The sequence below is a fragment of the Pseudonocardia cypriaca genome (assembly GCF_006717045.1).
Taxonomy (GTDB): domain Bacteria; phylum Actinomycetota; class Actinomycetes; order Mycobacteriales; family Pseudonocardiaceae; genus Pseudonocardia; species Pseudonocardia cypriaca.
This window is the reverse complement of sequence record NZ_VFPH01000001.1, coordinates 2,957,457-3,014,178: the sequence shown is the minus strand read 5'-3', so window position 1 is coordinate 3,014,178 and position 56,722 is coordinate 2,957,457. Positions and strand designations below refer to the sequence as shown.

Below are 56,722 nucleotides of genomic sequence, written 5' to 3'. Positions count from 1 at the left end.
TCCACGAGGGTGAGCGTGAGGTCGGGGGCCTCCGCCCGCAGCTTCGCGGCGGCCCGGGACAGGCGCGGCCCGACGCCGGGGGTGGTGCCGACCCGCAGCACCGCCGCGCGGCCGGCGACGAGGTCGGCCGCCACCGCTCGTACCCGGTCGACCGCCGACAAGGCGGCGCGGGCCTCGTCGAGCAGCCGCCTGCCGTCGCCGGTGAGCGCGACGCGGCGGGACGTGCGCGCCAGCAGCCGCACGCCCAGCTCCCGTTCCAGCCGGCCGACCTGCTGGCTCACCGCGGGCTGCGCGACGTGCAGCCGCTCGGCGGCCCGCCCGAAGTGCAGCTCCTCGGCGACGGCCACGAAGTAGCGCAGCTGGCGAACCTCCACCCCCTCTCTCTACCACTCGATCCATCACCCGTCCTTATCGCTGCGCGGGGCGATTGCTCGTTGATCGGCGAGCGGGCCATGGCTGGACTGGTGGCATGCAGATCGGGATGTGGATCGACGAAGAGAGGCCGCTGCCGGCCGTGGTCGAGGCGGTGGTGGACGCGGAACGCAGGGGCTTCGCCCGCGCGTGGTTCGGGCAGCGGGTCGGCTGGGACCCGATGACGGCGATCGCCGCCATCGGCGACCGCGCGGCGCGGATCGGGCTGGGGACGGCGATCGTCGTGACCTGGTCGCGCCACCCGCTCACGCTCGCCGCAGAGGCGCTCACCGTCCAAGCCGCGGTGCAGGGCCGGTTCACGCTCGGGATCGGGCCGAGCCACCAGCCCATCGTCGAGGGCCGGTTCGGTCACCGCTGGCACCGGCCCGGCCTGCACGTCGAGGAGCAGTTGGACGTCCTGCTCCCGGCGCTGCGGGGCGAGGCCGTCGAGGTGCACGGTGAGACGGTCACGGCGGCCGGCACGCTGACCGCGCCCGGTGCGTCCGCCCCGCCGCTGCTGATCTCCGCCCACGGACCGCGGTTGCTGCGGCTGGCCGGGGAGCGGGCCGACGGGGTGATCACCACCTGGACCGATCCGCGCAGCGTCGCCGAGAACGTGGTGCCTGCGGTGCGGGCGGCTGCGGCGGGGCGGCCGGACCCGCAGGTCGTCGTCGGCGTGATCGCGACCCTCACCGACGACCCGGACGCGGCGCGCACACACGTCGCGCAGAACTTCGGCATGGCGGGCGATCTGCCGAGCTACCGCCGCACCCTCGACCAGGCGGGCATGGCCGGCCCGGAGGACACCGTCCTGGCCGGGAACGAGGCGGAGCTGGAGAAGGCGGTGCGGCGCTTCGCGGACGCCGGCGTGACGGAGCTTCAGCTCTGCCCGGTCGGTCCGCCCGCGGAGCAGGAACGCACGATCGCGTTCTTCGGTGAGCTGGCCCGGCAGTCCGCCTTCAGGGCGTGATCGTCTGGACGGACAGCTGGTTCCCCGGCGGGGTGGCGCTGCAGCCGGTGCCCTCCGTGGGGACGAACAGGGCCGCGGTGTCCCCGGGCGGGTAGACGCGCAGGCCGCGAACGGGCACGGGGTGGCAGGCGGCGGGGTCGTAGTTCTGAACGTTGACGAGCTGCAGCTGGGCGCGCGCCGTGGCGCCCGGCGCGATCGGCACCTGGGCGCCCCGCTCCCCCGACATCGCAGCGGCCGGGCCGACCTGGTGGCCGTCGTCGCCCGCGACGTAGGAGACGCCGGGGAAGCCGCGCAGCTCGCAGGTGCGCGACCCGGTGTTGCTGAAGATCAGCGGGCGGTACACCGAGCCGGCCGCGGCATCGCCCTCTCCGAGCGCCACGGACAGCTCGCGGGTGGTGCAGCGGGACAGCCCGCCCCCGTCCGCCTCCTCGGTCGGCGTGATGGCGCGGGTTCCGGCGGTCGGCGCCGTCGCCGTGGTTGCGGCACTGCCCGATGCGGGCGGCGAGACAGGTGCCTGCGGTGTCGCCGGTGGGAGGCCTGCGCAGGCCGTCACGCCCATCAGCACTCCCGCGACGACCCCCGCCGCCGCCGTCCTGGTCCAGCTCATGTGACTTCCCCGATCTTCCGCGACGCTCCCCTGGCCGGCGCAGCAGTACGCAGCCGACTGCGCCGCTCCACCTGGTCAGACGCGCAGTCGGGGGCCGAGTTCCGCGGTACAACCGATCGGGTGGCCTAGTCTCTGCACCGATGTCGGCGACGCGCTTGCTCGTACTGGGGATCGTCCGCGGGTACGGGCGCGCCCACGGCTACCGGATCGGCAACGACCTGCTGTCGTGGGGCGCCGACGAGTGGGCGAACGTGAAGTGGGGCTCGATCTACCACGCCTTGCGCTCGCTCACCGAGGGCGGCTTCCTCCTCGATCACAACGACATCCCCGGGCGCACCGAGTACGAGCTCACCGAGCGCGGTGAGACCGAGTTCATGAAGCTGCTGCGCGACGCGCTGCGCCGCCCGCAGCCACGTCCCGACGCGTTGGGCGCGGCGCTCGCGATGTTGCCCTCGCTGCCCCGCGAGGAGGCGATCGCCCTGCTACGGGAGCGTCTCGGGGCGTTGGAAGCCGCACGTGACAAGGCGCGCGCACAGGTCGACGCGCTGGTCGACCCGCCGCACGTGCGGGAGCTGTTCGGCATGTGGGAGCACAGCGCGGCGACCAGCGCCGAATGGACGCGGGGCGTCATCGAGCGGCTCGAGGGCGGCGCGTACCCGATGGCCGGTGAGCCCCGCTCCCCGGGCAAGCCCGGCGGGTGGCACGCGCTGAAGTTCCCGCCGTATCCACCGCGGGACGAGTAACGCCCGCCCGGTTCCTGGCGATTCAAGTTTGCATACCCCCCTCCTCGTGCGGCATCCTGCACGGCCGAGGGTTCAAACTTGAGTAACGGGAGGAACATGGTTGCCGCGGTGAGCGCGGAGGCGCTCCGCAAGCGCTACCCGGGATCCGGCGAGCCCGCGCTCGACGGGTTCGACCTGTCCGTGCCACCGGGCACGGTGCACGGGCTGCTCGGCCCGAACGGGGCGGGCAAGACCACCGCCGTCCGGATCCTCACCACACTGCTGCGCGCCGACGGCGGGCATGCCGAGATCGACGGTTTCGACGTCGCGACGCGGGCCGCGGACGTCCGCAGGCGGATCGGGCTGGTCGGCCAGTACGCCGCTGTCGACGAGATCCTGGACGGCCGCCGCAACCTGGTGATGTTCGGCAGGCTCTTCCACCTGTCCCGCTCGGACGCGCAGCGGCGAGCCGACGAGCTGCTCACGCGGTTCGACCTCGCCGACACCGGTGCGCGGCCGGTCGGGAAGTACTCCGGCGGCATGCGGCGCCGGCTCGACCTGGCCGTGAGCATGATCCTCGCGCCCGCGGTGCTCTTCCTCGACGAGCCCACCACCGGGCTCGACCCGCGCGGTCGCGCCGAGGTGTGGGAGGCGGTGCGCGGGCTCGTCGCCGCGGGCACGACCGTCCTGCTCACCACGCAGTACCTGGACGAGGCCGATCAGCTCGCCGACCGGATCTCGGTCCTCGCCGCACCCAAGGGCGGCGGTGGCCGGGTGGTCGCCGAGGGCACACCGGACGAGCTGCGGTCGCGGATCGGCGGCGACCGGATCGACCTCGTGGTCCGGCACGCGGGCGACCTCGCGTGCGCCGCCGCGCTCCTGGAACGGGTCGCCGGGACCGCACCCGACGTCGAGCAGGCGACGCGCCGGGTGGCGGCTCCGGTGAGCGACCGCATGGAGGCGCTCACCGCGGTCGTGCAGGGGCTGCAGCGGGAAGGGATCGACGCGGAGGACCTCACCGTGCGCCGCCCCACCCTCGACGAGGTGTTCCTGCACCTGACGTCGGCGGGGGTGGCGGCGTGACCGTTCTCCCCGCGCCCGGGTCGCGGCTGCGCTGGGCGCTCACCGACGCCGGCACGCTGACCCGTCGCTACCTGGCCCACCTGCGCCGCCAGCCCGAGCAGTTCGTGATGACGATCGGGTTCCCGATCCTCATCCTGCTGATCTTCGTCTACCTGATGGGCGGCATGCTGGTCGTACCGGGCGACGACTACCGGCAGCTGCTGCTCCCCGGCATGTTGACGATGACGATGTTGTCCGGGATCGGCAGCACGATGATCGCGGTCGTCACCGACGCGCAGCGGGGCATCACCGACCGGTTCCGGTCCATGCCGATGTCGCACTCGGCGGTGCTCGTCGGGAGGGCCGCCGCCGATCTCGCGATCTCGGCGATCGGGCTGGCCGCGCTCGTGCTCGCCGGGCTGGCGATCGGCTGGCGGTGGAGCACCGGCCCGCTGTCCGTCGCCGCCGCGGTCGGGCTGCTCCTGCTGTTGCGCTTCGCGCTGCTCTGGGTGGGCGTCTACCTGGGACTGATCGCCCGCGGCACCGGGGCGGTCACGGCGGTCCAGGCGCTGGAGTTCCCGGTGGCGTTCCTGTCCGGGGTCTTCTTCGCACCGGCCGCCATGCCCGCCGTCGTCTCGACGATCGCCGAGTGGAACCCGCTGACCGCCACCGCGGCCGCCAGCCGGGAGCTGTTCGGCAACCCCGGCTGGAGCAGCGACACCTGGGCCGCCCAGCACCCCGTCCTCATGGCCCTCGCCTGGCCACTCGTGATCATCGCGGTCTTCGGGCCGCTCTCCGTCCACCGCTACCGGGAGATGAGCCGTTGACCACCCAGAACCCCACCCCGCCCCGCTGGCTGAAGCCGATGAACAAAGTCTTCCTCGCGCTGCAGCGCCTCGGCCTCGGCATGAGGGAGCTCCCGGTGCTCACCGTGCCCGGCCGAAAGAGCGGCAAGCCGCGCAGCACGCCGCTCTCGGTGCTGGAGCACGAGGGGCAGCGCTACCTCCTGGAAGGCTTCCCCGGCGCCGACTGGGCCCGCAACGTCCGGGCGGCCGGCGGTCGCGCCACGCTGAGCACCGGCAAGCGGCGCGAGGAGGTGCGGCTCGTCGAGCTGGACCGCCACGACGCGCTCCCGGTGCTGCGGCTCTGGCCGGTGCGCCTCGCCGACGGAGCGAAGATCATGGCGGACGCCGGTGTGGTGGAGGCTGTGACACCGGAGGCGTTCGAGAAGGTGGCCGGCCGGTGCGGGGTGTTCCGCGTCGAGACCGCGTGACCGAAACCGGTCAGGAACCGTCCGCTGCCCCGCGTAGGGAGGAATGCATGGAGTTCATACCCGAGTTCATCAGCGTCACCGGGGCCCGCGAGAACAACCTGCGCGACGTGTCGGTCCGGGTTCCGAAGCGCCGGATCACCGCATTCGTAGGGGTGTCCGGGTCCGGCAAGTCGTCGCTGGTGTTCGACACGATCGCGGCGGAGGCGCAGCGGCAGCTCAACGAGACGTTCTCGGCGTTCGTGCGCGGCTTCCTGCCGAAGCTCGGCCAACCCGACGCCGACCTGATCGAGGGCCTGTCGACCGCGATCGTCGTGGACCAGAAGCGCCTCGGCGGTGGCGCCCGCTCCACCCTGGGCACGGTCACCGACATCAACCCCCTGTTGCGGCTGCTGTGGTCGCGCTGCAGCAGCCCGCACGTTGGGTACGGCTACGCGTTCTCGTTCAACGAGCCGCAGGGCATGTGCCCGGGGTGCAGGGGCATCGGGCGCAAGGTGCAGCTCGACCACGCCTCGTTCTTCGACATAGACAAGTCGCTGAACGAGGGCGCGATCCGGCACCGCGACTTCGCCGTCGACTCCTGGTACTGGCACATCTACGCCCAGTCCGGGAAGTTCGACAACGACAAGCCGCTGCGCGAGTACGGCGACGCCGAGTGGCGGCTGTTGCTGTGGGGCTCCGACGAGAAGGTGGCGCTGAAGGGGCCCGGCCGCAAGGCCGTCAACATGGACCTCGAGGGTGTGGAGGCGAAGTTCAACCGGCTCTACATCCAGGCCGACGCCGACTCCGGCAGCTCGGAGCGCAAGCGGGAGACCGTCGCCCGGTTCACCACGTCGGTGCGCTGCCCCGACTGCGGCGGCGCCCGGCTCAACGAGGCGGCGCGCACGGCCACCGTCGGCGGGCGCACCTTGCCCGAGGTCACGGGGATGAACCTGCACGCGCTGCACGCGCTGCTGCCGACGCTCTCGGACCGGGACGTCGCGCCGATCGTCGACGAGGCCACCGAGCGGGTCGGCGCATTGATCGACATGGGGCTGGGCTACCTCACGCTCGACCGCGAGACCTCCACGCTGTCGGGCGGGGAGTCGCAGCGGATCAAGATGGTGCGCCATCTCGGGTCGTCGCTGGTGGACGTCATGTACGTGTTCGACGAGCCGACGATCGGGCTGCACCCGCGTGACGTGGGGCGGATGAACGCCCTGCTGCACCGGCTGCGCGACAAGGGCAACACGGTGCTGGTGGTCGAGCACGACACCGACGTGATCACCGCGGCCGACCACGTCGTGGAGCTCGGCCCGCGCGCGGGCAGCGACGGCGGGCGGATCGTGTACGAGGGCGACGTGGCCGGTCTCGCGAACTCGGGCACCCTCACCGGCGAGTTCCTGCACCGGCCGATCACGCTGCGGGAGCAGCCGCGCACCCCGACCGGGCACCTGCACCTGACGAACGCGAAGGCCAACAACCTGCGCGGCTTCGACCTCGACGTCCCGCTCGGCGTCCTCGTGGCGCTCACCGGCGTCGCGGGCTCCGGCAAGAGCACCCTGGTGCGGGAGGTGCTGGTGCCCCAGCACCCGGGCGCGATCGTCGTGGATCAGAGCGCGGTGGCCACCTCCATCCGTTCCACGCCCGCCACCTGGACCGGGGTGATGGACCAGATCCGCAAGCTGTACGCGAAGGCGACGGGGGTGAAGCCGGCGCTGTTCAGCTTCAACTCCGAAGGCGCCTGCCCCACGTGCAACGGTCTCGGCGTGGTCTACACCGACCTGGCCTTCCTCGACGGCGTGCGCTCCACCTGCACCGAGTGCCACGGCCGCCGCTACACGGAGGAGGTGCTCGCGCTCACCGTCGACGGGAGGTCGATCTCGGACGCGCTGGACATGACCGCGGCCGAGGCGTGCGAGTTCTTCAGCGCGCGGGACATCCGGCGCCGGCTGCAGGCCGTGGTCGACGTCGGGCTGGGCTACCTGACGCTCGGCCAGCCGTTGTCGACGCTCTCGGGCGGCGAGTGCCAGCGGCTCAAGCTGGCCGGGCGGCTGCACGAGGAGGGGAACGTCTACATCCTCGACGAGCCCACCACGGGTCTGCACATGTCCGACTGCGGGCACCTGCTCGCCCTGCTCGACCGGCTCGTCGACGGGGGCAGCTCGGTGATCGTCGTCGAGCACAACCTCGACGTGATCGCCCATGCCGACTGGGTGATCGACCTCGGCCCGGACGGCGGCGACGACGGTGGCACCGTGGTCTTCGAGGGCCCGCCGAGCGAGCTCGTCCGGGCCGGCGGCTCGTTCACCGGTGAGCACCTCGCCCGGCACGTCGCCCGCCACGCGTCACCCCCGGTGGCCGGGTGACGCGGCCTCGGGAACCCGCTCCCGGGTGCGTGGTGTTCGTGCCCGCCGACCCGCCGCGGGCCGGACGGCTGCTGCTCACCGGCGACGTCCTGTCCGGCCTCGGCACGCCCGGGACCGCCCGCCTCGTCCCACCACCCGGCGACGAGGTGCACGACGTGCCGGTGCGGCAGGTGCCGGTCGCCGACGCGCTGCCGGTGCTCCTCCGGGCCGGCGAAGGGGATCCCGCGCTGCTCTTCTGGGCGGCGGCGGCCCGGTTCGCGGTGCACCTGGTGGCGCGGGGCCGCCTGCTGCCCGGCGTCTCGCCTGCCGGGTTCGACGCCTGGCGGGTCGGCCCGCTCGACGCCGAGGACGCCGACCGGCTCCACGCCCTCGCCGCGGCCGTGCCACCCACCGCCCGGGCGGTCCCCGAGCCCGGGGTGGAACGGCCCGCCCTCCCGGCGGCCGCGCCGCTGCTCCGGGCGTTCCTCGACGCCGTGGCCGACGTGCTGCCGCGCTCGCCCGATGCGGTGGAGGCGGCGGGCACTCCGGTGTACGCCTCGCCGGAACCGCAGGCCGTCCCGTACCTGCGGGACTGGGCGGACGAGGTCGCCGCGGGGGTCGACGCGGGGGTGCGGCTGTCGCTGCGCGTGGAGGCGGAGCCGGACGCCACCCGGTTCCGCGCCGTCGTCCAGCTGCACGCACTCGACGACCCGACCCGCGTGGCCGATCTCGCGGCCGTGTGGAGCGGTGCGGCGGTCGGTTTCGGGCCCCGGGCGCGGCTCGACGCGTTGCTCGCCGTGCGGCGCGCTGCACGGTTCTGGGACCCGTTGCAGCAGCTGCTCGGCCAGGCGGTGCCCGACGTCCTCGACCTCGACGACGGGGACGTCTCCGACCTGCTCGGCGACGCCGCCGCCCGGCTGGCCGCCGCGGGGATCGCGGTCCACTGGCCACGGGACCTGCGGCCGGAGCTCTCCGCGCGCGCCGTCGCCGGGCGCGGGAGCGGCCCGACTCCGTTCACGGCGGGCGGCGACCCGCTGCACCTGGACTGGGAGCTCGCCCTGCGCGGCGAGCCGCTCACGGACCAGGAGATGGCCGAGCTGGCCGCGAGCCACCGGCCGGTGGTGCGGCTGCGCGACGAGTGGGTGCTCGTCGACCCGGCGACGCGGGCCCGGGCCACCCACCGCACGCTCGGCCCGGTCGGTCCCGTCACGGCGCTGGGGGCGGCCCTCACCGGCCAGGTGGAAGACCGCGGCACCCCGGTCCCCGTCGTCACGACGGGCTGGCTGCAGGAGCTGAAGGAGCGCATCAGCGCCGCGCCCGAGCCCGTCGACCCGCCGGACGGGCTCGCCGCCTCGCTGCGCGACTACCAGCTGCGCGGCCTCGGCTGGCTGGACCGGATGACCTCGCTCGGCCTCGGGGCCTGCCTCGCCGACGACATGGGCCTCGGCAAGACGATCACCGTGATCGCGCTGCACCTGCACCGCAACGCCCTGGGAGCAGGCCCCACGCTGGTGGTGTGCCCGGCGTCGCTGCTCGGCAACTGGGAACGGGAGATCACGCGGTTCGCGCCGAAGGTGGCGGTGGACCGCTACCACGGCAGCGGCCGCGAACTGCCCGAGCACGACGGGTTCGTCCTGACGACCTACGCCACCATGCGCCTGGACGTGGACACCCTCGCCACGCACCGGTGGGGCATGGTGGTCGCCGACGAGGCGCAGCACGTGAAGAACCCCGCGTCGAGCACGGCGCTCGCGCTGCGCCGCATCCCGTCCGCGGCGCGGGTGGCGCTCACCGGCACCCCGGTGGAGAACGACCTGGTGGAGCTGTGGTCGATCCTCGACTGGACCACACCGGGCCTGCTCGGCCCGCTCGCCGAGTTCCGGGCGCGTTGGGCCGACCCGATCGCCGAGAGGGCCGACCCGGCGCTCGCCGAGCGGTTCGCGCGGCTGATCGCCCCGTTCCTGCTGCGGCGGCGCAAGACGGATCCCGGCATCGCACCGGAGCTGCCGCGCAAGACCGAGACCGACCGCCCCGTCGGCCTCACCCGCGAGCAGGCCGGGCTGTACGAGGCGGTGGTGGCCGAGACGATGGATCGCATCGCCCGCGCCGACGGCATGGCGCGGCGCGGTCTCGTCCTCGCGCTCCTCACCGCGCTCAAGCAGATCTGCGACCACCCCGCGCTGTACGCGAAGGAGCCGGACCCGGTGCTCGTCGGCCGGTCCGGGAAGCTGGAGCTGCTCGACGAGCTCCTCGAGACGATCCTCGCCGAGGACGGCGCCGCGCTCGTGTTCACCCAGTACGTCGCCATGGGGCGGCTCCTGGAGTGGCACCTGCGGGCGCGCGGCACCCCCGTCCAGTTCCTGCACGGGGGCACCCCGGTGCCGGAGCGCGAGGCGATGGTCGAGCGGTTCCAGCGGGGCGAGGCAGCGGTGTTCCTGCTGTCGCTGCGCGCCGCTGGCACCGGGCTCAACCTCACCCGCGCCGACCACGTCGTGCACTTCGACCGCTGGTGGAACCCCGCGGTCGAGGAGCAGGCCACCGACCGGGCGTACCGGATCGGGCAGACCCGCCCGGTGCAGGTGCACCGGCTGATCAGCGAAGGCACCGTGGAGGACCGCATCGCCGCCCTGCTCGAGTCCAAACGCGCGCTCGCCGACTCCGTGCTCGCAGGCGGGGAGGCGGCGTTCACCGAGCTGACCGACGCCGAGCTGGCCGACCTCGTCGCGTTGCGAGGCGACGCATGACCCGGGCGCGGGGGTTCCCCGCGTTCCCACCGCGCCCCGGCAGGCGCGGCCGGTCCTGGTGGGCACGGGCGTTCGTCGCGGCGATGGAGGACGCCGCCCTCCACGCCACGCTCCTGCGGGCCGGGCGGCGGTTCGCCGGCAGCGGGCGGATCGGGCCGATCACGGTGTCGCCCGGCCGGATCGCCGCCACCGTGGAGGACCCGGACGGCAGCTACGACGTGGTCGTGCACCTCGCCGAGCTCACCGACGCGGAGTGGGACCGGTTCCTCGACCAGGTCCGAGCCGAGGCCGGCCACCTCGCGGCGCTGCTGGACCGCGAGGTGCCGCGGTCACTGGTGCGCTCCGCCGACGCCGCCGACGTCGCGCTGCTGCCGACGATCGGCGACCTCGAGTCCGAGTGCGACTGCCCCGACATCGGCGACCCGTGCCAGCACGCCGCGGGTCTCTGCTACCAGGTGGCGTGGCTGCTCGACGACGACCCGTTCGTGCTGCTCCTGTTGCGCGGACGCGGCGCTGACGAGCTGCTCGACGTCCTCGGTCGCGAACCCGTTGCGGCTCCCGGGCCTCCCGTCCCGGGGCGGGACGTCGACCGTCCGGTGCCGGCCACCGCGGCGTACGCGGCCGACCCGCCCGGGCTGCCCGCACCGCTCCCGGCGCCGGCTCGGGCCACCGATCAGGTGTTCCCGGCGCCGCCGGGCCTCCCGTCGGAGGCACTGGCACAGCTGGTGAACGGTGCCGTCGCGCGCGCCCGGGCACTCCTCGTCGAATGATCCCGACGTGGGGCGGCGATCAGCGCGGAGTCACGAGCCGGACCGGACGGTCCACGGGAACGGAGCGAGGTCGGGCTCGACCCAGCCGGTGCGGGCGCGGACGTCGGCCAGGGTCGTGGAGCGGTAGAAGCGGGTGAGCAGACACTTGTCGAGCAGCTCGGGGTTGCGGCCGGTGAACGCGGAGAAGTCCGGGGTCGGGTCCTCGGCCGTGTGGTGGGCCACCAGCTCGACCCACGCCCTGCTGACCGTGACGTGGTACTTCTGCGGCGCTCCGGCGTAGCGGGCGGTGCGCCGGATCCCGTCGCTGACCACGGTGACGGCCGCCGGCATCCCGCTGCGGCGCACGGCGAGCCAGGTCAGGTGCACGTGCTGGCGGTGCCCGAAGGCGTCGGCGGAGGCCATGACCTCGGCCATCAGCTCGTCGAACACACCGGCGGTCACGGCGACACCTCGGCGAGGGCCCGCAGGACGGTGCGGAAGCCGGCGATCGCTTCCGGGGGAAGGCCGTCGAGCGCGCGGGCCTCCACCGAGGCCAGCGTCCGGCGGATCGTGTCGGCGGCCTGCCGGCCCGACGAGGTCAGCTCGATGACCACGACCCGCCGGTCGGCCGGGCGCACGCCGCGGCTGATGTGGCCTCGGCGTTCGAGCCGGTCGAGCACGCTGGTGATCGTGCTCGGCCGGGAGCCGGCCGCGTCGCAGATCTCGGAGACGGTGAGGCCGGGGCCGTCGGCCAGGATCGCCAGCACGTTGATCTCGGAAGCCGTGAGGGCGAGGTCGGCCAGCTCGGCGGCCAGTACCTGCAAGGTGGCGTGGGTGGCGCGCTGCAGCGCCAGCAACGCCGAGTCAGAAGTCACGATTTCGGAATATACGAGCTCGTAATAGATTCGGCAAGCCGGCCGGCGAGGAAGTCGCGCTCGCTCTCGTTCGGGGTCAGCGCGAGCGCCCTCTCGTACGCCGCGGCCGCCTCGGCGTCCCGCCCCAGCCGGCGCAGCAGGTCCGCCTTCGCGGCCGGCAGGTAGCGGTAGCCGCTCAGCCGGGGATCGCCGTCGAGGGCCTCGAGCTCGGCCAGCCCGGCGGCAGGCCCGTGGACCATCGCCACCGCGACGGCCCGGTTCAGCGCCACCACCGGGGACGGCCAACGCCGCAGCAGCTCGTCGTAGAGCACGAGGATCTGCGGCCAGTCGGTCTCGTCGTAGGCCGGGGCGATGGCGTGCAGCGTCGCGATCGCGGCCTGCAGCGCGAACCGCCCGGGGTCGCCGCCGCGCAACGCGCGCACGACCAGCGCGTCCGCTTCCGCGATGGCGGCGGAGTCCCACGCGGTGCGGTCCTGCTCCTCCAGGCGCAGCAGCCGGCCGTCCGCGGCGGTGCGGGTCGTCCGGCGCGCGTGGTTGGCCAGCAGCAGCGCGAGCAGCCCGCTCACCTCCCGCTCCCGCGGCAGCAGGGCGCGCAGCATGCGGGCGAGGTCGAGGGCGCGTTCTGCGAGGTCGTCACGGGTGAGTGCGGGCCCGGCCGGCGCGGTGTGCCCGGTCGTGAAGAGCAGGTGGATGACGGTCAGGACGGCGTCGAGCCGCGCCGGCAGCGCGTTCGGCGCCGGCATGCGGAACGGGATGCGGCTCGTCGCGATCTTCTTCTTGGCCCGGGTGATCCGGGCCGCCATGGTCGGCTCCGGCACCAGGAAGGCCTGCGCGACATCGGGTGTCGCCACGCCGCAGACCAGCCGGAGCGTCAGCGCCACCTGCGCCTCGAGCGCCAGTGCCGGGTGGCAGCACAGGAACACCAGCCGCAACCGGTCGTCGGCCACGGCCGGGAGCGCGGGCGGTTCGACCAGCAGGTGCAGCTTCGCCTGCTGGGTCCGCGCCCGGCGGACGGCGTCCAGGGCGTTGTGCCGGGCGGCGGTGGTGAGCCACGCGCCGGGACGGGCCGGCACTTCGTCCACCCAGGCCTCGAGCGCGGCGGCATAGGCGTCCTGGACGCACTCCTCGGCCAGGTCCAGGTCGCGGGTGACGCGCACCGTCGCGGCGAGCACGGCGGCCCACTCGCGACGGTGCGCGTCGGCGACCGCGCGGCCGACGACCTCCGGGATCACAGGAGCGGCCGCACCTCGACCGCCCCGTCCATGATCGGGAGGAGCTTGCCGACCGCGAGCGCCGTGTCGAGGTCGGGGGCCTCCACCACGAAGAACCCGGCGAGCACCTCCTTGGTCTCCAGGAAAGGCCCGTCGGTGACGAGGCCGTCCTTGCGGATCGTCCGCGTGGCCGCGGCCGGCTGCAGAGCTAACTCGTGGACGATCCGCACGCCCAGCGCGGCGATCTTGTCGCCGGCCGCGATGTTCGCCTCCATCACCTCCGGCGGGATGTCGGCCACGCCGCCGGGCAGCTCCTTCTCGTAGATGAGCACCGCGTACTGGGGCATGCTCCTCACCAGTTCCCTGTCTCGGGGCCAAGCGCACCGTAGGTGATGGCGCCCGCTCGCGCGTACCGGCCGACGACGACCCCCGACCGGGTGGTCGCGGAGGCGACCAGGTCGAAGCGGGCCGGCACCGTCCCGCTCCCGAACAGCCGCTTGCCCGAGCCGATGAGCACCGGGATCACGACGAGGTGCAGCTCGTCGACGAGGTCGTGCGTGAGCAGCGTCTGCACGAGCTGCCCGCTGCCGTGCACCTGGATCTCACCGCCGTCGGACTTCTTGAGCTCGGCGACGGCGTCCGCCGCCTCACCGTCGAGGAGCGTGGAGTTCTGCCAGCTCACCGATGTGAGGGTCCGGGACGCGACGTACTTGGGCACGGCGTTCCACTTCGAGCCGATCGGGTCGTCGGCCGACGCGAGCGGCCAGGTGGCGGCGAACTCCTCGTAGGTCCGCCGACCGAGCAGTAGCGCGTCGGCCCGGGCGGTGGAACCGATCGCCCGCGCGAGGACCTCGTCGTCGATGTGCGGCACCGCCCAGCCGCCGTGTTCGAACCCGCCGTCGCGGTCCTCGTCGGGCCCGCCGGGTGCCTGCACTACGCCGTCCAACGAAATGAACGCCGCCACCATCAGAGTGCGCATGCCATCTCCTCCGCACATGTCCGGGGCGCCGCGTACCGGCGCCCGTCATGTGCCCGGCGGGCGAGGAGGATCCGAATCGACAGCCTTCGGTGTGATGCCGGTCACGAGACGGCGCACCGCTCGGCCTGCTGCTGACAGGACCGCCTCCAGCGGCCCGCGGACCCCGGCGAACCGCAGGGCCAGCCCGACCAGCGTGGCGGCCAGCACGTGGCCGAGCCAGAGAACGAGGTCGTCGGAACCCCTCCCGGCGTACCAGGCGAGGGCCACCACGTGGAGCGTGTAGAGGGTGAGCGGCGCCGAGCCGAGCGCGGCGGGCACCAGCACCACCCGGGGAGCCCATCGCGACAGGAGCAGCATCGTGCCGAGCACGGCCAGGGCCGAGCCGGTGGTGGCGGCCAGGTCGAGGGTGCTGCCGGAGTGCGGGGTGTCGACCGCGAGCCACCACCAGGTCCCGGTGGGCGTGGTGCCGTAACGCCGCTCCGACGCCGCGGCGCCGAGCACCCACACCCCGTTGCCCGGCCCCAGCAGCAGCGCCGACGCGGTGTGCGCGGCCACTGCCAGCGCGGCACCGCCGACGAGCAGGCCGGTCGCCACCTGGGGCCGGCGCAGGTCGAGCCGGCCCACCGCCATCCCGGCGAGCAGGTACGTCGTCCACGTCAGCACCGGGTAGTAGCCGGTGAGCACGAGCGTGACCACGGCGTTGCCGGGCGCCGCCAGCGCAGGCCACCCGACCTGCGCGCCCGGCCCCTCCGGCATCCCCTCCCGCAGCAGCTGGCTCGCCACCGGCGTGAGGACGCACGCGAGCACCGCGCCGGCCGCGAGCAGGCCGCGCGGGACCCGTACCAGGAATGCGGCCACCACGAACAGCACCCCGTAGTAGGCCAGGATGATCGCCACCGGGGCCCTCGTCGCCACGAGCGTGAGGCCCACCGCGGCGACCAGCGCCCCGCGCACGACGAGGGCGGCTCCGGCACCGAGGTGGGCCCGCGTGCCACGCGGCCGCTGCATACCCCCGGTGGCGAGCGCCACCCCGACCCCGGCCAGCACCGCGAACAGCGCCGACGCCCGCCCCGACGCGATCATGCCGGTGAGCGTCGGCTCGCGGCCCTCGCGGAGCGGGAAGATGTGCGTGGCGAACATCCCGACGAGCGCCACGGCCCGCGCCGCGTCGACACCGACGATGCGTTCCCGGCGGGACCTGGTCCGGTGCCGCCCGACCGCCGCCTCGAGGGCCCCCGTCACCGGGCCGGTGCGCTCGCGCCGACCGGCCCGCCCGGCCGCCCCCCGGTGCGGCGCAGCCACTCGTCGAGGGTGCTCTGCACCGCGCGCAGCGCCGGCCTGCGGCGCGGGTCGGTGTCCAGCGCGGCACGCAGCAGCGGCAGGTGCGCCGACCGGGGCGGGAGATGGCTGAGCGGGGCACCGGACGCCGCGGCGCGCAGCCCGGACACCGCGTCGGCGTGAACGCCGCGTGGCGGGTGCCCGGTGAGCGCGTAGGAGATCGTGGCGGCGAGCTGCCACGAGTCGGACGCCGGGGTGGCCCGCTCACCACACGCGACCTCGGGGGCGAGGTAGTCCGGGGTTCCGAGCACGAACCCCGCCATCGTGAGCGTGGAGTCGCCGGTCTTGCGCGCGATCCCGAAGTCGATGAGGTGCGCCAGCCCGGCCTGGTCGACGACGACGTTGGCCGGCTTGACGTCGCGGTGCAACACGCCGCGCCCGTGTGCGGCATCGAGCGCGCCCGCGAGCCCGATCCACACCCGCGCCGCGGTGACGTCGTCGAGCGGGCCGCGGCCGCGCACGAGGTCGCCGAGGGGCGAGCCCTCGACGTACTCCATCACGATCACGAGGCCCTCGAGGTCGCGGAGGCCGGGGTCGGCAGCGGCCGGCAGCAGGTCGTGGATGCGCACGCAGTGCGGGTGGCGAACGGCCACGAGGGCGCGCGCCTCCCGCCGGATCCGCTCCTCGGTCTCGGGGTCGGGTGCGTGAGCGGCCTTCAGCGCGACGGGGTGCCCGAGGCGGGAGTCGTGAGCGAGCCACACCCCGCCGAACCCGCCCGCGCCGAGCTTGCGGATCAGATGAAAGCGGCGCCCACCCGCCCCCGGCGATGGGGCGACGAGCGTGGGGCGCGGCGGACCCGACGGGCCGCGGGGCGGCAGCGGCACGTGCCCAGGGGCCTGGCTCAGGGCGCGGTTCGGGGCTTGCTGCTGAGCCGGCGGCCGGGACGTCGGCACGACCACCGGCGGCTCGGGCTGCCGCGCCGCGAACCGCCGCGCCAGCCGGTCGGCGAGAGACGCCTGCGGCAGACCGCCCGCGCCGGGCGGACGAGCGGCGGCCGCGACCGGCGGGCGCAGCGACTCCACCCGTGGTGGCTGCCGGGGAACCGGGGCGGGGGTGGCCAGCGAACGGCGCACCACCTCGCGCGGCGGCGCCCCGACCGTCAGCACGACGGCGATGCCCAGGAACGCGCCGACGGCGACCCCGATCCACAGGTGGCCCGTCGACCCGGCGGGCGTCCGCGCCGTCAGCACGGTGAGCGCCAGCAGCGGCACCCAGAAGAACTTGGCCGGCCAGCTGGGCCCGCGCCGCAGCGCCAGCCGCGCCTGCACCGCCACACAGACCGCAGCAACCAGCGGGAACCCGACGAGCAGGACGACCGCGAGGCCGAACCGCACCGGGTCGGCCGGGTTGAACGCGGCCGCCACGGTGTAGCCGCCCAGGTAGGCCGACTGCGGGGTGAAGCACACGGTGGTGCCGAGGTCGGCGAGCTGGGCCGAGGTGAACCCGTCGACCTCACGCCCCGCGGCCACGGCGCGGAAGACCCGCCCGGTGGCCGTGAACACGGCGAGCGGAAGCAGCCCGGCGCCGACCAGCCCGGCGAGGACGACGAGCACCGACTCGCCCGCCCCGTAGCGGGATCCGATCCGCTTGCGCAGCACCGCAACCAGCACCGCGCCGGCGGTGGGCAGCAGCCCGACGCCGATGCCCAGCACCGTGACCGCCCACGGCCATCCGCCGGGGCAGGACTCGGCGGCCAGCGCCGTGCGCAGGCTCGCCACCAGGCCGGCGACGAGCGCGGTGAGCGCGTCCACGCCGTGCTCCCCTTCCTTCGGCCCCACGGCGGGCCGCCGGGGGACTCCCGGCACCTACTATGGCATCACGAGGTCACGCGCCGATGTAGGCGACGTGCTTCGCCGCGTCCCGCACCGCGTCCTTCGCCCCGCGCAGCTGGGCGAGGTCGGCGAAACCGGAGAGCGCGAGGGTGAGGTCGAGCTCGGCGAGCACCGAGCGCAACACGTGCCGGACCCCGTCCTGGCCGCCCAGCGCGAGCCCGTAGACGTACGGACGGCCGAGCAGCACGGCGTCGGCGCCCAGCGCGAGCGCAACCGCGGCGTCGGCGCCGCTGCGGATCCCCGAGTCGAACAGCACTGCAGCGCGCCCGTCGACGGCTGCGACGATCCCCGGCAGCGCGTCGAGCGACCCGATCGCCCGGTCGACCTGGCGCCCGCCGTGGTTGGACACCACGATCCCGTCCATCCCGGCTTCGAGCGCGTGCAGGGCGTCGTCCACGTGCTGCACGCCCTTCAGCACGATGGGCCCGTCCCAGTGCTCGCGCAGCAGGTCGAGCCGGTCCCAGCGCACGGCGGCGCCCGTGAACATCGGTACCCAGCGCCCGACCGCGGCCATGAGGTCCTCCTCGGGCGGCGCGGCGAGGCCGGCCCGGAACGCCGGGTCGGAGAACGGGATCGCGGTGCCCACGCCCCGCAGGAACGGCAGGTAGGACAGATCCAGGTCGTGCGGGCGCCAGCCGAGCGTCCAGGTGTCGAGCGTGACCACCAGCACCTGGTGGCCCGCGGCCCTGGCCCGCTCGAGGATGCTCACGGTGACCGCGTCCTCGGTGGGCCAGTACAGCTGGTACCAGCGTGGAGCGTCGCCGGACGCGGCGGCGACCTCCTCGATCGTGTGCGACGACGCTGTCGACAGCACCATCGGCACGCCCAGCTCCGCCCCTGCCCGGGCCACCGCCAGCTCACCGTCCGGGTGCACGATCGACATCACCCCGATCGGGGCGAGCAGCAGCGGCGCCGGCATCGCCGTGCCGAGCAGGGTGGTGGACCAGTCCCGCTCGGTGGTGTCGCGCAGCATCCGCGGCACCATCCCGTACCGGTCGAACGCCGCCCGGTTTGCGCGCATGGTGGCGCCCCCGCCCGCACCGCCCGCGACGTAGCCGAACGGGCCGTCATCGAGCACCGACCGCGCGGCCGCTTCCAGCCGCGCCGGGTCGGTGGACAGAGCGGGCCGCTCGCCGGCGAGCCCGTTGAGGTAGATCTCGGCGCCGTAGGCGGCGAACGGAACGCCCATTCCTCGAAACCTAGCCGTTCATGCAACCGATCCCGCGGCCGTTCCGTCCTGGAGGCATGCACCGCGCCACGATCCCGCTGCTCGCCCTCGCCACGTTCGCCCTGTCCGGATGCGCACCGACGGCGCCCGCCCCGTCCGGACAGGCCGCGCCGCCCGCCATCACCGCCCGCGCCACCGGCACCGTCGTCGCCGCGCCGGACACGGCCAGCATCGTGCTCGGGGTGACGACGCGGGACCGCAGCGCGACCGCGGCGCTCACCGCCAACTCCGAGCGCGCCAACGCCGTGGTCGGGGTCCTGCAGGGCGCGGGGGTGGCGCCCGCCGACATCCGCACGAGCCAGCTCACCGTGTACCCGACGAGCGCGCCCGAGACCGGGCGGATCACCGGCTACGAGGTGAGCAACCAGGTCACGGCCACCCTGCACGACATCGCCGCGGCCGGGGCGCTGATCGACCAGGCGGCCGCCGCCGCCGGCGACGCGATCCGCGTGCAGACCATCCAGTTCTCCATCGCGGACGAGAGCGCGGCCCGTGCCGAGGCGCGGGCCGATGCGGTGCGCCGCGCGCTCGCCCAGGCGCGGCAGCTCGCCGACGCGGCGGGGGTCGGGCTGGGAGCGGTGCGCTCGATCGTCGAGCTGGCGGGCGAGCAGCCGCCGATCGCCTACAAGGCCGAGGCCGCCGACCGCGCCGTGCAGTCGGTTCCGATCCAACCGGGCACGCAGGAGCTGGCAGTCACGGTGGAGGTCGTGCACGACATCGCGTAGATCCGCCGGAATGCGCGGCCGCTCCCGGTGTTGCTGATGACATGGCTCTCACCCGTGCCGACGGTCCGCTGTCCGCGGCCGCGCCCGCCACCGTCAACTACCGGATCGACGGCCCCGCCCACAAGCTGCTCATGCACCCGTTCCCGCGCCGCGTACGCGCCGAGGTCGCCGGCCGCACCGTCCTCGACACCCGCGGCGGCGTGCTCGTCCACGAGACGAACCTGCTGCCGCGGCTGTACGTGCCCGAGGAGGACATCGACCAGACGCTGTTCGTGCCGAGCGACCACAGCACGCACTGCCCGTTCAAGGGCGACGCCGGCTACCGCACGCTGCGCGTCGGTGACCGGGTCTTCGAGAACGCGCTGTGGGCCTACCCCGACCCGCTGCCCGACGCCAAGTGGCTCGCCGGGTACGCGTCGCTGTACTGGGAGGCCGCCGACGCGTGGTTCGACGAGGACGAGCAGGTGTTCGCGCACCTCACCGACCCGTACACCCGCGTGGACGTGCGGCCCACCAGCCGGCACGTGCAGGTGCTCGCGGGTGACACGCTCGTCGCCGAGTCCCACCAGCCGCTCGTGCTGAACGAGACCGGCCTCCCGGCGCGCTGGTACCTCTCGCGGGAGGACGTGCGCGTGCCGCTGGAGCCCACGGCCACCCGCACCCGCTGCCCGTACAAGGGCGAGGCGAGCTACTGGTCCGTGCGGCTACCGGACGGCCGCGAGCTCACCGACGCGGCATGGGCCTACCCGAACCCGCTGCCCGAGTCGGCCCGGATCGCCGGGCGGCTGAGCTTCCTGCACGACGGGCTGACGGTGCTGGTCGACGGCGAGCCCGCCTAGTCGTCCTCCTAGACGAGTAAGTCCTAACGGCGGGCCGGCGGTGAACATCGCACTGATCGCCTACAACCACTGATCAGGTCGGACTTGCTCGTCCAGTACGGGTTTTGCGATCACGGGCGTTCGGTGCTCGTGCCAAGCCCGTCCGGTCGCGGGCATGATCCGGAGTATCGGTTCGCCATGGCTGTGCCGACAGCCATGGACAACCGCTACTCGCGATCTTGGCGCTCATGATCCGCTGTATCGGGCGTCCATGGTTGTGGCCGCAGCCATGGAAAACCGCCAGTTCGGATCATGGCCGTCCCGGCAGGGCGATCGCTGCCCTTCTGTCGATCAGTTCTCGTCGGGTCGATCTGGTCAACACGCCGCCGGAGGGCGCGCCGTCCCCGGCTCGAGCCTCCCGGCGCCCGCCCCCGATGCCGGCGGTCCGCCACCATGGGGCGGCGTTCACGGGCTGGCCCCGGTCTCTGCGCCATCGTGCACACCGTCCCGCCACCACACACACCGCCGACCATGTGCACCGACCCCACAGGATGTGCACGCCTACCCGGATCGCATTCCGCGACCACCGTCAGCACCCCTGCACGGGCGATCACCAGCGCTAGGCGTCGCCCGGGATCGACGCGATGTCGCCGCCCCGTGCCGCGCCGACCTGCGTTCCGCGGAACGTTCACTGTCGCTCCAGCGCCAGTCGGGGCCCCGGTGGAGTTCGGAATTACTCGGCTAGTCGTCGTCGACGAGCAGGGCTTCCAGGGCGGGCATGGCGGCGACGATCCGCTGCCGCTCCTCGCGGCCGAGTCGTTCGAGGCGGCGGGCCACCAACGCGGTGCGGTGGCTGCGCACCTCGGCGAGCCGCGCCGCGCCGTCGTCGGAGAGCACGATCTGCACGCCGCGCGCGTCGTGCGGGTCCGGGGTCCGGATCACGAGGCCCTGCTCGTCGAGCGCTGCCAGCACCCTGCTCATCGTCGGCGCCGTCACGGCTTCGCGGCGGGCCAGCTCGGACAGCCGGAGCGGGCCGTGCTGCTCCACCGTGACCAGTGCGGACAGCTGCAGCGGTGGAATCGACTCCCGCCCGTCGATGCGGATGCGCCGATGCAGCCGGCCGACGACGAGCCGCAACCGGGCGGCGAGCGCGGTCAGCTCCTCGGTCTCCACGGACCCGGTGGTCATCGGCACATGGTGCCAGGTGCGCCTGGAGCGCGTTCTCACACCTTGCGCAGCCTGATCCCGGTGACGTCGTGCTTGGGTCCCTTGCGCAGCACGAGGCTGGCGCGCCCCCTGGTCGGCAGGATGTTGCGCTCCAGGTTGGGGCCGTTGATCTCCGCCCAGATGCTCTCGGCCCGCGCGATCGCCCCGGCCTCGTCCAGCGCGGCGTACCGGCGGAAGTACGACTCCGGGTTGCGGAACGCCGTCTCACGCAGCCGCAGGAAGCGCTCGACGTACCAGCGGCGGATGTCGTCGGTGGCCGCGTCCACGAACACCGAGAAGTCGATGAAGTCGCTCACCGCGAGCGCAGGCCCACCCTCGCGCGACGGCTGGGCCGGCTGGAGGACGTTCAGCCCCTCGAGCAGGAGGATGTCCGGGCGGTGCACGGTGGAGCGCGCTCCGGGCACGATGTCGTAGGTGAGGTGCGAGTACACCGGGGCCGACACCTCGGCCCGCCCCGCCTTCACCTCGGTGACGAACTCCAGCAGCGCACGCCGGTCGTAGGACTCCGGGAAGCCCTTGCGCGTCATCAGCCCGCGCCGCTCCAGCTCCGCGTTCGGGTGCAGGAACCCGTCGGTGGTGACGAGCGCGACCCGGGGGTGCTGCGGCCAGCGCGCGAGCAGCAGCCGCATGAGCCGCGCGGTGGTGGACTTGCCCACCGACACCGACCCCGCGATCCCGATCACGAACGGGGTGCGCGCGGTGGTGGCGCCCAGGAACGTCCGGTAGGCGCGGTAGAGCCGGCCGCCCTCCTGCACGTGCAACGTCAGCAGCCGTGACAGCGGGAGGTAGACCTCCCGCACCTCGTCGAGGTCGACCTCGTCACCCAGGCTGCGGACCTGGTCGAGCTCCTCGGCGGTGAGCGGGAGCGGCGTGTTCGCGCCGAGTCGGGACCACGACTCCCGGTCGAAGTCGACGAACGGCGACGAGTTCTGGGACGTCTCCTCCCGCAGCTCTTTCGGCGGGGCCAACGTCCCAGGCAACGCACCGGTGCGAATGCCGCTCATGAGGGGTCAACCTAGATCCCGCGCGGCCGGATCGCCCCTCTTCGTGACGGGCGCGACTCCCGCAGGAACCCGTACGGGCACACACCTACACTGGGGCCTCCGCTCCAGGAGGAACACGCCGTGCCCACCGCAAGCCCCGCAGATCCGGGCTGCAGTAGCGGGCCGGGTCCGACCCGGCGCCCCCACACCTGCCCTGCCCCAGCTGCGGCCACTCGCCGGCGAGGCCGCGGATGACCGTCGTGCTCTCCGTCCTCGGCCTGGTCGCCGTCGCCGCCCTCACCCTCGGCACCGCGATCTCGGTGGCATCGGAGTTCGCGCTCACCGCACTGGAACGCAGCCAGGTCGACGCCCACGTCGCCGAGGTGGGCGACCGCCGCGCGCGGGCCGTGCAGCGGGCGCACCGCAGCCTGTCGTTCCAGCTGTCCGGCAGCCAGCTCGGGATCACGGTCACCACGCTGGTCACCGGTTACATCGCCGAACCGGCCATTGCGTCGCTGTTCCGGCCCGGGCTCGAGGCGATGGGGTTCTCCCCCGGCCTCGCCGCCGGTACCGCCACCGTGCTCTCCCTGCTGCTCGCCACGACGCTGTCGATGGTGTTCGGGGAGCTCGTGCCGAAGAACCTCGCCATCGCGGGCCCGCTGCGCACCGCCCGCGCCGTCGTCTGGCTGCAGAGCGGCTTCGCGCACGCGTTCCGATGGCTGATCAACGGCCTCAACAGTGCCGCCAACTCCGTGGTGCGCCGCCTCGGCGTGGAGCCGGCCGAGGAGCTGCGCTCGGCCCGCTCGGCCCGGGAGCTCAGCTCCTTGGTCCGATCGAGCGCGGAGCACGGCACGTTGGACGCCGGCACGGCCACGCTGCTCGACCGGTCCCTGCGGTTCACCGACCGCGTCGCGGAGGACCTCATGACGCCGCGGGTCCGAGTGGAGTCGCTCGACGCCGACGCCACGGTCGCGGACATGATCGCGCTCGCCCGGCGCAGCGGCTTCTCCCGCTTCCCGGTGCACAACAGCGACCCGGACGCCGTGCTCGGCGTCGTGCACGTCAAGCAGGCGTTCGGCATCGACCCCGCCGACCGGGGCAGCGCCAAGGTCGGCGAGCTCGTGCAGGAGGTGCCGACCGTGCCCGGATCCCTCGACGGTGACGAGCTCCTCACGCGGCTGCGCAGCTCCGGGCTCCAGCTCGCGGTCGTCGTCGACGAGTACGGCGGCACGGCGGGCATCGTCACCCTCGAGGACCTCGTCGAGGAGATCGTCGGCGACGTCCGCGACGAGCACGACCGCGCCGAGCAGTCCACGGTGCGACCGCTCGGCCGCGACAGCTGGGTCGTGTCCGGGCTGCTCCGCGGCGACGAGGTGGCCGATGCCATCGGCTTCCAGATGCCCCCCGGCGCGTACGAGACGCTCGCCGGCCTCGTCCTCACCCGGCTCGGACGCATCCCGGACGTGGGCGAGGAGGTCACCGTCGACGGGTGGCGCCTCACCGTCCTGCGCCGGGACCGCAACCGGGTCGCCGAGCTGCGCCTGGCCCGCCCGGTCGCCGAGGAGGGCACGTGACCTCGGACCTGCTGGCACTCCTCGCCGCCGTCGCGCTGCTCGGGGCCAACGCGTTCTTCGTCGGCGCCGAGTTCGCGCTGATCTCCGCGCGCCGCGACCGGCTCGAGGCGATGGCCGCAGGCGGCACCGCGGCGGCCGCCACCGTGCTGCGCGCCCACGCCGACCTGTCCCGCATGCTCGCGGCGTCGCAGCTCGGCATCACGATCAGCTCGCTCCTGCTCGGCCGGCTCGGCGAACCCGCCGTCGCCCACCTCATCGAACGGCCCGCGACCTGGCTCGGCATGCCCGAGGCCCTCGTCCACCCGGTCGCGTTCACGATCTCGCTCGCCATCGTCGTGGTCGCGCACATCCTGCTCGGCGAGATGGTGCCCAAGAACATCGCCATCGCCGGGCCGGAACGCACCGCGATCCTGCTGGTCCCGCCGTTCCTCGTGTTCACCACGGTGATGCGGCCGCTGATCGAGCTGTTCAACGTGATCGCCAACGCCGTGCTGCGGCTGCTGGGGGTGGAGCCGCGCGACGAGCTGGAGGCGTCGTTCACCTCCGGTGAGCTGGCCGACCTCATCGCCGAGTCCGGCCGGGAGGGCCTGCTCGCCGACGACGAATCCCGGCGCCTCACCCGCGCCCTCCGCTCCGCCGAGGCCACCGTGGCCGACGTGCTCGTACCGGTGTCCGAGCTGGTGTCGCTCCCGGCCGAACCCACCGTCGGCGACGTCGCCCACGCCGTCGCCGAGACCGGGTTCTCCCGCTTCCCGGTGCGCGCGAGCTCCGGCGACCTCGCGGGGTACCTGCACGTGAAGGACATCCTCGACCTCGTCGACGACCCGGCGGCAGCAGTGCCGGGCTCGCGCATACGCACGCTGCCGGAGCTTCCGGCGTCCGTGCGGCTCGACGAGGCGCTCGCCGTGCTCCGCCGCTCACGAGCCCACCTCGGCCGTGCCGTCGGTCCGCGCGGTGAGACCGCGGGCCTGGTGGCGATGGAGGACCTCGTCGAGCACTACGTGGGCGAGGTCCGCGACGCCACCCACGCCCGCGAGCGGCAGGCCTGAGCGACCACTCCCCCGGCTCTGTTGTCGTTGCTGTTCGTGATCGTCAATCTGTGATTGACGATCAGTTGGCGTCAATGATTCGTTGACAGCGAATACAGATGCTCAGCCCCCGCTGGGGCCGCCAAGATGCCCGGGTGTTCGTTCCCGGCCTCCAGCTCTCCCGCGCCTTCTACATCGAGGCCGTCCGCCCGCTCCTGGGCGACGTCCGGCACTCCGCCGCCCGGATCGGGTCCGGGTCCGGGTCCGAGGTCCTCGGCTTCGACACGCCCCGCTCGGCCGACCACGAGTGGGGGCCGAGCCTCGAGGTCTTCCTCTCCCCCGCCGACGCCGGCCGCATCCCCGAGTTCGACCGCCACCTCGCCGAGCACCTCCCCCGCACCTTCCACGGCTGGCCGACGCACTTCGAGAGCGTCGAGGGCGACCACGTCGGCCGCATGGCCCCCACCAACGGCCCGGTCCGACACCGGGTCGGGATCACCACGGTCGGCACCTGGTGCGCCGATCGGCTCGGTGTCGACCCCCGCCCGGGCCTCCGCCCCGTCGACTGGCTGGCGCTGCCCGCCCAGGCCCTCGCCGAGGCCACCGGTGGCGCCGTCTTCCACGACGGCCTCGGCGAGCTGGGACCGCTGCGCGCCGCGCTCGCCTGGTACCCGGCCGACGTCTGGCGCTACGTCCTCGCCTGCCAGTGGCGCCGGATCGCCCAGGAGGAGGCGTTCGTCGGGCGCGCGGGCGAGGTCGGGGACGAGCTCGGCTCCGCCGTCGTCGCCGCGCGCCTCGTCCGCGACCTCATGAGGCTGGCCCTGCTCCTGCACCGGCGCTACCCGCCGTACAGCAAGTGGCTCGGCAGCGCGTTCGCCGCGCTCCCACTGGCCGCCGACCTCGATCCCGTCCTGCGCGGCACGCTTGCCGCCACCGTGTGGAAGGAGCGCGAGCGGCACCTCTGCACCGCCTATGAGGTCCTGGCGACCGCGCAGAACGAGACCCGCCTCGCCGCGGCCGTCGACCCCACCACCCGGCCGTACTTCGACCGTCCGTTCCAGGTGCTGAAGGCCGACCGCCTCGCCGACGCCCTCCTCGCCGCCGTCACCGACCCGGCGATCGCCGCACTCCCCCGCACCGGCGCCGTCGACCAGCACGCCGACAACACCGACCTGCTCACCGACCCCCGCCGCAGCCGAGCCGTCGCCCACGCGGCACTCGCGCGGGAACGGTGATCGAGCGGCGGCCGGCGGCTCTCGCCGTCGGCTGCTCCCGGCCGAGGTTCGGCGTCATCGATTCGTTGGCGATCCGGCGGTGTCAATGATTCGTTGACGAGTGGTGGCGATCACATGTATCACCACGGCCCGTGCACCCTCCTTGCTACGGACGGGTGGGGCGGAGGGGACCCGCCCGTCCACTCCAGCCCGTCCGCAGCCGGTCTGCCTCAGGAGGAGAACGCCTCCACCGGCGGGCAGCTGCACACCAGGTTCCGGTCGCCGTAGGCGCCCTCGATCCGGCGCACCGGCGGCCACACCTTCCGGTCGTGCACGCCGGGTGTCCCGCCCATCGGGTAGGCGGCGATCTCGCGCGAGTACGGGTGGTCCCACTTGTCCACGAGGCAGGCCGCGGTGTGCGGGGCTCCGCGCAGCGGGTTGTCCGTGGCCGGCCACTCCCCCGCCGCCACCCGGTCGATCTCCTTGCGGATGCCGATCATGGCGTCGACGAAGCGGTCGATCTCGGCGAGGTCCTCGCTCTCGGTGGGCTCCACCATGAGCGTGCCCGCCACCGGGAACGACATCGTCGGCGCGTGGATGCCGTAGTCGGCCAGCCGCTTGGCGACGTCGTCGACCGTGACGCCGGTCTCCTTGGAGATCCCGCGCAGGTCGAGGATGCACTCGTGGGCCACGTGGCCGTCCGCGCCCGCGTACAGCACCGGGTAGTGCTCGCGCAGCCGCGCGGCGACGTAGTTGGCGGCCGCGACCGCCGTGAGCGTGGCCCGGCGCAGCCCGTCGACGCCCATCAGCCGCAGGTACGCCCACGAGATCGGCAGCACGCCCGGGCTGCCGTACGGGGCGGCCGAGACCGCGCCCACGCTCTGTCCGTCCTTTCCGGCCCCTCCCGGCAGGAACGGCGCCAGGTGCTCGGCCACCGCCACCGGGCCGACGCCCGGTCCGCCGCCGCCGTGCGGGATGCAGAAGGTCTTGTGCAGGTTCAGGTGGCTCACGTCGCCGCCGAAAGCCCCCGGCCGCGCCAGCCCGACCAGCGCGTTGAGGTTCGCCCCGTCCACGTAGACCTGCCCGCCCGCCTCGTGCACCGCGTCGCACACCTCGCGGACCCGCGCCTCGAACACCCCGTGCGTGGACGGGTAGGTGATCATCAGCGCGGCCAGCGCCGACCCGTGCTCGGCGATCTTGGCGTGCAGGTCGTCCAGGTCGACGTCGCCGGTGGGCGCGGTGGCCACCACGACCACGCGCATCCCGGCCATCACCGCGGACGCGGCGTTGGTGCCGTGGGCGCTCGCCGGGATCAGGCAGACGTTCCGGTGCCCCTCGCCACGGCTGCGGTGGTAGGCCGCGATCGCCAGCAGACCCGCGAACTCGCCCTGGCTGCCCGCGTTGGGCTGCAGCGACACCGCGGCGTAGCCGGTGAGCTCGGCGAGCCAGCGCTCCAGGTCGGCGATCAGCTCGAGGGTGCCCGCCGCGTCGGCCTCGGGTGCGAACGGGTGCAGGTTCGCGAACTCCGGCCAGGTGATCGGCTCCATCTCGACGGCTGCGTTGAGCTTCATCGTGCAGGAGCCGAGGGGGATCATGGTGCGGTCGAGCGCGAGGTCGGCGTCGGCTAGGCGGCGCAGCCAGCGCATCAGCGAGGTCTCGCTGCGGTGCTCGTGGAACACCGGGTGGGTCAGGTACTCCGACTCGCGGCGCAGGCCGGCCGGCAGCGCGTCGCCGGTGCCGGCGTCGAGCTCCGCGGCATCGGCGGACACCCCGAAGGCGGACCACAGCGCGTCCAGGTGGGCGACCGTGGTGACCTCGGAGCACGCGATCCCCAGCGTGTCGGCGTCGATGCGGTGCAGCGCGATCCCGGCGCCGTGCGCGGCATCGGCCACCTCCTCCGCCCGGCTCGGCACCCGAACCCGCACGGTGTCGAAGAACTCCCCGTGCACGACCTCCACGCCCCCGGCGCGCAGCCCAGCGGCCAGCACCGCGGCCATCCGGTGGGCGCGCTCCGCGATCCGGCGCAGCCCGTCCGGGCCGTGGTACACGGCGTAACAGGCGGCGACGACCGCGAGCAGCACCTGCGCCGTGCAGATGTTCGACGTGGCCTTCTCGCGGCGGATGTGCTGCTCGCGGGTCTGAAGCGCCAGCCGCAGCGCCGGGTGTCCGTCGGCGTCGCGGGACATGCCGACGAGCCGCCCGGGCAGCTGCCGGGCGTGCTTCTCCTGCACCGACAGGTAGCCCGCGTGCGGGCCGCCGAACCCGAGCGGCACCCCGAAGCGCTGGGTGGTGCCGACGACGGCGTCCGCGCCCAGCTCACCGGGCGGGGTGAGCAGTGTGAGGGCCAGCAGGTCGGCGGCCACCGCCACCAGCGCACCCCGCTCGTGGGCCGCCTCGATCAGGGCCGAGGGGTCGCGGACGGCCCCGGAGGCGCCGGGGTAGCTCAGCAGCAGCCCGAAGAGCTCACCCTCGGGGAGGCCGCCCTCCAGGTCGGCGACGACGAGCTCGATGCCCAGCGGCTCGGCCCGGGTGCGCAGCACCTCGAGGGTCTGCGGGAGCGTGTCGGCGTCGACGACGAAGCGCGGCGAGCGCGCCTTGCCCGCCCGGCGCAGCAGCGTCATCGCCTCGGCGGCCGCGGTGGCCTCGTCGAGCAGCGACGCGCCGGCCACCGGGAGGCCGGTGAGGTCGGCCACGACCGTCTGGAAGGTCAGCAGCGCTTCGAGGCGGCCCTGGCTGATCTCCGGCTGGTACGGGGTGTAGGCGGTGTACCAGGCGGGGTTCTCCAGCACGTGCCGGCGGATCACCGGCGGCGTGATCGTGCCGGAGTAGCCGAGGCCGATCATGGGGACCGTGACGGTGTTGCGCGCCGCGAGTGCCCGCAGCTCGGCGAGCACCTCGGTCTCGGAGGCCGCCGGCGGCAGCGTGGACGCCACCGGCTCCCCGCCGTCCGCACCGTCGCGGATGCTGTCGGGTACGGCCGTGGCTGCGAGCTCGTCGAGCGAGGAGGCGCGGATCGCGGCGAGCATCGTGTCGAGCTCGGCGGGCCGGGGCCCGATGTGGCGGTCGGCGAACGGGGTACCGCGCTCCAGGTCGGAGAGTGTGGGTCGGTCGGTCACGGGATCCTCCGGGGGAAGCGCGATCGGTACGGGCAGGGCGGAGCTGCCCTCCCCCTCTGTCCCCGCCCGGCTACCGGGCGCCTGAGAGATTCACCCTTCGAGACCAGGGCTTTCCCCGTCGGCGGACGGGCAGGCCCGTCGCTTTCCAGAGGCGTCTCACCACGCGGTCCTGGCTGCCTGAGAGGTTCCGGGGAGGGGTTGCTCCTTCGGCGCCCGGTCGGGACCGGGACTCTCCCGCGTGAGTTCGGCGACTACCCGGCAAATGCTACCGGTGCGGCCCGCCGGTTCACGATCAGGCGGCTCGCCACCGAGGGGATGCGTGCCACGACCCCCTTCGACGGACCGACACGCCCTCGCGGGCTGCGCTCGTGGACGGCGCCGGTCCGGTCTCAGGAGTCGTCGACCGTGTCCTCGATGAGGAGCGCCGGCGGTGCCTGCAGGTCACGGGCGCGGAACAACATCGCGTGCTCGACCCCCATCTCCTTGCCGTTCAGCGCGAGGAACATCGGGATGAAGTCCGCGGGCGCGGGATGGTCCGGTAGCGCGGCCAGGTAGCGGGCGTGTGCCTCCAGTGACGCGACCCCGCGCTGCAGCGGTTCGCCGGTGACGTCCACACCGTGGGTCCTGCCGGGATCTCCGGCGAACGCCGGGAGGAGGATCCAGCGCACGTCGCACGGTTCGAGTCCTTCGTCGTCGATCTGCTCGGCGAAGACCCACCGGTTGGCGGCATCGCGCACCGCGTCGAGCGCGGCCAGACCGGCGGCACGATGGTCGGCCTGGTCGTAGCCCATCGGCGTCTCGACCGCGTACCCGAAGGTGACCACGACGTCCGGCCGGAACCGGCGGATCTCCCGGCAGATGTCGCGGCGCAGGTCCAGGCCGTAGACGAGCACGCCGTCGGGGTGTTCGAGCACGGTGAGGTGCTCGACGCCGACGGCTGCGCACGCGGCCTGCTGCTCGGCGAGGCGCAGGCGCGCGGTCTCCTCGGGCGGGTTGGGCATTCCTGCCTCCCCGCGCGTGAGCAGCAGGTAGCCGACCTCGATCCCGCGCGCGGTCCAGCGCGCGACGGCGGTGGAGGTGCCGTACTCCATGTCGTCCGGGTGCGCGACGACGCAGAGGACGCGCCGGAAGGACTCCTCGGGCAGTGCAGGCACCAGCTCGGTCATCGGGCAAACCGTCCTTCCGTTGCAGCGTTGCAACGACGTGGGTTCAGCGATCCCTCTGCAGCGACGGTGAGACCTGCGCCGGCACCGTGACCGGCTCCTCCGACGAGCGAGCTCCGACAGGGGCTGTCAGCTGATCGCGCGCCGCGCCCGGCGGCGGGACAGCTCGTCCTCGGGCGAGTCGTCGACGCTGCCGCCGTCGGCCCGCTCCACCGGGAAGTCCTTGATGGAGCCGCTGATCTCCTTCATGGCCCCGCCGACCGCGATGCCGAACACGCCCTGGCCGCCGCGCAGCAGGTCGACGACCTCCTCGGGCGATGCGCACTCGTAGACCGTGGTGCCGTCGCTGAACAGCGTGATGCCGGCGAGGTCGCGGATGCCGCGGCGGCGCAGGTGCTCGACGGCCACGCGGATGTTCTGCAGGGACACCCCTGCGTCCAGCAGCCGCTTCACGACCTTCAGGACGAGCACGTCCTTGAACGAGTACAGCCGCTGCGACCCGGAACCCGCGGCACCGCGGATCGACGGGACGACGAGACCGGTGCGCGCCCAATAGTCGAGCTGCCGGTAGGTGATGCCGACGACCTGGCAGGCCGTGGGCCCGCGGAAGCCGACGAGCTGGTCGGGCAGGCCTTCGAAACCTTCTCCGAGCAGCGGGTCGGGGAAGAGCTCGCCCTGCTCGGGCGCGCCGGACGGCGGCTGCTCCACCGAACTCCTTCCGCCGGAGCCCGACTCCGGCGACCGGGGGGTCTGCCGTACGACGAGCTGCGAGAAATCCGACGATATGAGCCTGCGCCTGCCCGGTCAACGCGGCACGCCGCCGCCTCTACGGCTGGGCGCCCCGGAAGTCCTCCGGAGTGATCGAGTCGAGGAACTCGCGGAACTTCTCGACCTCGTCCTCCTGCTCGTCCGGGATGATCAACCCGGCCTCGGCGAGCACGCTCTCCTCGGCGTGGATGGGCACCCCGATCCGCAGCGCGAGCGCCACCGAGTCGCTGGGGCGCGCCGACACCGTGATGCCGCCGTCGAACACCAGCTCCGCGTAGAAGGTGCCTTCCTGCAGATCGGTGATCCGCACCTGCTCGAGGCGCCGCCCCAGTGCGTTGATCACGTCCTTGAGGAGGTCGTGGGTGAGGGGCCGGGCCGGCTTGACACCCTGCTGCTCGAGCGCGATGGCGGTGGCCTCGACCGAACCGATCCAGATCGGCAGATAACGATCGCCGGAGGTCTCCCGCAACAGGAGGATCGGCTGGTTGGCGGGCAGTTCGACCCGTACCCCCACGACGCGCATTTCGCTCATCGCTCTGCTCCTCCTCGCGGTCCTGCGCTTCCCGACGCTACACGGCGCACCCTGCCGGCGCCCGACTCCGGACGGGTCGTGGCGCCGGTACGGCGAGTGGTGCGGAGGTCAGCCCCTCGCCCCGGACTCGCGCGGTCCGGTGAGGAACACGAGCCGGAACTTCCCGATCTGCACCTCGTCCCCGTTGGCGAGCACGGCGGTGTCCACCGGCTCCCGGTTGACGTACGTGCCGTTCAGGCTGCCGACGTCGACGACGACGAACTCACCCGCGTCGCTGCGGAACTCCGCGTGGCGGCGCGAGACGGTGACGTCGTCGAGGAAGATGTCGCTGTCCGGGTGGCGGCCTGCGCTCGTGGACGCCCGGTCGAGCAGGAACCGGGAGCCCGCGTTGGGGCCGCGCTTGACCACCAGCAGGGCAGAGCCGGCGGGCAGGGACTCGACACCGGAGACCGGCTGGTCCTGGGCCGGGGACTCGGCCTCCGAGAGGAAGTCCGCGCGGAAGACCGAGGTGGTCTCCGGGGAACGCTCCGGGGGCACGCCAGGCCCGTCGTTCGTGGTCACCTCGGGGTCTCCTCCTGATGGTGGGCTCGTGTGGTGCCCTGGCTTCACGGAAATGCACTGCTCCAGCGGTAAGTGTGACGCCGTTCGGGCGGAACACGCGCGCCGGCGCGAGGTCCTGCAAACCTACCCTGCAGCTGTGGGACCGGGAGGCCCGGTCAGCTGCCCGTCAGCTCCTGGTAGGCGGCCGCGTCGAGCAGGTCGTCCGGAACGCCGGTCGCGTCGTCGGCCAGCCGGATCTCGAACATCCAGCCCGCCTCGTACGGGCCGGAGTTGATCAGCTCGGGGTTGGCGTCGAGGGCGTCGTTGACGGCCGAGACCGTGCCGACGACGGGCGAGTAGATGTCGGAGACCGACTTCGTGGACTCGACCTCGCCGACGGCCGCACCTGCCGTGACCTCGTCGCCGACGGCGGGCAGCTGCACGAAGACGACGTCGCCGAGCTGGGACTGGGCGTGGTCGGTGATGCCGATGCGAACCACCCCGTCCCCCAGGTCGCGCACCCACTCGTGGGCTTCGGTGTAGCGGAGGTCCTCGGGGATCACGATCGGAACCCTAGCCCCCGCTCTGCTGGCCGCCCGCGACCCCCGCCCGATGGGCCGGCGTGCGCAGCGCGCGGACGAACTGGGCCAGGTAGAGGGCGCCCGTGTACAGGTAGAGCGTGGTGCCCCACACGGAGAACGCGTATGCGAACGGGCGGGCGAGATCGGCGAACCAGCCCTGCGCCTGCGCGGCGAGCAGGAGCGGGAACGCGTACAGCAGCAGGAACGTGGCGCCCTTGCCGAGGTAGGTCACCTGGTAGGGCCCGTAACCGCGGGAGCGCAGCACCGGCAGGGTGGCGGCGAGCAGGAGGTCGCGGGCCACGAGCGCGATCACCGCCCACCAGGGCACGACGTCGCGCACGCCCAGCGCCACCAGCGCGGCGAGGATGTACAGCCGGTCGACCGCCGGGTCCAGGAGCGCGCCGAGCGCGCTGTACTGGCCGAGCAGACGGGCGAGCTTCCCGTCGAGCCAGTCGGTGATGCCGCCGAGGGCCAGCACCACGATCGCCCAGATGTCCGCGCCCCACGCCGCGCCACCGGGCACGAGCAGCAGGTAGAGGAACACCGGCACCCCGGCGAGCCGCACCGCGCTGAGGAGGTTGGGCACGGTCAGCACCCGATCGCTGCGGAGCTGCGCCAGCAGGCTGGTCAGCGACGGTTCGGCCACCCGATGAGCCTACTGATCCCCGCCGCGCCGTCGCGCCTCGTGACGGCGCGGGGCACGATGCATCCATGGACGCCACGACCCTCCGAGAGCTGCAGACCCCGCTCAAGGCGCGCTACCGGGACGACCCGGCCGCCGCGGTCGTCACGCTCGCCGCCGACGGCGAGCTGGACGGCTCCGGCGTCGCCTGCCGCGTGCGCACGGCCACCGCGCTCGCCGAGGCAGGCCTGGACCCGGCCACCGGCGGCGACGGCACCCAGCTGTGCTCCGGGGACATGCTGCTCGAGGCGCTCGTCGCCTGCGCCGGTGTCACGCTGCGGGCCGTGGCCACGTCGCTCGGCATCCAGGCGAGCGGCACCGTGCACGCCGAGGGCGACCTGGACTTCCGCGGCACGCTCGGCGTCGACAAGGAGGCCCCGGTCGGGTTCCGCGAGATCCGGCTCTCGTTCGACCTGGACACCACCGCGAGCGAGGACGAGGTCGCCACGCTGATCCGGCTCACCGAGCGCTACTGCGTGGTGCTGCAGACCCTCAAGTCCTCCCCCGCCACCTCGGTGAGCGTGCGCGCGTGATCGGCGCACACGCACTCCTGCGGTCGCTGCGGGCCAGCGGCGTCGACACCTGCTTCGCCAACCCCGGCACCTCCGAGATGCACTTCGTGGCAGCCCTCGACGGGGTGCCCGAGATGCGGGCGGTGCTCACCCTGTTCGAGGGCGTCGCCACCGGGGCCGCCGACGGGTACGCGCGCATGGCGGAGCGGCCCGCCGCCACGCTGCTGCACCTCGGCCCCGGCCTCGGCAACGGCCTGGCCAACCTGCACAACGCGCGCCGGGCCGGCACGCCACTCGTCAACGTCGTCGGCGACCACGCCACCACCCACGCCAAGTACGACGCCCCGCTGCAGTCCGACATCGCCGCGATCGCGGGTGCCGTGTCCGGCTGGGTGCGGGAGAGCACCCTCACGGCCGAGATCGGCGCCGACGCCGCCGCCGCGGTGGCCGCGGCGAGGGCCGGGCAGGTCGCCACGCTGGTGCTGCCCGCCGACGTGAGCTGGGGCGACGGCGGCGAACCGGTCCTCACCCCCGACGAGGTCGCCCGGCCGGCCCGCGCCGAGCCGGACGCGATCAGCGAGGCCGCGCGGGTCCTCTCCTCCGGCGAGCCGTGCGTGCTGCTCGTCGGCGGCGACGCCACCCGGGCCGCCGGGCTCGCGGCGGCCGACCGCATCGCCGCCGCCACCGGGGCGCGGGTGCTCGCCGAGACCTTCCCCACCCGCCTCGAGCGCGGCGCCGGGGTCGCGCCCGTCGACCGGCTCGGCTACGTCGTCGACGTGGCCGTCGGCCAGCTCGCGGGGGCGCGCCACATCGTGCTGGTGGGGGCCCGCTCGCCGGTGTCCTTCTTCGCCTACCCCGGGAAGCCGTCCGACCTCGTGCCCGCCGGGTGCCACGTCCACGCGCTCGTGCCGAAGGAAGGCGCACTCACCGGCGGGACCGCCACCGCGGCGCTGGAGGAGCTCGCCGACCTGCTCGCCCCGGGCACCCGGGCGCGGCCCGCCCCCGCCGCCCGGCCCGAGCTGCCCACCGGCGCGCTCACCGTGGAGAGCGCAGCCGCCGTGGTGGGTGCCCTGCTGCCGGAAGGCGCGGTCGTCGTCGACGAGTCGGTGACCTCGGGACTCGGCCTCCCCGCCGTCACGGCCGGCGCCCCGCGCCACGACTGGCTCACGCTCACCGGCGGCTCGATCGGCTACGGCCTGCCCGCCGCAACCGGCGCAGCAGTGGCCTGCCCCGACCGGCCCGTCTGGTGCCTGCAGGCCGACGGCAGCGCCATGTACACCATCTCCGCGCTGTGGACCCAGGCCCGCGAGGGCCTGGACGTCACCACGCTCGTCTACCACAACAGCGCCTACGCGATCCTGCGCATGGAGCTGCTGCAGACGGGCGCCGCCGAGCACCTCGCGGGCGACGGGGCCAGGGCAAGGGCGCTGCTCGACCTCGGCCGGCCCGACCTCGACTTCGTGGCGCTCGCCGCGGGGATGGGCGTGCCCGGTGAGCGCGTCACCACCGCCGAGGAGCTCGCCGCCGCCCTCCGCCGCGCCTCCGCCGAGCCGGGGCCCCACCTCGTCGAGGCGATGGTGCCACCGCTGCTGCCCTGATCTGGGCGTTCCGCGCGCCCGTTCACCGCCGCGATCATGCGCTTCGCCGTACCAGCGGGTACGTGGAGCGGTGGCGGACGTACAGTGTCCTACGCGTGACACTGCGTTCGACGAACCTGCGCCGTTCGGCGATACTGCCTGGTTCGACGACACTCGCGGTTCAGCAGTACTGCGTTCGACTGTGATGCTTGGTCCGCTCGTCCCGGGGATGCGTGATGACGACAACGGTCGAGGACTGCCGGTCCGTCGACCATGCCATCGCGGTCCCGGTGAGCGACGAGCAGCTGTGGCAGATCTCCGCCGAGTTCCTCGCCCACGGCCTCGTCCGCGGCGAGCACGTCGTCTACTTCGACGACGGGAGCTCCGACCGCGTCCTCGAGCGGATGACCGACGACGGCGTCGCCGTGGCCGGGCCGCTGCGCGAAGGCCGGTTCACCATCGTCCCGAGCGACCGGCAGACCTCGCCACGCGAGGTCGCCGAGACGGTCCGTGCCACCGTCGACGCCGCACTGGCCGCCGGCTTCCCGGCCGTGCGCATCACCGGGCGGCTCACCTTCGTGGCGAGGCAAGCCGGCGGCGAGGCAGGCATGGCCGACTACGACCGCGTCATCGAGGAGGTCGTCCGCCACCGGCCGGCCCACGTGCTGTGCATCTACGACCGCGGCCGCTACCCCGATGAGGTCGTCGAGTCGATGCGGGCCGCGCACCACACGGAGGTCGTCGCCCCCTCGATCTACGACGACGGCCTCATGCGCATCACGGCGATCGGCGCGGGCGCCGCTCGCGTCGCGGGCGAGTGCGACCACAGCAACCGGCCACGCATCCGCAGCTTCCTCGAGGCCGCCCTCGACCGGGCGCTGCGCCAACCGGACGCCCCCGCCGACATCACCCTCGACATGTCGTCGCTGCGCTTCCTCGACGTCGCGGGCGCCGTCGGGCTCGTCCACGCCGCCGAGGAGTTCCCCAACGCGCACCGCCTGGTCCTCACCGGCGTCCGGCCGAACGTGCAACGCGTGCTCGACCGGTGCGGCGCGCCGTTCGCCACCCAGCTCGTCGTTCGCACCCGCAGCGACCTCCCACCGGTCGACGTCGCTCCCGTCGGCCAGGCCTCTCCCGAGCAAGCCACGGCATGAGGATCGAGACCACCCGCTCGGCCAACGCGGTTCGCCTCGAACACGCGGCCGGTTTCCACGGCTCCACCGCGGAGCTGCTCGACCAGCTCGTCCCGCTCGCCGAGCAGGCCGTCGACCGCGACGAGCCCCTCGCCACCGCGCTGCAGCCCGCCACCGAGCGGTCCCTCGCCGACCGCCTCGAGGGCCGGCTCCCGGCCGAGGAGCGGCTGGTCCGCCTGCGGCGGCCGGACGCAGGCCCGGCAGGCGCGTCCGCCCAGACGGTCGCCGCCCGGTGGGCCCTCGACCTGCGCGCGCTGAGCGTCGCGTCGGGCCGTCCCGTCACCGTGCTCAACGAGCACACGGCCGCGTTCGACGGCGCCGACGGCCGCTTCTGGACCGAGCTCGACGCGGCCCTCAACGTCGCGCTCGCCGACCTGCCGGTTCGCATCACCTGCTTCTACCCGGAGCTCCCCCTGCACCAGGAGATCCTCGACGGGGCGCGGCGCAACCACCCGCTACTGCTCACCGACGGCGAGCTGCGCCACAACCCCGGCCACCACGATCCGCGCGCCGTCCTCACCGCGCGGCCGGCCGCCCGGCCGCCCCTGCTCGGCCCACCGGACGTGCGGCTGTCGTTCAGCGCGTGGCAGCTCCACGAGGTGCGCACCGCCGTGGAGGGGGCGCTCTCCGGCCGCGGCTACGAGCGCGAACGCGTGGAGGACATCGTCCTCGCCGTCAACGAGGTGGCCACCAACGCGGTGGAGCACGGCACCCCGGAGGCGCAGCTGTCGCTGTGGACCGGGGCGCACGGGTTGTTGTGCGAGATCGACGACGCCGGCACGCTGCGCGACCCGTTGCCCGGGCTGCAGGCCCCGCACCCCGCGGAACCTCGCGGGCGGGGCGTCTGGATCGCCCGGCAGCTGTGCGACTCGCTCCACGTGTGGGCAGACACCCGTGGCACCCACGTTCGGGTGCACGCCGCGCCATGAGTAAGATGACCGGTGACTCGCAAGTCACTCGGACGGCCGCAGAGCAGCCGGAAGTGTGACGAACATGCCCCTTGGCAAGGCGGTCGCTCGGGAGAACACTCTTTCGCGGACTCGGGCGCTGTCATGCTGCCGACGGGTCCTCGCGAGCTTCAGCCGAGCACTCCACACATGGGACGATCATGTCTGACGATCAGCGACGATCTCGCACGACTCAGGCGCACCCGGGCGCACGGCACGCGGTGCGCGTGCTGGGGTCCTTCACCCTCGTCTCGGACGGGGCCGCGGTGCCGCTCGGCGTCGACTCGCGCAGGCTGGTCGCCTACCTCGCGGTGCACCCGCGGCCGCAGGAGCACGCCACGCTCGCCGCCGACCTCTGGCCGGGCGTGCCCGCCGCTGCTGGGCAGCGCCTCCTCGCCGAGGCGGCCACCGCGGTCGGCATCCCCACGCTGTTCACCGACGGCGACCTCACCGGCCCGCTCTCCCTCGCCGCCGACGTCCACGTCGACCTCAGCGACGCGCTCGGTCTCGTAAGGGCGCTCCCGGAGATCCCGGCGGGCGACAGCCCGGACATCGCGCTGCTGTCGGCCGACATCCTCCCCAGCTGGACGGCCACCTGGATCGCCGTGGAGCGCGAGCGGTTCCGCCAGCTGCGGCTGCACGCCCTCGAGGAACGCAGCCTCCGGCTGTCCGCGGCGGGCCGGCACGCCGACGCCGTCGCGCTCGCCGAGCTGGCCGTCCGTGCCGCACCGAGCCGCGAGAGCGCTCGCCGGGCCCTGATCGAGGCCCATCTCGCGCAGGGCAACATCGCTGCGGCCATCGCCGAGTACGACGCGTACGAGGAGCTGCTGCGCTCCAGCGTCGGCGGGCCCGCCTCCAACGGCCTCGACGCCCTCTTCCCGCCCTCGCCCGCCTGGCCGGTGCTGCGGGCCCGCCGCCCCGTGCCGCGCTCGGCAGTGCAGCTGCCCGGGCTGCGCGGGGTGCGCGGCGCCGCGGGCGGCACGCGCAGGCTCGTCTCCGGCGGCGGGGCGTCGCGCCCCTACTGAGCGGCTCCCACTCAGCGCCTTTCCGGTGTTCGGGACCCGGGTGATCGGGTACCCGCAGGGCATGCACAACACCTCCGAACCGGACGTCGAGGTCGACCCGCAGGTCGCGCGCAGCCGCGACACGGGAGGCGTCGATCCCGACCGCAAGGACCGCGCCGACCCACGCCACGGCGACCCGGACGGGCCGAGCACGACCGGCACCGACGAGAACGAGGAGTTCGTCGGCCGTATCGCCGGTCAGGACTCCGGCTTCGAGGGTGAGACCGGCGCCGAGGCGCGAGCGGAGCGGGAGTCGTGAACCGGCGGGACGGCAACGAGCTCACCGGGCTCGCGAAGCTCGCCTACAAGCCGATCGGCCTGTTCTTCGGGATGGTCGGCGGCCTGCTCGCCGGCAAGGTCTTCGGGATGATCTGGAAGAGGATCTCCGACGAGGACGAGACCCCGCAGCCCCTGTCCGACGACTACAGCACCCGTGAGGTGCTGCTGGCCGCCACGCTGCAGGGCGCCGTCTTCGGGCTGATCAAGACCGCGGTGGACCGGTACGGGATGAAGGGCGTCCGGCGCTTCCTGGACACCCCCCGCGCACCGGCGCACCGCCGAGCGGAGGTGTGACGACATGCCGGGCAAGGACGCGATGCCGAGCACCGTGGAGCGCTCCGACGAGAAGGCGAAGCGCACCTGGGTGGAGACCTACGACTCGGCGATGGAGACCTACGGCGACGAGGGCGGCCGGGCCCGCCGCGTCGCGTTCTCCGCGCTCAAGCACACCCACGAGAAGGTGGGTGACCACTGGGAGCCGAAGGGCCGCAAGGGCCCGTCCGACCAGCAGGCCTCCGGTCCCGGCCGCCGCACCGACCGGCCGACCGCGGGCGGCGTCGACGCGAACGCGTCGAAGAAGCACCTGATGGACGTGGCGAAGAAGCTCGACATTTCCGGACGCTCGTCGATGAAGAAGGACGAGCTCGTGGACGCCATCCAGAAGGCGAACAACCGCAAGACCGCGAAGTCCCGCGGCAAGAAGTGACCCTCGTGAGTGGATACGCGCGCCGGAGCACGCGTATCCACTCACGACCGGGTCAGCCCAGGGCCCGCAGCCGCGGGAGCACGTCCTCGGCGAACTGGGAGAGGAAGCGCTCCTGGTCGTGGCCGGGGCCGTGGACCACGAGGTGGTTCAGCCCCGCGTCGATGTACGGCTTGATCTGCGCCACCGCCTCGTCCGGGTCGGAGGCCACGATCCAGCGCTTCGCCACCTGCTCGATGGGCAGCTCGTCGGCGAGGCGCTCCATCTCCACCGCCGATCCGACGCTGTGCTTCTGCTCCGCGGAGAGCGAGAGCGGCGCCCAGAACCGGGTGTTCTCCAGGGCCTGGTCCGGGTCGCGGTCGTACGACAGCTTGATCTCGATCATCCGGTCGACGTCGGCGGCGTCGCGCCCGGCGGCCGCCGCGCCCTCCTCGACGGCGGGGATCAGCTTGTCCGTGTAGAGCTCCATCCCCTTGCCCGAGGTGCAGATGAACCCGTCACCGGCCCGCCCGGCGTACTTCGCGACGACCGGGCCGCCCGCCGCCACGTACACCGGCACCGGCTGCTCGGGCCGGTCGTAGATGGTGGCCCCGACGGTGCGGTAGTACTCGCCCTCGAAGGACACCTCACCCTCCGTCCAGAGCGCCCGCATCAGCTTGATCGACTCGCGCAGCCGGGCGAACCGCTCCTTGAACTCCGGCCACTCCCGGCCGGACACCGCGATCTCGTTCAGTGCCTCGCCCGTGCCCACCCCGAGCATCACGCGCCCCGGGTACAGCAGCCCGAGGGTGGCGAACGTCTGGGCGAGCACCGCCGGGTTGTAGCGGAACGTGGGCGTCAGCACCGACGTCCCGATCAGCACCCGCGACGTGCGCTCCCCCACGGCCGCGAACCACGCGAGCGAAGCGGGCGCGTGCCCGCCCTCGTGCCGCCACGGCAGGAAGTGGTCCGACGTCACGACGCTGTCGAGGCCAACCTCCTCCGCGCGCACCGCGTACTCCACCAGCTCCCGGGGCGCGAACTGCTCCGCGGACGCCTTGTAGCCGATCCTCAGTTGTCCTGCCGCCACGACGGTTCCTTCCAGTGCGATCTTCTGCTGTTCCCAGCCTGCCACTTCCCCAGTTATGGACCTCGAGCCGAGTCGAAGTGGTTCGCTCGGGCAGATGAGCGAACTCGAATGCGCGGGCCGCCCCACCGACCTACGGTCGAAGCAGCCATGACCGAGCCCCCGCCCGCACGGGCCAGCCTCGCCACGCTCCGCCGCCTCGCCCCCTACGTCCACCCGCATCGGTGGCCGCTGCTCGCGGGCGGTGCGGCGGCACTCGCCGGCACCCTGGCGGGGCTGACGGTCCCGCTGGTCACCCGCGCGATCGTGGACGGTCCCATCGCCCGTGGCGAGCTCGGGGCCCTGCCGTGGCTGGTGCTCGGGGTGCTCGGGCTCGGCGTCGGAGAGGCCGTGCTGTTGTTCCTGCGCAGGCGCCTGGTGGCGGGGCCGAGCACCGGCGTCGAGGCGGCGATGCGCGCCGACCTGTTCGCGCACCTGCAGCGGCTGCCGGTGTCCTTCCACGACCGCTGGCCGTCCGGGCAGCTGCTCTCCCGCGCCACCGCCGACCTCAGCACGATCCGCTGGTTCGTCGCCTTCTCCGGCATCTTCCTCGTGGTCAACGTCCTCACCGTGCTGGTCGGCATCGCCGTGCTGATGTGGCTGTCGGTGTGGCTCGGGGTCGTCATCGCCATCGCCGCGGTGCCCCTGCTCGCCCTCACGCTCCTGCTGGAGCGGCGGTTCTCCGTCGAGGCCCGCCGCGCCCAGGACCAGGCGGGCGACCTCGCGACCGTCGTCGAGGAGTCGGCACTGGGGATCCGCGTGCTCAAGTCGCTCGGTCGCGGGCGACGGCTCACCGAGCGCTTCGTGGCCGACGCCCGCGGCCTGCGGGGCACCGAGCTGACCAAGATCCGGCTCCTCGCCGCGCTGTGGGCGGTCCTCGTGCTGCTGCCGGAGTCGGCGATCGCCGTGGTGCTCGGGCTCGGCGCGTGGGGCGTCGCGAGCGGAACCCTGACGATCGGCACCCTCGTGGCCGCCGTCACCGTGATGACCTACCTGTACTGGCCGATCGCGTCGATCGGCTGGCTGCTGGCCGAGGCGAGCAACGCCGCCGCCGCGACCAGGCGGTACTGGGAGGTCCGCGACGTCGTGCCGGAGATCGTCGATCCCGCCGAGCCGTTGCCGCTGCCGCATCCGGTGCGCGGCGCGCTCGAGCTGGCGGGCGTGCGGTTCCGCTACCCCGGCGGCGACCGGGAGGTCCTGCACGGCGTCGACCTCACCCTGCGGCCCGGCGAGACCCTCGCTCTGGTCGGTGCCACCGGGTCCGGCAAGACCACCCTCACCGCGCTCGTCACCCGCCTGTACGACGTCACGGGCGGCGCCGTCCTGGTCGACGGCGTCGACGTGCGCCGGCTCCGCCTCGCCGACCTCCGCACCGTCGTCGCCCCCGCGTTCGAGGACCCCGTGCTGATCTCGGCGAGCGTGCGCGAGAACGTGCTCCTCGGCTCACCAGGACATTCCGACGAGCAGGTCTGGGAGGCGCTGCGCGTCGCCAGCGCCGACGGGTTCGTCGCCGCGCTGCCGTGGGGTCTCGACACCCGCATCGGCGAGCAGGGCATGTCCCTCTCCGGTGGTCAGCGCCAGCGGCTCGCCCTCGCCAGGGCGGTGGTCGGGCACCCGCCGGTCCTGGTGCTCGACGACCCGCTCTCCGCCCTCGACGTGCACACCGAGGCCGAGGTCGAGGCCGCGCTGCGCCGGGTGCTGGGCGGGGTCACGGCGCTCGTGGTGGCGCACCGGCCCTCCACCATCCAGCTCGCCGACCGGGTGGCGCTGCTCGACGACGGCCGGATCACCGCCGTCGGCACGCACACCGAGCTGCTCGCCGCCGTGCCCGAGTACCGCAGGCTGCTGGCTAGTGCCCCGCCCCGGAAGGTTGGCGCGTGAATCGGTGGATCCAGGCGTTCGCTGGCAAGGCGCCGCGCGACCCTCGTACCGGGCGTACTCGGGTCGTGCGGCAACGCGGCCAGCGGGCGCCTGGGCCGCCGAGTTACGTGGTGAACCTTTCGGGGCGGGGCACTGGCAGCGGGGAGGACCGCGAGGAGGTGGGGGCGTGACGGCCGAGACCGACGAGGCGTGGCGCGGGGTCGCCACCGGAGACATCAACGGGGACGAGGAGGCCGACGCGGTCGACCGGCGAACCGGTCTGCGACTGCAGGCGCGGGCCCGCCGGCTCGTCGCCGAGCTGCTGCGGCCCCACCGGCGCGCGGTGACGCTGGCCGCGGTGCTGCTGGTCGCCGAGAACGCGGTGATGCTCTCCGGCCCGTTGATGGTGGCGTTCGCCATCGACGCCGGCGTGCCGGCAGCCCTAGACGGGCGGCCGGGCCCACTCGCCGCCGCCATCGGTGGCTACGCCGCCGTCGCGATCGCGGGTGCCGGGCTGCGAACGGCGTTCCTGCTGCTGTCCGGGCGCATCGGCCAGGACCTGCTGCTCGACGTCCGCAAGCGGCTCTTCGCCCGCGGGCAGCGCCTCTCGCTCGACTTCCACGAGTCGTTCACGTCCGGCCGCCTGATCTCCCGGCTCACCAGCGACGTCGACGCGCTCTCCGACCTGCTGGAGAAGGGCCTCGACGGTCTCTTCGGCGCGCTGCTGTCACTGGTCGGCATCACGGTTCTGCTCGTGTGGATCGACCCCTTGCTCGCTGCCGTGGTCCTGGCCGGGTTCGTCCCGCTGGTGCTGCTCACCCGCTGGTTCCAGCGCCGCTCCCGGGCGAGCTACCGGCGCACCCGCAGCACCGTGGCGCGGGTGATCGTGCACTTCGTCGAGTCCGTGAACGGCGTCCGTGCGGTGCAGGCGTTCCGCAGGGAGCCCCGCAACGACGAGATCATGCACGCCCTGACGGCCGCGAACCGCGATGCCAACACCGCCGCGTTCCTCACCGTCGCCTGGTACGTGGCGACGGTGCGGCTGGTCGGCAACGGTTCGCTCGCGCTGGTGCTGCTGCTCGGCGGGCTGCGCGTCGTCGACGGCGCCCTCGCCCTCGGCGCGCTCACCGCGTTCGTTCTCTACCTGCGCCGCTTCTACGACCCCCTCGACGACCTCGCCCAGTTCTTCAACGCCTACCAGTCGGCCGCCGCCGGGCTGGAGAAGATCGCGTCGGTGCTGGACACCCCCGTCGGGGTCCCCGAGCCGGTGCGGCCCGTTCCGCTGCCGGATCCCGTACGCGGAGAGCTGGAGTTCGACCGGGTCCGGTTCGCCTACCAGCGCGCACCGGACCGCACGGTCCTGCCGGCGTTCTCGCTGCGCGTCCCCGCCGGGCAGACCGTCGCGCTCGTCGGCGCCACCGGGGCGGGCAAGTCGACGCTCGCCAAGCTCGCCGCCCGCTTCTACGACCCGACCGAGGGTTCGGTGCGGCTCGACGGGATCGACCTGCGCGACATCGCCGACACCGAGCTGCGCTCGGCGCTGGTCATGGTCACGCAGGAGGCGTTCCTGTTCTCGGGTTCGGTGGCCGACAACATCGCGATGGGCCGGCGCGGGGACGGCACGCCGTCCCGGGCGGAAGTCGTGGCTGCCGCCGAGTCGGTGGGCGCACGCGAGTTCGTCGAGGCGCTGCCCGAGGGCTTCGACACCGACGTCCGCAAGCGCGGCGGCCGCCTCTCGGCCGGCCAGCGCCAGCTCGTCGCGCTCGCCAGGGTGCTGCTCGCCGACCCCGCCGTCGTGCTGCTCGACGAGGCCACGTCCTCCCTGGACATCCCGTCCGAGCGGGCCGTGCAGGCGGCCTTGGAGACGGTGCTCGCCGGCCGCACCGCGCTGATCATCGCCCACCGCCTCTCGACGGTGCTGATCGCCGACCGGGTGCTGGTCGTGTCCGACGGCCGGATCGTGGAGGACGGCCCGCCGGACGCCCTCCTCGCCGAGGACGGCGAGTTCGCGAGGCTCCACGAGTCCTGGCGGGCGAGCCTTGCCTGATGTCGGGAAAGCCACCTCCACTGGACCGCAGACGGAGAGCGCCGACCTACCGGCTTCTCGACCCCGGGTCATCTCCGATGCCGACCAGCGGGCGCTCGACCGGCTGCGGCAGCGGTTGGAGCACTACGGGGTTCGAGCCGAGGAGTACGGCATCGTCACCCCGAAGCCCGACGCGTTGGTGATCGAGCCCGCTCCGGGGCCGGCGGGTTGGCAGGTGCGGTTCTGGGACGCCAGTCGCGGGCCGAACCGCCGGCCGAAGGTGTACGACCACGCGGTGGACGCGGCGAAGGTGCTGTTGGCGGAGCTGCTCTGGCGCGACGATCTCGATGCCGTTCGCGGGGGCGGCGGCGAGCGAGCGGGGGCAGCCCGCGAAGCAGCTCCCGTGGCCCCGGCGGCCGACATCCAGGCGCTTGCCGGCGAGCCGCCGCTGTCGTTGCTCCGGGATCGGTCGGCGATCGTGTTGCCGGCCGGGACCGAGGTAGACCGGTTCGGCAGCGAGGGCGGCAACCTGGTGTACGCCGGAGGAACACCGTTCGCCGAGCGCTCACTCCCGGCGGACTGGGTGGGCCGCCCGTACCACGCCTATCGAGTGGAACGACCGATCTCGGCGCTCCACGGCGTCGCTGTGCCGTGGTTCGGTCAACCCGGCGGTGGCAGGGGCTACTTCTTGGCGCGCGCGATCCGGGACTTGTTGGCCGATGGCAGCCTGGTGGAGAGTCGCCGCCATCAGCGCCCGTGAGGCCGTTCAGCACGCCGCGCACATCCGGGGCACCTACTCGGCGACCACCGTGTTCGTCAGGGCGCCCAGGCCCTCCACCTCCACCGTGATCGTGTTGCCCGGCTCGACCGGCTGGACGCCCTCCGGCGTGCCGGAGAGGATCACGTCGCCGGGTTCGAGGGTGGTGAACCGGGTGATGTACTCGATCAGGTACGGGATCGGGAAGATCAGGTCCTTGGTGCGGCCGTCCTGGCGGCGCTCGCCGTCCACCGTGCACGAGACGGCGACGTCGGTCGGGTCGAACTCGGTGTCCACCCACGGCCCGATCGGGCAGAACGTGTCGAAGCCCTTGCCGCGGGTCCACTGGCCGTCGGAGCGCTGGATGTCCCGGGCGGTGACGTCGTTGCCGCAGGTGTAGCCGCCGATCACGTCCCACGCGTCGGCCGCGGCCACGTTCCGCGCGGTGCGGCCGATCACGAGCACGAGCTCGGCCTCCGGGTCCACGCGCTGCGAGAGCGCCGGGTACACCACGTCGGCGCCGGGGCCGACCACCGCGGCGGCCGGCTTGAGGAACAGCAGCGGCTCCTCCGGCACCGGGTTGCCGAACTCCTCGGCGTGCGAGCGGTAGTTGCGCCCGACGCACAGCAGGGTGCGCGGGGTCACCGGGGCGAGCAGCGACACCTCGTCCAGCGGGCCGACCCGCAGATCCGTGGTCCGCAGGTCGGTGAACGGCGTGCCCTCGGCGGCCAGCACGACGCCGTCGTCCAGGACGCCCCAGGCGGGGCCGTCCGGGCTCGAGTAACGAACGATCTTCACAGGTGTCCCTTCCGGCCGATCAACAGTCGTTGTACGCGTTCGTCCAGAGCACGCCCTCCGCGGGGTCGCCCGCGCTCTCGATGATCTCGACCTCGTGCATCACCGCCAGGGTGCTCTGCACGGCGGCGGCGTCGAAGCAGCCGTCCTCCGACAGCGCGGGTGCCAGTGCGTCGAGGGTCTGCTGCAGGATCGGGAGGTCGCCCGCCGACATCCGGTCGACGATCTTCGCGGCCGCGGCGTGCGGGTCGGCGAGCACCTGCTCCATGGCCGCGTTCAGCGCGCGGCCGAACGCGCGGGCCGCCTCGGGGTTCGCCTCGGCCCACTCCCGGTTGGCGGCGAACCCGGTGTAGGCGAAGTCGGCGAACCGCGGCACGTCGCCGGAGGGTCCGTCGATCAGCACCGTTCCGAACCCCTCGGCCTGCGCCACGTACGGCGTGGGCGGGGAGAGCTGGTAGGCGTCGATCTGGCGGGTCTCCAGGGCCGCGAGCAGCGACGCGCCGTCGCCCATCGCGATGATCTCGGCGTCGCGCTCCGGGTCGAGGCCCGCTTCGCGCAGGTAGTAGCGCATGTACTTGTCGCTCGCCGCCCCGGGCGATGTGACGCCGAGCCGCAGCCCTTTCAGCGCCGCGTAGCGCGCCTCGATCGGCGACTCCCGGCTCACGCCCCGCTCGCGTGCCAGGTCCGGGTTCATCACCAGGGTGAACGTCACCCGCCGCACCAGGTTGTGCACCATCAGGAGGCTGTCCTCGCCCTCGGCGGCGAGGGTGGCCAGGTCGTCGAAGCCGAGGTCGGCGTACTGCGAGCTGCCGGAGATGGCGGCCGGCACGCCGTCGGCCCCGCTCTGCAGCTCGACGATCGTGACGTCGAGGCCCTCCCGTTCGAAGATCCCGTCCTTCTCGGCGATGTAGAGCGGGGCGAGGAAGGCGCTGGGCAGCGACGACACCGTGATCGCGGTGCGCGCGCCCTCCCCAGCGGTCCCGCCGCCCCCGCCGCACGCCGCGACCGTCAGCGCGAGCGCCAACGCGCCACCGATGACCGCGGAACGCCGTTGTCCTCGCATGATCACTCCCTCGGGTTTCAGCATCGACCCTCAGCGACCGTCCGCGGCCTGTGGCGGATCGATGTCGGGTTGCCAGCGCAGTGCGTGCCGCAACGGGCGCAGCAGCAGGTTCATCAGCAGCACGATCGCGGAGAGGCAGAGCACGCCCGCGAGCACGCCTGCGGTGGAGTAGCTCGCGGCGGCGGCGCGGGTGAGGTAGCCCAACCCGCGGTTGGACGAGATGAACTCGCCGGTGACCGCGCCGATCATCGCTGCAGGCAGGGTGATCCGCAGCGCGGCCAGCACGAACGGGAGGGCGCTCGGCAGCAGCACGGTGCGCAGCAGGTCCCGCCGCGACGCGCCCATGACGCGGGTGACGTCGAGCAGCCCGGTGGGCACCTGCTGGAAGCCCGTGACGGTGTTGATGAAGACGATGAAGAACACGAAGTACGCGGCGATGAGGACCTTCGGCGTCAGCCCGATCCCGAACCACAGGATGAACACCGGGCCCATCGCGACCGCCGGTACCGAGTACGCCACCAGGAAGTACGGCTCGGTGATCCGGTAGGCGGTGCGCAGCATGGCCAGCGGCCAGGCCACCAGGACCGCCGCCACCGCGCCGAGCACGTAGCCGAGGAACGCCGCGGTCACGGTGAAGCCGCCGTGGTAGACGAGCTCCCCGGACATCACCCACTCGACGAGGGTCTCGGCCACGTCGCCGGGCGAGCTGACGTAGAACGAGCGGACCAGCGTCCCGGAGGCGAGCTCCCAGCCGGCCAGCGCGACGACCACGATGCCGGCTCGCGCTGCCAGGAGGAACCGCCGCTCCGCGGTGCGGGTGGCGCGGTGCGCACGGCGGGTGGCCTCCAGAACGGCCTTCCCCGCCGACGTGGGCTCGTTCATCCGTGCACCTGCCCGCTGTGCCAGGGCGAGAGCCGGGCCTGCAGGAGCCGTAGCAGCCCGTTCGCCGCCATCACGACGGCCGCGATGATCACGATGCCGGCGAACACGGTGGCGATGTCGAACTCCCGAGACGCCCGGGCGACCAGGTAGCCCAGCCCCTGCGTCGACGCCACGAACTCCGAGAGCAGCGCCCCCTCGATCGCGCGGGTGACGGTGATCCGCACGCTTGCGACGATCGCCGGTGCCGCCGAGGGCAGCGTGACCTTCAGCAGCAGGTCCCGGCGGCTCGCGCCGAACACCCGGCACACCTGCAGGAGCCCCGGCCGCACCTCCCGGATGCCGGTGGCGGTGTTGACGAACACGACGAAGTAGACGAGCAGCGCCGCCATGACGATCTTCGGCGCCGTGCCGAGGCCGAACCACAGGATGAAGAGCGGGGCCAGGGCGATCTTCGGGATCGAGTAGAAGCCGATGAGGAACGGCTCGAACACCGCGTACCCGCGCCGGGTCTGCGCCAGCGCGAACGCGCTCGCCAGGCCCAGCACCGAGCCGATGACGAACCCGGTGGCCGCCTCGCCGATCGTGACCCCGACGTGGCGGAAGATCTCCCCTTCCGCCGCCAGCTCGCCGATCCGGCCCGCGATCGTGGCCGGATCGCTGACGTAGCGCGGGTTCACCAGGTGACCGAGCCCGAACTGCCAGAACAGCAGGATCGCCGCCCCGAACGCCGCGGTGCCGGTCCACAGGACCGCCCGCTCCGACCGCCTCCTGCGGCGGTCCGCGGCGGCGGTGCGCGCCAGCACCGCATCGGCCCGCCGGGTGCCGGGCGTGGCGGCCGCGACCGTCACGGGGCCTCGCCGCCGATCTCGGCTCCTCCGATTTCGGCGCGGATGTCCGCCCACAGCGCCTCGTGCAGCTCGGAGAACCCGGGGGTCTCGTGGATGCGGAACGGGTCGCGCGGGCGCGGGATGTCCACCGTGTACTCGCGCTTGATCGTTCCGGGGTTCGCGGTGAACACCAGGATCCGGTCCGACAGCGCGATCGCCTCGACCAGGTCGTGGGTGACGAACAGGACGGTGGGTCGCAGACGCTGCCACAGCTTGAGCAGCTCGGCCTGCAGGATCACCCGGGTCTGCGCGTCGAGGGGGCCGAACGGCTCGTCCATCAGCACGACGTCGCTGTCGTGGACGAGGGTGCGGATGATCCCGGCGCGCTTGCGCATGCCGCCGGACAGCTCGTGCGGGTAGTGCTCCTCGAACCCGGCGAGCCCGACGAGCTCGATGAACTCCCGGGCCCGAGCTCGGCGCTCGTCCCGCGGCACACCCCGCAGCTCCATGCCGAGCTCCACGTTGCCCGAGAGCGTGCGCCACGGCAGCAGGTTGTCCTCCTGCGTGATGTAGCCGACCTCGGTGTTGACCCCGCGTACGGGGCGCCCGTGATGGGTCACCACACCCTCCGACGGGCCGGACAGGCCCGCGACGAGGTTCAGGCAGGTCGACTTCCCGCACCCGGACGGCCCGACGAGGCTCACGAACGCCCCCGGCCGCACGTCGAACGCGACGTCCTGCAGGGCGAGCACCGGCTCGCTGCGCCGGCCGCGCGCGACGAAGGCCTTGTAGACGTGGTCGAACCCGACGGCCGCGGTCTTCACGGTCCCGGTGACCCTCTCCGCGGTGCTCACGCCGTCTCCCCGCCCGCAGCCGGTCGTTCGCCGTCCACCAGGGTGCTGACCGTGTCGCCGACCGAACGCTTGTGCCACAGCGCGAGCGCCGCGGCGCGCTTGGGATCACGCGCCCGCAGCGCGTCCATGATCCCCTCGTGCTCGGACTGCGAGGCGGCGAGCCGCTCGGGCACCATCCGGAAGACCCGCTGGAAGCCGGAGTGGCGCTGCCAGATGTCCATCGTCAGCTCGCGGAGCATCTCGTTGCCGCAGGCTCCGATGATCGTGGCGTGGAACTCGCGGTTGAGGTCGGAGAAGCCCGGGCCGTCCTGCGCCTCGACCGCGGCGCGCATCCGCGTCATCAGCTCGTCGAGGATGAGCAGCTCGGCGTCGGAGATGCGCTCGGCGGCCAGGCCGGTGGCGATGCTCTCGAGGTGGCCGCGGATGAAGTAGGTCTCCTCGATCTCACGCGCCGTGAGCGTGGTGACCCGCGCCCCCCGGTACGGGACCATCTCGACGAGCCCGTCGCGCTCGAGCATGCGCAACGCCTCGCGCACCGGGATGTCGCTGGTGTCGTACTCGTTCGCCAGTTGGCGGAGCACCAGGCGGGTGCCCGACAGGATCTCGTTGGACAGGATCCGCTCACGCAGTGCGCGGTAGATCGTCTGCGACTTCAGGTCGGACACGAACCACCCCCGTGTGGCCTCCGTCACTCCGACCATATCAGATATTCCTGCGCACGCTGTGTTTCTCCCCGGTCCGGTTCCGTAGCGCTTACCCTGAGCGGATGTCGGCGGAGCTGCTCGGGCGCGCGCCTGCGCTGGAACGCCATCGCGGGGTCCCGGTGCACGCCCAGATCGAGCGGTGGCTCATGGAGGAGATCACCGCGGGCGCGGTGTCGGCAGGCGATCGACTTCCCGGCGAGCGCGAGCTGGCCGCCGCGCTGCGGGTGAGCCGGATGACCCTGCGCCAGGCCCTCGACGGGCTCGCGCGCCGCGGCGTGCTCGTCCGCACGCCCGGACGCTCCGGCGGCGCGTTCGTCGCCGAGCCCCGGATCGACTGCGACCTCACCGGCGTCGCCGGCTTCACCGAGCAGATGCGGCGCGCCCACCGGAAGGCGGGCGCGGAGATCCTCGGCGCCCGCACCGTCGAGGCCGAGGGGCCGGTGGCGCAGGCGCTGCGGCTCGCCCCGGATGCCCCGGTCTACGAGCTGGTGCGCGTGCGCTCCGCCGACGGAGCCGCGCTCGCGTTGGAGCGCTCGTGGCTGCCCGCCGAGCGGCTCCCCGGCCTGCTCTCCCACCCGCTGACGGGCTCGATCTACGAGCTGCTCGCCGAGGAGTACGGCCTCGCTCCGCACACCGCGGTGGAGTACCTCGAACCCGTGAGCGCCGACCCGGCCGAGGCCGCCGCGCTCGGGGTGGTCCGCGGCACGCCGTTGATGGGGGTGGAACGCACGGCCCACTCGGTCGGCGGCCTGCCGGTCGAGTACGCCCGCGACCTCTACCGCGCCGACCGCGTGCGGCTGATGGTGCGCACCGAGGTCCACCGATAAACCGGTTGCCGCCCGCCCCGCGGGTGGTCTGTACTCCCCTCTCGGCCACGAGAGGAGTCCCACGATGCGAGCTGCGTTCATGTCCGCCCCCACCGCATCCGCATCGCTGAAGGACATGACGCTTGGCTCGCACGCTCAACCTCGGGATCGTCGCCCATGTCGACGCCGGTAAGACCAGCCTGACCGAACGCCTCCTGTTCGCCGCCGGTGTGATCGACGAGATCGGCAGCGTCGACGAGGGCACCACCCGCACCGACGCAGGCCACCTCGAGCGCTGGCGCGGCATCACGATCCGCTCCGCCGTGGTCTCGTTCCCGATCCGTTCCGGCCCCGACCCGGTCACCGTCAACCTCATCGACACCCCCGGCCACCCGGACTTCATCGCCGAGGTGGAGCGGGTGCTCGGCGTGCTCGACGGCGCCGTGCTCGTGCTGTCGGCCGTCGAGGGCGTGCAGGCGCAGACCCGCGTGCTCATGCGGACGCTGCAGCGACTGCGCATCCCGACACTGCTGTTCGTCAACAAGATCGACCGCATGGGCGCCGACGTCGACCGCGTGCTGGCCGGCGTCGCGCGGCGGCTCACGCCCGCCGCCGTCGCGATGACCGGCGTCCGCGACGGGGAGGTCCTCCCCCACGGCCCGGCCGACGCCGGCTTCACCGCGCGCCTCGCCGAGGTGCTGGCCGAGCACGACGACGCGCTGCTCGCCCAGTACGTCGACGGCGGTATCCCCTACGAGCGCCTTCGCCGCGAGCTCGTGGCTCAGGTCGCGCAGGCGCAGGTCCACCCGGTGTTCGCCGGGTCGGCGATCACGGGCGCAGGCGTCGACGCGCTCACGGCCGGCATCGCCGAGCTGCTGCCCGCCGCCGACGGCGACCCGGACGGGCCGTTGTCCGGCACCGTCTTCAAGATCGAGCGAGGTCCGGCGGGCGAGAAGGTGGCCTACGCGCGCCTGCACTCCGGAACCCTCCACGTGCGGGACCGGCTGGGAGACGGTGGCAGCAAGGTCACGGCGCTCGCCGCCGTCGAGGGCGGCGGGCCGGTGCGGCGGCAGGCGGTCTCCGCCGGGCAGATCGCCACGCTGCGTGGCCTGCCGGACATCCGCGTCGGCGACCCGGTCGGCGCTCCCCGGCCCGGCACCGCGGAACGCCACTTCGCGCCGCCGACGCTGGAGACCGTGGTCGTGCCGGCGACGCCGGCGGAGGGCGGCGCCCTGCACGCAGCGCTCGCACTGCTCGCCGAGCAGGACCCGCTGATCGACCTGCGCCGGGCCGGGCGGGAGATCGCGGTGTCGCTGTACGGCGAGGTGCAGAAGGAGGTCGTGCAGGCCACGCTGGCCGAGGAGTTCGGTCTCGAGGTCGGGTTCCGCGAGTCCACCACGATCTGCGTGGAACGGCTCGACGGGGCAGGCGCGGCCGTGGAGATCATGAAGGCCGAGCCGAACCCGTTCCTCGCCACCGTCGGGCTGCGGGTGGAGCCGGGACCGGCCGGTTCGGGTGTGGTGTTCCGGCTGGGGGTCGAGCTGGGGTCGATGCCGTACGCGTTCTTCGTGGCGGTCGAGGAGACCGTCCGCGAGACGCTGCGGCAGGGGCTGCACGGCTGGCAGGTGCTCGACTGCACCGTGACCATGACGCACTCCGGGTACGCCCCTCGGCAGAGCCACGCCCACGCCACGTTCGACAAGAGCATGTCGAGCACCGCGCGCGACTTCCGCCAACTGACGCCGCTGGTGCTGATGAGCGCCCTGCAGCAGGCCGGCACGACGGTGCACGAGCCGATGCACCGGTTCCACCTCGAGGTCCCGGCCGACACTTACGGCGCCGTGCTGCCGGTCCTGTCCCGGCTCCGCGCGGTCCCGCAGGCCCCCCTCCCGAACGGCACGGACCACCTCCTGGACGGCGTCGTCCCCGCCGCGTCGGTGCACCGGCTGGAGCAGCTCCTCCCCGCACTGTCCCGCGGGGAGGGCGTGCTGGAGAGCGAGTTCGACCACTACGAGCCCGTGACCGGTCCGGTGCCGAAGCGCCCGCGCACCGACGACGACCCGCTGCACCGCAAGGAATACCTGCTGCGGGTGGAGCGGAGGGTGCGCCCCCTTCCCTAGGATCACGCCGGACGGATCGACGAGGAGAGCCGGGGCAGCGCGATGGACCTGGGGATCGACCGCGCGCACGGCGCCCGGATCTACGACTACATCCTCGGCGGCAAGGACCACTACGCCATCGACCGGGCGGCGGGCGACGCCTCGCTGCGGCTCTGGCCGGCCCTGCGCGTGCACATGCTGGAGAACCGCAGCTTCATGCACCGGGCGGCGCGGTACCTGGCCGAGCAGGGCGTGCGCCAGTTCCTCGACGTCGGCACCGGCATCCCGACCTCACCCAACCTGCACGAGGTGGTGCAGGCGGTCGTCCCGGACGCCCGGGTGGTCTACGTCGACAACGACCCGGTCGTCCTGGCGCACGCCCGCGCGCGGATGGGCGGCACCCCCCAGGGCCGCACCGCCTACGTCCGCGCCGACATGCGCGAGCCCGACGCCCTCCTCGCCGACCCGCGGCTGCGCGACACGCTCGACCTCAACGAACCGGTCGGCCTCACCCTGATCGCGGTGCTGCACTTCATCACCGACGACGAGCTGGCCCGCGAGGTCGTCCGGAAGCTCGTCGACGCGCTGCCCCCTGGCAGCTACGTCGCCGCGTCCGTCGCCACCGACGACTTCGCGCCGGTCCCCCTCGCCGGGGTGCAACGGGTGTACGAGGCGTACGGCGAGTCGCTGCAGTGGCGCACGAAGGCCCAGGTCGAGGACCTCTTCGCCGGGCTCGACCTCGTCGAGCCCGGCATCGTCCAGATCCACAAGTGGCGGCCGGCCCCGGGCACCGGCCCGATCGTCGACGCGGACATCGCGATGTACGGGGCGATCGCGCGCAAGTGCTGACCGTGTCGCGAACCGGTGCCCGCGTCCTCGTCCCGCTCAGCCGCTGAGCGCGGGCAGCTCCAGCGCTCGCAGGCGCTCGGGGTCCGACAGGGCGTCGATCGCCACGATCCTGTCGTCGCGCACCGTGAAGGCCATGATCGAGAACGGCTCCCCGTCGCGCGCGACGAGCACGCCGGCCACCCCGTTGACCAGCACCGGGCGCACGTAGGGCGACAGCTTCCGGTAGGTCCACGCCCGGCCGGCCACCGCCGCGGCGCCCTGCACGAAGGCGCTGGCGCCTGGGCGCAGCGCGCCGCCGTCGGCACGCAGCACGACGTCGGGGGCGAGCAGCCCGAGCAACGCCTCGAAGTTGCCGGCGTGGGAGGCCGCGAAGAACGCGTCGACCACCTTGCGCTGGCGGCTGCGGTCCGGGTCCGGCTCGGGGGCGCCGGTGCGTACCCGGCGGCGCGCCCTGCTGGCGAGCTGGCGCGCCGCGGCGGGTGAACGCTCGACGATCGGCGCGATGTCCTCGAACGGCACCGCGAACATGTCGTGCAGCACGTACGCGAGCCGCTCCGCGGGCGGCAGCGTGTCCAGCACGACGAGCAGGGCGAGACCGACGGCGTCGGCCACCAGCGCCTCGTGCGCGGGGTCACCGCCGTCCGGCGAGGTCACCACGGGGTCGGGCACGTGCGGGGCGTCCAGGGGATCCTCGCGACGGGTGGCGCGGGATCGGAGCATGTTCAGGCAGATCCGGCCCACCACGGTGGTCAGCCAAGCGCGGAGGCTCTCGATCTCGGAAGCGTCCGCGCGGTCGAGGCGCAGCCAGGCGTCCTGCACCGCGTCGTCGGCCTCGCCCATCGACCCGAGCATGCGGTAGGCCACGGCGCGCAGGTGCGGGCGGTGCTCCTCGAAGCGCTCGGCCAACAGCGTCGGCTGGTCCACCTGTCACATCCCTCCGTCGCCACGGGTCTACCACGCAACGGACCACGTTGACGAAGGAGAGAGCGATGTACGAGAAGATCGCGGTGGCGGGGGCGACGGGGCGCACGGGGCGGCACGCCGTGGACATCCTGCGCGGGCGGGGCCACGACGTGGTCGCGATGTCGCGCTCGACCGGCGTCGACCTCGTGAGCGGAGCAGGCCTGGCCGAGGCCCTCGGGGGCGTGGGCTGCGTGATCGACCTCGCCAGCACGCCCTCGCCCGAGCTGCAGGCGGCTACCGACTACTTCACGGCCGCCACCCGCAACCTGCACGAGTTCGGCGAGCGGGCGGGCGTGCGCCGGCTGGTCGTGGCGTCGATCATCGGGAACGACCGCTTCACCGCCGGCTACAACATGGCGAAGCAGGTCCACGAGCAGGAGGCCCTCGCGGGCCCGGTCCCGGCCCGCGTCATGCGCGCGGCCCAGTTCCACGAGTTCGTCGAGCTGCTCGTCCGGTGGGGCACCCGGGGGGACGTGAGCCACGTGCAGAACATGCGGATGCAGCCGGTGTCGGCCCGCACGGTCGCCGAAGCGGCGATCGAACTCGCCTTCGCCCCCGACGGCGATGCCGGCGAGCCGTTCCCGGAGATCGCAGGCCCGCGCGAGGAACGCCTCGCCGACCTCGCCCGCACGCTCGTCGCCCGGCGCGGCCCGTCCCTGCGGATCGAGGAGGCGAGCGACCCGGACGATCCCGACCGCGAGCTGTTCGAGAACGGCGCCCTCCTCCCGTCCCCGCACGCGGTGCTGGCCGGCCCGACGTTCGAGGACTGGCTGGCGTCGCAGGCCGCCGACGCGCCGCAGCCGGTGTGACCTCCGGCGATCGGCCGCTGGTGTGAGCGCGCCGGGCGAGAGGGTGGGACCACGGCAAGTCGTCGGCTTCCCCGTTCGCCCGCACGCCGTCGGACCATGCCCCTACGATCGCCGGGTGCCCGATGCCCGGACCGCGGATCCCGTCGCCGACACCGTCGACGCAGCCCCGCTCGACGTCCTGCGCCGCGTGTTCGGCTACGAGTCGTTCCGCGGGCAGCAGGCCGAGATCATCGAGCACGTCTGCGGCGGCGGGGACGCGTTGGTCCTCATGCCGACGGGCGGGGGGAAGTCGCTGTGCTACCAGGTCCCCGCGCTGGTGCGCCCGGGCGTCGGGGTGGTGGTGTCGCCGCTGATCGCGCTGATGCAGGACCAGGTCGACGCGCTGCGGGCGCTGGGCGTGCGGGCCGGGTTCCTCAACTCCACGCAGACCTTCGAGGAGCGCCGCGACACCGAGCGGGCGTTCCTCACCGGCGAGCTCGACCTGCTCTACCTCGCCCCGGAGCGGCTGCGCGTGCCGTCCACGCTGAGCCTGCTCGACCGCGGCCGGATCGCGCTGTTCGCGATCGACGAGGCCCACTGCGTGGCGCAGTGGGGCCACGACTTCCGCCCCGACTACCTGGCGCTGTCCGAGCTGCACGAGCGGTGGCCCGATGTGCCGCGCATCGCACTCACGGCCACCGCCACCGAGGCCACCCACGCCGAGATCGCGCAGCGCCTCGACCTGCGCCCGAGCGAGCGGGCCCGGCACTTCGTCGCGAGCTTCGACCGGCCG

The 56,722-nt window shown here is 73.5% G+C and carries 56 protein-coding genes and 2 riboswitches (2 of these 58 only partly in view); of the genes, 29 read left to right on the top strand and 27 right to left on the bottom strand.

The window, feature by feature from the left end:
• A protein-coding gene (locus FB388_RS14315; protein ID WP_142101145.1) for a LysR family transcriptional regulator crosses the window boundary here: on the bottom strand, positions 1–374 show its 5' portion. Its footprint begins 490 nt before the window's first position; only the first 374 of its 864 coding nucleotides appear in the window; its start codon is at positions 372–374; the stop codon falls past the left edge of the window.
• Between the two features lie 95 nt (positions 375–469).
• Here FB388_RS14315 and FB388_RS14310 point away from each other — a divergent pair, with 95 nt between their 5' ends.
• On the top strand, positions 470–1,381 hold the full coding sequence (locus tag FB388_RS14310; protein WP_142101142.1) for a TIGR03564 family F420-dependent LLM class oxidoreductase: 912 nt from the start codon (positions 470–472) through the stop codon (positions 1,379–1,381).
• Here FB388_RS14310 and FB388_RS14305 read toward each other — a convergent pair.
• On the bottom strand, positions 1,371–1,988 hold the full coding sequence (locus FB388_RS14305; protein ID WP_246121920.1) for a DUF4232 domain-containing protein: 618 nt from the start codon (positions 1,986–1,988) through the stop codon (positions 1,371–1,373). The two genes, FB388_RS14310 and FB388_RS14305, sit on opposite strands and share 11 nt — an antisense overlap.
• A 140-nt stretch (positions 1,989–2,128) precedes the next feature.
• Between FB388_RS14305 and FB388_RS14300 the strand changes: the two genes are divergently transcribed.
• From FB388_RS14300 to FB388_RS14270, 7 genes are all read left to right on the top strand, one after another.
• Positions 2,129–2,731, top strand: a complete 603-nt coding sequence (locus FB388_RS14300; RefSeq protein WP_142101140.1) for a PadR family transcriptional regulator — start codon at positions 2,129–2,131, stop codon at positions 2,729–2,731.
• A 96-nt stretch (positions 2,732–2,827) separates the two neighbouring features.
• On the top strand, positions 2,828–3,793 hold the full coding sequence (locus tag FB388_RS14295) for an ATP-binding cassette domain-containing protein (RefSeq protein ID WP_142101138.1): 966 nt from the start codon (positions 2,828–2,830) through the stop codon (positions 3,791–3,793).
• Positions 3,790–4,599: an ABC transporter permease gene (locus FB388_RS14290; protein ID WP_142101135.1), complete on the top strand. Its 810-nt coding sequence runs from the start codon at positions 3,790–3,792 to the stop codon at positions 4,597–4,599. Before FB388_RS14295 ends, FB388_RS14290 begins: the two co-directional genes overlap by 4 nt.
• The gene (locus FB388_RS14285; RefSeq protein WP_246121918.1) at positions 4,596–5,045 is read left to right on the top strand and encodes a nitroreductase/quinone reductase family protein; all 450 of its coding nucleotides are present in this window, start codon (positions 4,596–4,598) and stop codon (positions 5,043–5,045) included. The genes FB388_RS14290 and FB388_RS14285 overlap by 4 nt, the downstream gene beginning before the upstream one ends.
• Positions 5,046–5,092: 47 nt before the next feature.
• Positions 5,093–7,390, top strand: coding sequence for an ATP-binding cassette domain-containing protein (locus FB388_RS14280; protein WP_211361913.1), 2,298 nt, complete (start codon positions 5,093–5,095; stop codon positions 7,388–7,390).
• Positions 7,387–10,113, top strand: coding sequence for a DEAD/DEAH box helicase (locus FB388_RS14275; protein WP_246121916.1), 2,727 nt, complete (start codon positions 7,387–7,389; stop codon positions 10,111–10,113). Before FB388_RS14280 ends, FB388_RS14275 begins: the two co-directional genes overlap by 4 nt.
• The gene (locus tag FB388_RS14270; RefSeq protein ID WP_142101133.1) at positions 10,110–10,883 is read left to right on the top strand and encodes an SWIM zinc finger family protein; all 774 of its coding nucleotides are present in this window, start codon (positions 10,110–10,112) and stop codon (positions 10,881–10,883) included. The genes FB388_RS14275 and FB388_RS14270 overlap by 4 nt, the downstream gene beginning before the upstream one ends.
• 30 nt (positions 10,884–10,913) lie before the next feature.
• Here FB388_RS14270 and FB388_RS14265 read toward each other — a convergent pair whose 3' ends face one another.
• From FB388_RS14265 to FB388_RS14230, 8 genes are all read right to left on the bottom strand, one after another.
• Complete coding sequence (locus FB388_RS14265) at positions 10,914–11,324, bottom strand: hypothetical protein (RefSeq protein ID WP_211361912.1); 411 nt, start codon at positions 11,322–11,324, stop codon at positions 10,914–10,916.
• Positions 11,321–11,737, bottom strand: a complete 417-nt coding sequence (locus FB388_RS14260) for a MarR family winged helix-turn-helix transcriptional regulator (protein WP_211361911.1) — start codon at positions 11,735–11,737, stop codon at positions 11,321–11,323. The genes FB388_RS14265 and FB388_RS14260 overlap by 4 nt, the downstream gene beginning before the upstream one ends.
• Complete coding sequence (locus tag FB388_RS14255) at positions 11,734–12,969, bottom strand: RNA polymerase sigma factor (RefSeq protein WP_246121915.1); 1,236 nt, start codon at positions 12,967–12,969, stop codon at positions 11,734–11,736. The genes FB388_RS14260 and FB388_RS14255 overlap by 4 nt, the downstream gene beginning before the upstream one ends.
• Entirely contained in the window at positions 12,966–13,295 is a 330-nt protein-coding gene (locus tag FB388_RS14250) for a YciI family protein (RefSeq protein WP_142101130.1), read from the bottom strand. Before FB388_RS14250 ends, FB388_RS14255 begins: the two co-directional genes overlap by 4 nt.
• 5 nt (positions 13,296–13,300) lie before the next feature.
• Positions 13,301–13,927, bottom strand: coding sequence for a dihydrofolate reductase family protein (locus tag FB388_RS14245; protein WP_142101128.1), 627 nt, complete (start codon positions 13,925–13,927; stop codon positions 13,301–13,303).
• 45 nt (positions 13,928–13,972) lie between these two features.
• On the bottom strand, positions 13,973–15,229 hold the full coding sequence (locus tag FB388_RS14240) for a heparan-alpha-glucosaminide N-acetyltransferase domain-containing protein (protein ID WP_142101125.1): 1,257 nt from the start codon (positions 15,227–15,229) through the stop codon (positions 13,973–13,975).
• A complete protein-coding gene (locus FB388_RS14235; protein WP_246121914.1) occupies positions 15,166–17,016 on the bottom strand; it encodes a serine/threonine-protein kinase in 1,851 nt (616 codons plus the stop codon). The genes FB388_RS14240 and FB388_RS14235 overlap by 64 nt, the downstream gene beginning before the upstream one ends.
• 73 nt (positions 17,017–17,089) lie before the next feature.
• Positions 17,090–18,286 (bottom strand): lactate 2-monooxygenase, encoded by a 1,197-nt coding sequence (locus FB388_RS14230; RefSeq protein ID WP_142101123.1) that lies wholly within the window; start codon positions 18,284–18,286, stop codon positions 17,090–17,092.
• A gap of 56 nt (positions 18,287–18,342) precedes the next feature.
• On the opposite strand from FB388_RS14230, the gene FB388_RS14225 reads away from it, so the two are divergent.
• Both FB388_RS14225 and FB388_RS14220 read left to right on the top strand, forming a co-directional pair.
• On the top strand, positions 18,343–19,050 hold the full coding sequence (locus FB388_RS14225) for an SIMPL domain-containing protein (protein ID WP_142101120.1): 708 nt from the start codon (positions 18,343–18,345) through the stop codon (positions 19,048–19,050).
• Positions 19,051–19,091: 41 nt separating this feature from the next.
• Positions 19,092–19,889, top strand: coding sequence for a DUF427 domain-containing protein (locus FB388_RS14220; RefSeq protein ID WP_142101117.1), 798 nt, complete (start codon positions 19,092–19,094; stop codon positions 19,887–19,889).
• A gap of 720 nt (positions 19,890–20,609) precedes the next feature.
• On the opposite strand, the gene FB388_RS14215 is transcribed toward FB388_RS14220, so the two are convergent.
• Both FB388_RS14215 and coaA read right to left on the bottom strand, forming a co-directional pair.
• Positions 20,610–21,056, bottom strand: a complete 447-nt coding sequence (locus FB388_RS14215; protein WP_142101115.1) for a MarR family winged helix-turn-helix transcriptional regulator — start codon at positions 21,054–21,056, stop codon at positions 20,610–20,612.
• 35 nt (positions 21,057–21,091) lie between these two features.
• On the bottom strand, positions 21,092–22,063 hold the full coding sequence (coaA, locus tag FB388_RS14210) for a type I pantothenate kinase (protein WP_246121913.1): 972 nt from the start codon (positions 22,061–22,063) through the stop codon (positions 21,092–21,094).
• 266 nt (positions 22,064–22,329) lie between these two features.
• Between coaA and FB388_RS14205 the strand changes: the two genes are divergently transcribed.
• From FB388_RS14205 to FB388_RS14195, 3 genes are all read left to right on the top strand, one after another.
• On the top strand, positions 22,330–23,652 hold the full coding sequence (locus FB388_RS14205) for a hemolysin family protein (protein WP_142101109.1): 1,323 nt from the start codon (positions 22,330–22,332) through the stop codon (positions 23,650–23,652).
• On the top strand, positions 23,649–24,701 hold the full coding sequence (locus tag FB388_RS14200; RefSeq protein ID WP_142101106.1) for a hemolysin family protein: 1,053 nt from the start codon (positions 23,649–23,651) through the stop codon (positions 24,699–24,701). Before FB388_RS14205 ends, FB388_RS14200 begins: the two co-directional genes overlap by 4 nt.
• A 134-nt stretch (positions 24,702–24,835) precedes the next feature.
• Positions 24,836–25,915 (top strand): DUF4037 domain-containing protein, encoded by a 1,080-nt coding sequence (locus FB388_RS14195; protein WP_246121912.1) that lies wholly within the window; start codon positions 24,836–24,838, stop codon positions 25,913–25,915.
• A gap of 209 nt (positions 25,916–26,124) precedes the next feature.
• Here FB388_RS14195 and gcvP read toward each other — a convergent pair whose 3' ends face one another.
• The 7 genes from gcvP to clsA form a co-directional block, all read right to left on the bottom strand.
• Positions 26,125–29,010, bottom strand: coding sequence for an aminomethyl-transferring glycine dehydrogenase (gene gcvP / locus FB388_RS14190; RefSeq protein ID WP_142101101.1), 2,886 nt, complete (start codon positions 29,008–29,010; stop codon positions 26,125–26,127).
• Between the two features lie 53 nt (positions 29,011–29,063).
• A riboswitch (glycine riboswitch) is annotated at positions 29,064–29,162 on the bottom strand.
• A 2-nt stretch (positions 29,163–29,164) separates the two neighbouring features.
• Positions 29,165–29,257: riboswitch (glycine riboswitch) on the bottom strand.
• A 142-nt stretch (positions 29,258–29,399) separates the two neighbouring features.
• Positions 29,400–30,176, bottom strand: a complete 777-nt coding sequence (locus FB388_RS14185) for a PIG-L deacetylase family protein (protein WP_142101098.1) — start codon at positions 30,174–30,176, stop codon at positions 29,400–29,402.
• Positions 30,177–30,302: 126 nt separating this feature from the next.
• Positions 30,303–30,881, bottom strand: a complete 579-nt coding sequence (locus FB388_RS14180) for a MerR family transcriptional regulator (RefSeq protein ID WP_211361910.1) — start codon at positions 30,879–30,881, stop codon at positions 30,303–30,305.
• Between the two features lie 118 nt (positions 30,882–30,999).
• A complete protein-coding gene (locus FB388_RS14175; RefSeq protein ID WP_142101093.1) occupies positions 31,000–31,473 on the bottom strand; it encodes a bifunctional nuclease family protein in 474 nt (157 codons plus the stop codon).
• A gap of 108 nt (positions 31,474–31,581) precedes the next feature.
• Positions 31,582–32,034 carry a glycogen accumulation regulator GarA gene (gene garA, locus FB388_RS14170; RefSeq protein ID WP_142101090.1) on the bottom strand — a complete coding sequence of 151 codons (453 nt, stop codon included), beginning with the start codon at positions 32,032–32,034 and terminating at the stop codon, positions 31,582–31,584.
• A gap of 155 nt (positions 32,035–32,189) precedes the next feature.
• A complete protein-coding gene (gene gcvH / locus FB388_RS14165) occupies positions 32,190–32,576 on the bottom strand; it encodes a glycine cleavage system protein GcvH (RefSeq protein WP_142101087.1) in 387 nt (128 codons plus the stop codon).
• Between the two features lie 10 nt (positions 32,577–32,586).
• A complete protein-coding gene (gene clsA / locus FB388_RS14160) occupies positions 32,587–33,240 on the bottom strand; it encodes a cardiolipin synthase ClsA (RefSeq protein ID WP_246121911.1) in 654 nt (217 codons plus the stop codon).
• A 65-nt stretch (positions 33,241–33,305) separates the two neighbouring features.
• Here clsA and FB388_RS14155 point away from each other — a divergent pair, with 65 nt between their 5' ends.
• The 8 genes from FB388_RS14155 (at position 33,306) to FB388_RS14120 (ending at position 39,554) form a co-directional block, all read left to right on the top strand.
• Positions 33,306–33,809: an OsmC family protein gene (locus tag FB388_RS14155; protein ID WP_142101085.1), complete on the top strand. Its 504-nt coding sequence runs from the start codon at positions 33,306–33,308 to the stop codon at positions 33,807–33,809.
• Positions 33,806–35,386: an acetolactate synthase large subunit gene (locus tag FB388_RS14150; protein WP_142101082.1), complete on the top strand. Its 1,581-nt coding sequence runs from the start codon at positions 33,806–33,808 to the stop codon at positions 35,384–35,386. The genes FB388_RS14155 and FB388_RS14150 overlap by 4 nt, the downstream gene beginning before the upstream one ends.
• Positions 35,387–35,601: 215 nt before the next feature.
• Positions 35,602–36,519, top strand: a complete 918-nt coding sequence (locus FB388_RS14145; RefSeq protein WP_142101080.1) for an MEDS domain-containing protein — start codon at positions 35,602–35,604, stop codon at positions 36,517–36,519.
• Positions 36,516–37,487, top strand: coding sequence for an ATP-binding protein (locus FB388_RS14140; RefSeq protein ID WP_142101078.1), 972 nt, complete (start codon positions 36,516–36,518; stop codon positions 37,485–37,487). Before FB388_RS14145 ends, FB388_RS14140 begins: the two co-directional genes overlap by 4 nt.
• Before the next feature lie 245 nt (positions 37,488–37,732).
• Positions 37,733–38,530, top strand: a complete 798-nt coding sequence (locus tag FB388_RS14135; RefSeq protein WP_170225605.1) for an AfsR/SARP family transcriptional regulator — start codon at positions 37,733–37,735, stop codon at positions 38,528–38,530.
• 61 nt (positions 38,531–38,591) lie between these two features.
• Positions 38,592–38,828, top strand: coding sequence for a hypothetical protein (locus FB388_RS14130; RefSeq protein WP_142103076.1), 237 nt, complete (start codon positions 38,592–38,594; stop codon positions 38,826–38,828).
• Entirely contained in the window at positions 38,825–39,142 is a 318-nt protein-coding gene (locus FB388_RS14125; protein WP_246121910.1) for a DUF4235 domain-containing protein, read from the top strand. The genes FB388_RS14130 and FB388_RS14125 overlap by 4 nt, the downstream gene beginning before the upstream one ends.
• 4 nt (positions 39,143–39,146) lie before the next feature.
• Positions 39,147–39,554, top strand: coding sequence for a ChaB family protein (locus FB388_RS14120; RefSeq protein WP_142101073.1), 408 nt, complete (start codon positions 39,147–39,149; stop codon positions 39,552–39,554).
• A 52-nt stretch (positions 39,555–39,606) separates the two neighbouring features.
• Here the strand turns inward: FB388_RS14120 and fgd are convergent, their stop codons facing one another.
• Positions 39,607–40,620 carry a glucose-6-phosphate dehydrogenase (coenzyme-F420) gene (gene fgd / locus FB388_RS14115; protein ID WP_211361909.1) on the bottom strand — a complete coding sequence of 338 codons (1,014 nt, stop codon included), beginning with the start codon at positions 40,618–40,620 and terminating at the stop codon, positions 39,607–39,609.
• A 147-nt stretch (positions 40,621–40,767) separates the two neighbouring features.
• Here fgd and FB388_RS14110 point away from each other — a divergent pair, with 147 nt between their 5' ends.
• The 3 genes from FB388_RS14110 (at position 40,768) to FB388_RS41065 (ending at position 45,302) form a co-directional block, all read left to right on the top strand.
• Complete coding sequence (locus FB388_RS14110; RefSeq protein WP_142101071.1) at positions 40,768–42,537, top strand: ABC transporter ATP-binding protein; 1,770 nt, start codon at positions 40,768–40,770, stop codon at positions 42,535–42,537.
• A gap of 166 nt (positions 42,538–42,703) precedes the next feature.
• Complete coding sequence (locus FB388_RS14105) at positions 42,704–44,563, top strand: ABC transporter ATP-binding protein (RefSeq protein ID WP_142101069.1); 1,860 nt, start codon at positions 42,704–42,706, stop codon at positions 44,561–44,563.
• 115 nt (positions 44,564–44,678) lie between these two features.
• Positions 44,679–45,302, top strand: coding sequence for a TNT domain-containing protein (locus tag FB388_RS41065; protein WP_342787899.1), 624 nt, complete (start codon positions 44,679–44,681; stop codon positions 45,300–45,302).
• A gap of 33 nt (positions 45,303–45,335) precedes the next feature.
• Here the strand turns inward: FB388_RS41065 and FB388_RS14095 are convergent, their stop codons facing one another.
• Genes FB388_RS14095 through FB388_RS14070 form a run of 6 tightly spaced genes read right to left on the bottom strand, consistent with a single transcriptional unit; the run spans position 45,336 to position 50,385 of the window.
• The gene (locus FB388_RS14095) at positions 45,336–46,097 is read right to left on the bottom strand and encodes a fumarylacetoacetate hydrolase family protein (protein ID WP_142101067.1); all 762 of its coding nucleotides are present in this window, start codon (positions 46,095–46,097) and stop codon (positions 45,336–45,338) included.
• Between the two features lie 19 nt (positions 46,098–46,116).
• Complete coding sequence (locus FB388_RS14090) at positions 46,117–47,157, bottom strand: ABC transporter substrate-binding protein (RefSeq protein ID WP_170225604.1); 1,041 nt, start codon at positions 47,155–47,157, stop codon at positions 46,117–46,119.
• Positions 47,158–47,187: 30 nt separating this feature from the next.
• Positions 47,188–48,039, bottom strand: a complete 852-nt coding sequence (locus FB388_RS14085; protein ID WP_142101065.1) for an ABC transporter permease — start codon at positions 48,037–48,039, stop codon at positions 47,188–47,190.
• The gene (locus FB388_RS14080; RefSeq protein ID WP_170225603.1) at positions 48,036–48,887 is read right to left on the bottom strand and encodes an ABC transporter permease; all 852 of its coding nucleotides are present in this window, start codon (positions 48,885–48,887) and stop codon (positions 48,036–48,038) included. The genes FB388_RS14085 and FB388_RS14080 overlap by 4 nt, the downstream gene beginning before the upstream one ends.
• The gene (locus tag FB388_RS14075) at positions 48,884–49,720 is read right to left on the bottom strand and encodes an ABC transporter ATP-binding protein (protein WP_211361908.1); all 837 of its coding nucleotides are present in this window, start codon (positions 49,718–49,720) and stop codon (positions 48,884–48,886) included. Before FB388_RS14075 ends, FB388_RS14080 begins: the two co-directional genes overlap by 4 nt.
• On the bottom strand, positions 49,717–50,385 hold the full coding sequence (locus FB388_RS14070) for a GntR family transcriptional regulator (RefSeq protein WP_170225602.1): 669 nt from the start codon (positions 50,383–50,385) through the stop codon (positions 49,717–49,719). Before FB388_RS14070 ends, FB388_RS14075 begins: the two co-directional genes overlap by 4 nt.
• 101 nt (positions 50,386–50,486) lie before the next feature.
• Between FB388_RS14070 and FB388_RS14065 the strand changes: the two genes are divergently transcribed.
• From FB388_RS14065 to FB388_RS14055, 3 genes are all read left to right on the top strand, one after another.
• Positions 50,487–51,251, top strand: a complete 765-nt coding sequence (locus FB388_RS14065) for a GntR family transcriptional regulator (RefSeq protein ID WP_142101062.1) — start codon at positions 50,487–50,489, stop codon at positions 51,249–51,251.
• A 122-nt stretch (positions 51,252–51,373) separates the two neighbouring features.
• Complete coding sequence (locus tag FB388_RS14060; RefSeq protein WP_142101060.1) at positions 51,374–53,350, top strand: elongation factor G; 1,977 nt, start codon at positions 51,374–51,376, stop codon at positions 53,348–53,350.
• A 42-nt stretch (positions 53,351–53,392) separates the two neighbouring features.
• A complete protein-coding gene (locus tag FB388_RS14055; protein ID WP_142101057.1) occupies positions 53,393–54,178 on the top strand; it encodes an SAM-dependent methyltransferase in 786 nt (261 codons plus the stop codon).
• Positions 54,179–54,214: 36 nt separating this feature from the next.
• Here FB388_RS14055 and sigJ read toward each other — a convergent pair whose 3' ends face one another.
• Positions 54,215–55,102: an RNA polymerase sigma factor SigJ gene (sigJ, locus tag FB388_RS14050; protein WP_142101055.1), complete on the bottom strand. Its 888-nt coding sequence runs from the start codon at positions 55,100–55,102 to the stop codon at positions 54,215–54,217.
• Between the two features lie 65 nt (positions 55,103–55,167).
• On the opposite strand from sigJ, the gene FB388_RS14045 reads away from it, so the two are divergent.
• Positions 55,168–55,950 carry an SDR family oxidoreductase gene (locus tag FB388_RS14045; RefSeq protein WP_142101053.1) on the top strand — a complete coding sequence of 261 codons (783 nt, stop codon included), beginning with the start codon at positions 55,168–55,170 and terminating at the stop codon, positions 55,948–55,950.
• Between the two features lie 115 nt (positions 55,951–56,065).
• A protein-coding gene (recQ, locus tag FB388_RS14040) for a DNA helicase RecQ (protein ID WP_142101050.1) crosses the window boundary here: on the top strand, positions 56,066–56,722 show its start. 1,197 nt of this gene lie beyond the right edge of the window; 657 of the gene's 1,854 nt are visible here — the first part of the coding sequence; it begins with the start codon at positions 56,066–56,068; the stop codon falls past the right edge of the window.

What these genes read in the sequence shown, in the direction of transcription:
- FB388_RS14310 (WP_142101142.1), top strand. Translation starts at nt 470, where the DNA reads ATGCAGATCGGGATGTGGATCGACGAAGAGAGGCCGCTGCCGGCCGTG.
- FB388_RS14305 (WP_246121920.1), bottom strand. Translation starts at nt 1,988, where the DNA reads ATGAGCTGGACCAGGACGGCGGCGGCGGGGGTCGTCGCGGGAGTGCTG.
- FB388_RS14300 (WP_142101140.1), top strand. Translation starts at nt 2,129, where the DNA reads ATGTCGGCGACGCGCTTGCTCGTACTGGGGATCGTCCGCGGGTACGGG.
- FB388_RS14295 (WP_142101138.1), top strand. Translation starts at nt 2,828, where the DNA reads ATGGTTGCCGCGGTGAGCGCGGAGGCGCTCCGCAAGCGCTACCCGGGA.
- FB388_RS14280 (WP_211361913.1), top strand. Translation starts at nt 5,093, where the DNA reads ATGGAGTTCATACCCGAGTTCATCAGCGTCACCGGGGCCCGCGAGAAC.
- FB388_RS14270 (WP_142101133.1), top strand. Translation starts at nt 10,110, where the DNA reads ATGACCCGGGCGCGGGGGTTCCCCGCGTTCCCACCGCGCCCCGGCAGG.
- FB388_RS14250 (WP_142101130.1), bottom strand. Translation starts at nt 13,295, where the DNA reads ATGCCCCAGTACGCGGTGCTCATCTACGAGAAGGAGCTGCCCGGCGGC.
- FB388_RS14245 (WP_142101128.1), bottom strand. Translation starts at nt 13,927, where the DNA reads ATGCGCACTCTGATGGTGGCGGCGTTCATTTCGTTGGACGGCGTAGTG.
- FB388_RS14230 (WP_142101123.1), bottom strand. Translation starts at nt 18,286, where the DNA reads ATGGGCGTTCCGTTCGCCGCCTACGGCGCCGAGATCTACCTCAACGGG.
- FB388_RS14225 (WP_142101120.1), top strand. Translation starts at nt 18,343, where the DNA reads ATGCACCGCGCCACGATCCCGCTGCTCGCCCTCGCCACGTTCGCCCTG.
- FB388_RS14220 (WP_142101117.1), top strand. Translation starts at nt 19,092, where the DNA reads ATGGCTCTCACCCGTGCCGACGGTCCGCTGTCCGCGGCCGCGCCCGCC.
- FB388_RS14215 (WP_142101115.1), bottom strand. Translation starts at nt 21,056, where the DNA reads ATGACCACCGGGTCCGTGGAGACCGAGGAGCTGACCGCGCTCGCCGCC.
- FB388_RS14205 (WP_142101109.1), top strand. Translation starts at nt 22,330, where the DNA reads ATGACCGTCGTGCTCTCCGTCCTCGGCCTGGTCGCCGTCGCCGCCCTC.
- FB388_RS14185 (WP_142101098.1), bottom strand. Translation starts at nt 30,176, where the DNA reads ATGACCGAGCTGGTGCCTGCACTGCCCGAGGAGTCCTTCCGGCGCGTC.
- FB388_RS14175 (WP_142101093.1), bottom strand. Translation starts at nt 31,473, where the DNA reads ATGAGCGAAATGCGCGTCGTGGGGGTACGGGTCGAACTGCCCGCCAAC.
- FB388_RS14155 (WP_142101085.1), top strand. Translation starts at nt 33,306, where the DNA reads ATGGACGCCACGACCCTCCGAGAGCTGCAGACCCCGCTCAAGGCGCGC.
- FB388_RS14145 (WP_142101080.1), top strand. Translation starts at nt 35,602, where the DNA reads ATGACGACAACGGTCGAGGACTGCCGGTCCGTCGACCATGCCATCGCG.
- FB388_RS14140 (WP_142101078.1), top strand. Translation starts at nt 36,516, where the DNA reads ATGAGGATCGAGACCACCCGCTCGGCCAACGCGGTTCGCCTCGAACAC.
- FB388_RS14130 (WP_142103076.1), top strand. Translation starts at nt 38,592, where the DNA reads ATGCACAACACCTCCGAACCGGACGTCGAGGTCGACCCGCAGGTCGCG.
- FB388_RS14120 (WP_142101073.1), top strand. Translation starts at nt 39,147, where the DNA reads ATGCCGGGCAAGGACGCGATGCCGAGCACCGTGGAGCGCTCCGACGAG.
- FB388_RS14110 (WP_142101071.1), top strand. Translation starts at nt 40,768, where the DNA reads ATGACCGAGCCCCCGCCCGCACGGGCCAGCCTCGCCACGCTCCGCCGC.
- FB388_RS14090 (WP_170225604.1), bottom strand. Translation starts at nt 47,157, where the DNA reads ATGCGAGGACAACGGCGTTCCGCGGTCATCGGTGGCGCGTTGGCGCTC.
- FB388_RS14085 (WP_142101065.1), bottom strand. Translation starts at nt 48,039, where the DNA reads ATGAACGAGCCCACGTCGGCGGGGAAGGCCGTTCTGGAGGCCACCCGC.
- FB388_RS14065 (WP_142101062.1), top strand. Translation starts at nt 50,487, where the DNA reads ATGTCGGCGGAGCTGCTCGGGCGCGCGCCTGCGCTGGAACGCCATCGC.
- FB388_RS14055 (WP_142101057.1), top strand. Translation starts at nt 53,393, where the DNA reads ATGGACCTGGGGATCGACCGCGCGCACGGCGCCCGGATCTACGACTAC.
- FB388_RS14045 (WP_142101053.1), top strand. Translation starts at nt 55,168, where the DNA reads ATGTACGAGAAGATCGCGGTGGCGGGGGCGACGGGGCGCACGGGGCGG.